Below are 45,576 nucleotides of genomic sequence, written 5' to 3'. Positions count from 1 at the left end.
CCCCCGCCAATGCCGAGGCGGCGATTGCCAGTAGCGACAGGATGAAATCGGCTGGTATCGTTGTTTCCATTTAATTTTTGCCGGATTCTGTATGATCGGTGATTGTTTGTTTTTCCATGAATGTGTTTTTGTTCGCTGACGAGAGAGGGCTAAAGCGAGCCTGTTCCTGTGTCCCCCGTGACCTGGGGCGTTGCCTGCGGCAACCGGAACCGGCTTTGCCTGAACAGGGCGGGTGATTCCAATTCTTCTATGTATATTTCTGATAAATAGGTTTGTATGAGGTTGTCGTACTCCTTGCACACTTTCTGGAGGGGCTGCATCGTGCGTGTATTTTCGTATGTCCAGAAGGTGTGCGAGACTTCATGCATGCCTCCGTCCAGCCTGCAGATCAGGTCGTACAGCGTCGGGCGGTGGTTCGGGTTCCATTGGTAGAAGGTTCTTCCCGACTGGAATACGCAAATCAGGTAGTCCGTTTTGGCCGCCAGTTCCCGTAAAGTACGGCAATATATATAGGTGTCCGCATCGGGGCCCACACATGCAGCCTGCAATTCGCGGCCTTTCATCAGGGGAGTCCCTGCTTCCGACGCCTTGTGCAGTACGAGCAGTATCTTTACCGCCCACAGGATTCTTGCGGAAAACATCGAATGTAAATTATTATTAATCAGTGATTTGTATGTGTTTTTCGTGACCCATTATTACCAATAATGGGTCTCCTTTGGCGTATGTGCTTGGTTACCAGTCGGTAAATACGCTGTTTGGACACTTTCCCGAAGGCATGGCGGGGGCTGTCAGGACATTTTCGGTCTGTCCGGAATAAAAATAAAAATAAAACGATACAAGATTCTTGTTTACAGTATCTTACGCTGAGATATGCGTTTTTTCCTCCTGAAAAATTTGGTTATGAATATAATTAATTCTATTTTTGCAGGTGAATTGAAACGTCTATAATACAACTTATTACGATTTCGTGACCCATTATTGGTAATAATGGGTCTTGATTTTTTTTATTGCCTGTTTCCTTTCGTCCTAACCAAAAAATCCGGATATTATACGAAACCGTCTTTTACTGCAAGTCGATGATTTTTCGATTGGCTTTGTCGATGATGTTGTGGTCGAGTTGTGCGAGATAGATGCGCGTCGTCCGTTCGGACGTGTGTCCCATCCCGGCGCTGATCACCGTGAGCGGTGTGCCGCAATCACGGGCCAGAGTTGCCCATGAGTGTCGTGCGACATAGAATGTCAGCGGTTCCGGGATATTGAGCAGGACTCCGATTTTTCGGATAAATTTATTCAGCTCGCGCTGCTGCTGGCGGTAATTGTCATAGCTGTCGTCTTTTGCCAGTACGGGGAGTATATAGGGCGAAGCATTGCTATAACGGTCGATGATGTGCTGCAGCTGCGGCTCGATGCGCATCGAGAGCATCTGCCCCGTTTTGTGGCGTGCATAGGTCAATACGCCGTCATGGATGTCGCTGTTGCGCAGGGAGACCATATCTACGAACGACATGCCGCGGGTGAAGAAACTGAACATGAAGATGTCGCGTGCGAGGGAGTACTTGGGATGCAGCGCCGAGAGGTCGGCCGTGCATATCCGTTTGATGGTTTCGCGTGAGAGCGCCCGTTTGCGCGTTACGGTCTGCCTGACGGTCAGGTGGAAGAAGGGATTGGGGAACGAGGCCGGTATGAACCGTTTTTTCACGGAACGGTTGTAAACCGCCCTCAGGTTGCGCAGGTGGAACGTCACCGTGTTGGTTGTCACGCCCCGCGCCCGGAGCCAGCGTTCGTAACGCTCTACCCAGCGGGCCGAGAGGTGTTGCGACGTCAGGTGCTGGCCGTCGAGGAAACTCAGCAGCAGCCTGTATGACGACCGGTAGTTCGCAGCCGAGCCTTTGCGCCCGGCTTTCTCGTAGTCGGAGATGTGTTTCGAGAAACACGACATGAAGTCGAATTCATAATTACGGGTGCGTGTCATCCTGGCCGGGTATGGCCCGACAACCGGATGCCGCCCCGTAAAGGCGGAATCTGGCGAATACATAATCAAGTAAATTTAATAAGAAGAGTTGGTCACTGGGTGCAAAGATACAAAATTATAGCCAATTATCCGCATTTATGTCGATGATATTGTGTGCTTTAGTGGCCTTTGAAGCGTATTTGCAGGGACTGTCATTTATATATAATATACTGATAATGCAATATTTAATGCCCGGATTTGCCTCCGGATCCATCTCCTGTTTTATTTATCTGAAATTTAGCGGACTAAATGAAATATTCACCCCGGAAACCGGTTTCCGTCGCGGTCATGTCCGGCACGGTAACGGTTTATGATGATTATTCGCTTTCGGCCTCCCCTCCCCGCTTCCTGCCGGATACGAAAAAGCCGCTCCCCTGTCAGGAGCGGCCATGGAGGAGGTATGGGGGCTGCTGCCGTCAGCCGCACATATAGACGCATCCGTAAATCAGCCCTGCGGCGAGTGCGCCCAGTACGGGCCCCGTTACGGGTACCCAGCTGTAACCCCACCCGCTCGTGCCCTTCCCCCTGATGGGCAGGATGCTGTGGGCCACACGCGGAGGCAGGTCGCGCGCCGGGTTGATGGCATAGCCCGTCGTGCCGCCCAGCGACATGCCGATGGCCATGATGAGCATCGTCACGGGCAGGCTTCCGAGGCTTCCCATCCCGATTTCAGGGGTGTTCTGTTCGTTGCCGATGGCCAGGATCACGAACACCAGCAGGAACGTGCCGAGGAATTCGCAGAAGAGGTTGCGCGGCTTGTCCATGATCGCGGGCATGGTGCAGAATACGCCGAGCTTGGTCGCCGGGTCGTCCGTGGCGTCGAAGTGGTCTTTGTAATAGACATAGACCAGTACGGCCCCGCAGAAGCCGCCCAGCAGCTGTGCCGCGATGTACCCGGGCACGAACGCCCACGGGAACGACCCCGCCACGGCCAGCCCGACCGAGACCGCGGGGTTGAGATGTGCCCCCGAATAGGGGCCCGCGATCAGCACGCCGCACATCACGGCCAGGCCCCACGCGATTGTGATTACGGCCCATCCGCCGTTAAAACCTTTCGATTGTTTCAGTACCGTCGATGCGACGACCCCGTCGCCCAGCAGTACGAGCACCAGTGTCCCGATGAATTCGAACAGGCACTTGGTAAACAGTGTGATTTCCATAATCCCGGTATTTTAGTCTTTGCTGTTGCGCAGTACCCTGCGTACGGCGTCTTCCCACCCTGCGACGGCCTTCCCGATCTGCGAGCGGTCGGCCGTGGGTTCGAATACGTGCTCCGCCTGCCATTGCTGCCGGATTTCGTCGATGCTTCCCCAGTAGCCTACGGCCAGTCCGGCCAGGTAAGCCGCACCCAGCGCCGTGGTTTCCGTCACGCCCGGGCGTATGACGCGCGTGTCCAGCAGGTCGGACTGGAACTGCATCAGCAGGTTGTTGCGCGCCGCGCCGCCGTCGACCTTCAGCTCCCGGAGCGTGATGCCCGAGTCGCGCTGCATGGCGCCCACGATGTCCAGCGTCTGGTAGGCGATCCCCTCCAGCGCCGCGCGGGCGATATGCGCGGCCGTCGTGCCGCGGCTGATGCCGCTGATGGCTCCCCGGGCATACTGATCCCAGTACGGGGCTGCCAGCCCCGTGAGCGCCGGCACGAAATAGACGCCGTTGGTGTCGGGTACCGAAGCGGCCAGGGCTTCGACTTCGGACGACGAGCGGATGATCCCCAGCCCGTCGCGCAGCCACTGCACGACCGACCCGCCGACGAAGATGCTCCCTTCGAGCGCGTAGTCGACCTTGTCGCCGATCTTCCATGCGATGGTCGTCAGCAGGTTGTTCGACGATGTGATGGGCTTTTCCCCGCTGTTCATCAGCAGGAAGCACCCCGTGCCGTAGGTGTTTTTCACCGACCCGGGCTCGACGCACATCTGCCCGAACAGCGCTGCCTGCTGGTCGCCCGCGATGCCCGCGATGGGTACCTTGTGGGCGAAGATCGTGGTCTTCGTCGCGCCGTATACCTCGCTCGACGACTTCACCTGGGGCATCATCGAAGCGGGGATGCCGAACAGCCTCAGCAGCTCCTCGTCCCATTGCAGCGTATGGATGTTGAAGAGCATCGTGCGCGAGGCGTTGCTCACGTCCGTCACGTGCACCTCGCCGCGCGTGAGGCGCCAGATGAGCCACGAGTCGACCGTGCCGAACATCAGTTTGCCCTTCTCGGCCCGCTCTCTCGCCCCCGCCACGTTGTCCAGAATCCATTTGATCTTCGTGGCGCTGAAATAGGCGTCGACGATCAACCCCGTCCTTTCGCGGATGAATTCGGTCTGCCCCTCGGCCTTCAGCCGGTCACAGTACTCCGAGGTGCGGCGATCCTGCCAGACGATGGCGTTGTAGACCGGCTCTTCGGTCTCCGAATCCCACACGATCGTGGTCTCCCGCTGGTTGGTGATGCCGATGCCCGCGATGTTCAGGCCGTTGATGTCGATGGCCGCGATCGCCTCGGCGATCACCGAAGCCTGCGACGACCATATCTCGTGCGGGTTGTGTTCCACCCATCCCGGCTTGGGGAATATCTGCGTGAATTCCCGCTGTGCCATCGAGCATATCTGCCCTTTCCGGTCGAATACGATCGCACGGGAACTGCTCGTCCCCTGATCCAATGACAAAATGTACTGTTCCATATATTCGAGTTGTTATAGATGCGTCGTTGCCGCTTTTGTCCGCATTCCGTTCCCGTGCCGGGGACTACCCTGCGGCGGCCTTTACAAATCTATAAAAAATATCCGGGATTCGAAACGAAAGTGACAAGTTTTTTTTCGAAACCTTCCGTGGGGCGTTCCCTACCCTCCTCTCCCGTCCGCCTTCTTCTGTCGCCTTTTCCCGTACGCTTTCTCGTGTCGCCTTGCCGCCCTCTCCCGTCCGCCGTGTACCTAATATACATATATAATCCCCGCAAAACCCGGTGGCTTTGCGGGGAATTCCCCGGCGTTGCGGGAGGGCTCCCGGCCGGGGCGCTTGCTGGGCTATCCCTTCCGCAGCAGATGCTTCGACAGAAATTTGCGCACCGGTTCGTCGTACAGCCTCAGGCACAGCCATGCCAGGATTACCGAACCGAAGAAAAGTGCCAGGGCACCTGGCAGCGACTCCCGGAACGTGAGGTCGCCGTTCTTGACCCAGGCGTAGTAGAGGTATATGAAGGGATAGTGCACCATGTAGAGGGGATAGGATATGTCCCCCAGGAATTTGCACACCCGGGCGGTGACTTTGTCGGTGGTCTTGCCCGACGCCCCGAGAAAAACCAGCAGGGGGAAGGCGACGACGGCGCAGAATGTATCGTACAGTCCGTTCATCCACAAATTCTCACTGCCGCCGATGCGCGGAACCGACAGCAGGGCGACGACGCACAGGCCGCATATCCAGAAGGCGCCCCGGATATGCACGGGTTTGAATACGCGCGAGAGCAGTAGACCGGCCGAGAACGCGAACATCAGGCGCAGCGAACCGCCGATCATATTTTCTTCGGTCATGGCGAACCCGACGCAGATGTCGCCCAGCGGCCCCCAGACGGCGAATGCCGCCAGCCCGCACCCGGCCAGGAAAACCACGACGGAAAGTGCCCCGGTCGAAAGTTTGCGGATGAAGAAGGCGTACAGGATATTTCCGGCGTACTCGAAAAACAGCGACCAGCTCGGGCCGTTGAGCGGGTACATCTCGCCCAGCCCCCGGATTTCCGTGCCGGGGCTTGCCGGAATCAGGCAGGCGTTCATCAGCGTCGCCGCCAGCAGCATCGGCACCGTGACTTTGGTCACGTCCCAGACGGAGCAGCCCTGGAAATAGAACATGACGGCACCGATCACGGCACCGATCACGACCATGGGATGCAGGCGGATGAGCCTGCGCTTGAGGAACTCCGTGACCGTCATCTTTTTCCAGCGGTCGTCATAGGCGTACCCGATTACGAACCCCGAGAGTATGAAGAAGAAATCGACGGCCAGATAGCCGTGGTTGATCCTCTGATCCAGGTGGCTGGTCGCAAAGGCTTCGAAAATATGGAACCACACGACGGTCAGCGCCGCAATTCCGCGCAATCCGTCGAGTATGTCGTAATGCGGCTTCGTGTCCGCAAATGCCGCCGCCGAAATCGTTGACATCGGTTTGTGTTTAGTAGTTCGCGCCTGCCGAAACTCCCGGCAGACCGGGCAAAGATAATCAAATAATCGCTTCGGGCATAATCCACTGTCCCTGTCGCCGCCCTTGCCGCCCTTGCCGCCCTTGCCGCCTCTGTTGCCCTTGCCGCCCTTGCCGCCTCTGCCGCCTCTGTTGTACTTGCCGCCGCCAACGGACGGGTGGCAGCGAGGTTTTGCGGCATGTGGTTTCAGCCCCCGGCGGCACTCCCGCCCGTTGTCCCGGCAATAAAATCGACTTTTTATATAATAAATCCGACTCCGGCAACGCTATTGTATATGAGATAGAATAGATTAAAACAGAACGGATATGAAAAGGCTAATGATTTTAACCGTTGCAATCCTGCTTGCCGGTGCCGGTACGGGCTATGCCCAGTCGCAGGACGCGAATTCCAGGAAAATGGCCCGCAAGCAGATGAAGGCCGAACAGGACGCACGCGACCGGCTCGCTTTCGAGGAGGCCAGGAAGGCTATCGAGGCCAAGGAGTTCGTACTCGAAGCCGACCAGGTGAGCTTCAAGTCGGGTTCGACGGCGCAGGTTTCGTCCAATACCAATTTCGTCGCCGTGCAGGGCGACAAGGCCGTCGTGCAGGTGGCTTTCGACATCCCTGTGAGCGGCCCCAACGGCCTTGGCGGCGTAACGGTCTCGGGCAGCACCTCGGATTACAGGCAGAGCGTGGACAAGAAGGGGAACATCCGTGTGTCGATGAACGTCATCGGCACGGGGATTTCCGCACAGGTCTATATCAACCTTCCCAACGGGGGCAACCAGGCCAGCGTGGACATCTCGCCCAATTTCAACTCGCGGCGCATCACGCTGCGGGGCGAACTCCTGCCGCTCTCCGAGGGTAATATTTTCCAGGGCCGCACTTTCTGACAGGCCGACATTGCCTTGCCATTGAACGGGACTGCGTAACAAGTCCCCGATTTACGGCTTCACCCCCGTCCGAACATGCTGCGGACGGGGGGGGATTTTTGTTTTGGGCTACTCGCAGGACAGCCTCATGCTGTGCCGTGGCGCCGTGCACAAAAAAAGAGACCCCTTGAGGCCTCTTCTGAGCGGGAAACGGGGGTCGAACCCGCGACCCTCAGCTTGGGAAGCTGATGCTCTACCACTGAGCTACTCCCGCATTTCGGAGTACAAATATACTCCGCTTTTTTTTATTTTTCAAGTTTTCCGGGTATCAAATTCACATCAATCGACAATTTTTTTCAGCGATGCCAGGTTTTTCGGATTTTTCAGGTCGCGCCCCTCGGGTGTATAGAGGTATTCCAGCCTGTCGCGGAAGTGTTCTTCGACCTTGTTGCGTACGACCTTCATCGTGCTGTTTACCAATCCGTTTTGTTCGGTGAAAGGCTCGTCTACGATCGCCAGCCCCGCCGGCAGCCACCGTTCGGGGAACTCCCCGCCGAAGATGCCGCCCGCACGGTAACGGTCTATTTCGCCGCCGAGGATCGCCGCCGCGGTCTCCGCCCGTTTTTCGGCCGCTACCCCGCGGCTGTCCAGTTCGCGCCGCAAGGCCTCGCGGTTCGGCACGACGATGGCGCCCGTAAACGGGCTCTGGTTGTTGTGTACGATGATCTGGTCGATGTAGGGCGACTTGTCCACGATCGCCTCTTCCATGCCTTCGGGACTGTATTTCTCGCCGTCGCTGGCGATCAGCAGGCTCTTGAAACGCCCCAGCACATAGAGGAAATCGTCTTCCGAGACATACCCCATGTCGCCCGTGTGCAGCCATCCGTTGCGCAGGGTGTCGGCCGTCGCCTCGGGGTTTTTCCAGTATCCGGCCATGACGTTCTCGCCGCGGATCACGATCTCGCCTTTCTGTCCGCGGGGAAGCTCCCGTCCCGTTTCGTCGACGATCTTCAGGTCGAGCGGGATCAGTATCTTGCCCGACGACCCGAACCGGTGCCAGTGGTACTTGGGCGAGTTGGTCGAGATGACGGGTGTCGCTTCCGAGAGGCCGTAACCCTGGAACATCGGGATACCGATGGCGTAGTAGAACCGCTGCAGCTCCGCGTCGAGCAGCGCGCCGCCGCCCACGAAGAACCTGAGGCTCCCGCCGAACGCTTCCCGCACCTTGCGGAACAGCGCCGCGTCGAAGAGTTTTACCAGCGGCCAGAGCACTATGCGCCAGCCGTGTCCCTTGCTGTACCCGTCCCTGTTGTAGACATAGGCCGTGCGGAGCGCGAAATTGAAGAGCCGTTCCGTGAAACGCCCCTTGGCGCGGATCGAAGACTCTATGTTCTTGCGGAAATTCTTGGCCAGCGCCGGCACCGACAGCAGGAAATGCGGCCGCACCTCGCGGATGTTCTGCGGGATGTTCTTCAGCGTTTCCATCGGCGTGGCGCCCACCTGCACGGTTGCGACCGTCGCCCCGCATGCGATCATGATATAAAACCCCACGACATGCGCGAAGCAGTGGTCCAGCGGCAGGATGATGAGCGTCCGGTAGTATGGCGGGATGTCGATGCGCGAGAGCGACTGTTCGACGTTGGCCGTATAGTTGCGGTGCGTCAGCACGACGCCTTTCGGGTCGGCCGTGGTGCCCGACGTGTAGGTGATCGTCGCGTAGTCGTCGTTGCGGATCGAACGGCCGATTGCGAGGAACTCCTCCCTGTTTGCCGCCAGGTAGTCGCGGCCCATGCGCCGGAGCGTCCCGAGCGCCGTCTCGCCTGCTTCGAGCGGAATATGCCCGATGACGATGATATGCTCCACCTGCGGCAGCTCCGCGCGTATGCGCCGGATCTTGGAGAGCTGGTATTTCGATACGAACAGCGCCCTGACTTCGGCATGGCGCATACGGAACAGCAGGTCGTTCGACTCTTCGAGTTTCACCGACAGCGGCACGCTGACCGCCCCGGCATAGAAGACGCCCAGTTCCGAAGTGATCCATGCATTGCACCCCTCCGAGAGTATCGCCACTTTGTCCCCGGGGCGTATGCCCGCCGCGGCCAGCCCCGCGCCGATCTCGAGCGCCTGCTCCTTGGTCTCGGCGTAGGTCGTGGGTTCGAATGCCCTGTGTTTTTTCTCCAGCACGAATGTCTTTGCCCCGTACTTTACGACGGAGTCCTCGAAAAGGTCGATGATGGTCTTCTTCATGGTCTGTTCCCGGTTAATCCATTTTCAATACGGCGAGGAATGCCGACTGCGGCACCTCCACGTTGCCTATCTGGCGCATGCGTTTCTTGCCTTTCTTCTGTTTTTCGAGCAGCTTGCGCTTGCGTGATATGTCGCCGCCGTAACACTTGGCCGTCACGTCCTTGCGCACGGCCTTCACCGTTTCGCGGGCGATGATCTTGGCGCCGATCGCGGCCTGTATGGCGATGTCGAACTGCTGGCGCGGGATCAGCTCCTTGAGTTTCTCGCACATTTTGCGTCCGAAATCATAGGCATGGTCGGTATAGGTCAGCGACGAGAGCGCGTCGACCGGCTCGCCGTTGAGCAGGATGTCCAGCTTGACGAGCTTCGAAGGCTGGTAGCCCGTGCGGTGGTAGTCGAACGAGGCATAGCCTTTCGAAATGCTTTTGAGCTTGTCGTAGAAGTCGAAAACAATCTCCGAGAGGGGCATGTCGAAATTCACCTCCACGCGATCCTGCGTGATGAAGGTCTGGTTCTTCATCACGCCGCGCTTGTCGATGCAGAGCTTGATGACGTTGCCCAGGAATTCCGCCTTGGTGATGATCTGCGCCAGGATATAGGGTTCCTCGATTTTGGCGATCTTCGTCACCTCGGGCAGCCCCGAGGGGTTGTGCACCTCCACCACGTCGCCCTGCGTCGTGGTGATGCGGTACGAGACGTTGGGCACGGTGGTGATTACGTCCATGTCGAACTCGCGGTAGAGCCGCTCCTGGATGATCTCCATGTGCAGCAGTCCGAGGAACCCGCAGCGGAACCCGAAGCCGAGCGCCAGCGAGCTTTCGGGCTCGAACGTCAGCGAGGCGTCGTTGAGCTGCAGTTTTTCGAGCGAGGCGCGCAGATCTTCGTACTGGTCGGCCTCCACGGGGTAGACGCCCGCGAAGACCATCGGCTTCACGTCCTCGAAGCCCGCGATGGCTTCCTTTGCCGGGGCGGTCACCGAGGTGATCGTGTCGCCCACCTTGACGTCCGACGAGGTCTTGATGCCCGAGCAGATATACCCCACGTCGCCCGCCCTGATCTCCGTGCGGGGCTGCATCTTGAGTTTCAGCACGCCCACCTCGTCGGCGTCGTACTGGCTGCCCGTATTGAAGAACTTCACGTGGTCGCCCTTGCGGAGCGTGCCGTTGAATACGCGGTAATAGGCGATGATGCCGCGGAAGGGGTTGAACACCGAGTCGAAGATCAGCGCCTGCAACGGGGCGTTCTCGTCGCCCTGCGGCGCCGGTATGCGCCCCACGATGGCCTCCAGCACCTCTTCCACGCCGAGCCCCGTCTTGCCCGAGGCCAGCAGGATATCCTCGTCCTTGCAGCCGATCAGGTCGATCACCTGGTCTTTCACCTCGTCGATCATGGCCGAATCCATATCGATCTTGTTCAGCACGGGGATGATTTCCAGGTCGTGCCCCACGGCCAGGTAGAGGTTCGATATGGTCTGCGCCTGAATGCCCTGCGTGGCGTCGACGACCAACAACGCGCCTTCGCACGAGGCGATGGCGCGCGACACTTCGTACGAGAAGTCAACGTGTCCCGGGGTGTCGATCAGGTTGAGCGTATATTGCTGCCCGTCGCGGGCGGTGTATTCCATCTGTATCGCGTGGCTCTTGATCGTAATGCCCTTTTCGCGTTCGAGATCCATGTCGTCGAGCACCTGCGCCTGCATTTCGCGCTGATTCAGGGTGTTGGTTTTTTCGAGCAGGCGGTCTGCCAGCGTGCTCTTGCCGTGGTCGATGTGGGCTATGATGCAGAAGTTGCGGATGTTTTTCATAAATCGCATAAAAATGTGTGCAAATATACGAAATATTTTGGATTTACGGAAGGTGCGGTCGCCCTCGGGCCGCAAATGCGCCGGAGCGGAATTTTTCCTATCTTTGCGGTCTCAAATACCGTTTCCGCACATGAATGCCGTTTTGAAATACGCTTCGCTCGTTAAGTTCGCCCATACGGTCTTCGCCATGCCCTTTGCCATGGTGGGCTTCGTCTACGGGCTCCGTTACGCCCCGCTGCACAATCCCCGCTGGCCGTACATCGTCCTCGTGCAGGTCATCCTGTGCATGGTCTTCGCCCGCAATGCCGCCATGGGTTTCAACCGCTGGGCCGACCGCCGCATCGACGCCGAGAACCCGCGTACGGCCGGGCGCGAAATACCCGCAGGCAAAATCCCGGCGCGGCATGCGCTGTGGTTCGTGGCCGTCAATGCCCTGCTGTTCGTGGCCACCGCCGCGACGATCAACCGCCTTGCGGCCATCCTGTCGCCCGTGGCGTTGTCCGTCATCCTCGTTTACAGCTATTGCAAGCGCTTCACGCCGCTGGCGCACCTCGTGCTGGGGCTTTCGCTCGGCATCGCCCCCGTCGGGGCTTTTATCGCCGCGGCCGGGCACGTCGTCTTCGACGGGCACGTGGTCGTCGAACCGTTCATCCTCGCCCTGCTGGTGACGACCTGGTGCGGGGGTTTCGACATCATCTACGCGTTGCAGGACGCCGAATTCGACCGTCGGCACGGCCTGCATTCCATCCCCGCGTGTTTTTCGGCGCGTTCGGCGCTGGGCGTCAGCTGCGGCCTGCATGCGGTGAGCATTGCCGCCCTCGGCTGGTTCATGACCTACTGCCCCGGTTCGGTGTGGCTTTGGCTCGGGGCGGGTGTTTTCACGGGGCTGCTGGTGCTCGAACACCTGCTCGTCACGCCCGTGCGGCAGCGCAATATCGGCATCGCCTTCGGGACGCTCAACGGCCTGGCGAGCCTCTCGCTCGCTGCGGGCGTGATCGTGGATTTGCTCAAATAAACCAAATCGCTTATATTTGCAACTTCAACAGGTTAAAAGTTAGGTAAAATGCTAAGCAGACAAATTGCACAAAAGCTCCGGGGCTACGAAACCCCCTTCTATCTTTATGATACGGCGTTGCTGCGCCAGACCCTCGAAAGCGTCGTCTACGAGTCGAAAAAATACGGTTACAAGGTGCACTACGCCATCAAGGCCAACTACGACGACCACCTGTTGGCGATCATCCGCGAATACGGGCTGGGTATCGACTGTGCCAGCGGCAACGAGCTCCGCAAGGCCATCGAGGCGGGCTTCGACCCCAAGGGCATCGTCTATGCGGGTGTGGGCAAGCGCGACAAGGAGCTGCGCTACGCCATCGAGCAGGATATCCTGGCCATCAACTGCGAGTCGATCGAGGAGCTGGAGCTGGTCGATGCCCTGGCCGGGGAGGCCGGGCGCGTGGCCGACGTGGCACTGCGCATCAACCCCGACATTGACCCCAAGACCAACCACTGCATCGATACGGGGCAGGCTGACAGTAAGTTCGGCATTTCATATGAAGAGGTACTCGAGCACGCCAAGGAGATCCGCGCGCTCAAGTATATCAATATAATAGGCCTGCATCTGCATATCGGGTCGCAGATCCGCGAGCTGCACGTCTTCGAGAACATGTGCAACAAAGTCAACGTCATCGTCGAGAACCTCGAAAAGCTGGGGTGTTCGTTCCGTTTCGTCGACGTGGGCGGCGGCCTGGGCGTCAACTACGACGTGCCCGAGAACGAACCGATCCCCAATTTCGCTTCGCTGTTCTCGATCGTGCACAACCACCTCTCGGTCGGCGACCGCGAAGTGCATTTCGAATTCGGCCGCTCGATCGTCGCCGAATGCGGCGAGCTGATTACGAAGGTGCTCTTCAACAAGACCACCGCCACGGGCCGCAAGCTGGTGATCGTCGATGCCTCGATGACCGAGCTGATCCGTCCGGCGCTCTACGGCTCGTACCACAACATCGAGAACATCACCTCCGAAGACGAGGCGCGCGACAAATATACCATCGTGGGCACGGCCTGCGAATCGACCGACGTGTTCGACGAGAACGTCACCCTGCGCAAGACCCGCCGCGGCGACCTGCTTACGATCAAGTCGGCCGGAGCCTACGGCATGTCGATGGCTTCGCGTTACAACCTCCACGACCTGCCCGGCGCCGTTTACAGCGACGAGATTCAATAATCGGTTTTTCCCGATACCGGAACCGTTGGAAGGACATTCCCCCGAATCGCCATTTGAAAACGGTGGTGGTTCAGGGGAATTCTCCGTTCGGATAACATCGCAGGCGCCGTAATGCAAACCCTGCGGGTTGCCGACCTTGCCGACCCCTAATCCCATGACCCTCATTTCCGCCGAACTTACATTATGTGGCTGACCCTTGCATTCACATCCGCCGCGCTGCTGGGTTTCTACGACGTGGCCAAGAAAAAGTCGCTCACCGGCAATGCCGTACTGCCTGTGCTCCTGCTCAACACCCTCTTTTCGTCACTCGTCTTCCTTCCGGCGCTCCTCTCGGCCGAATGCGGACTCGGGTGGTTCGAAGGTACGGTGCTGGAGGCGTCGCCCGGTACGCTCCATGCCCATGGGCTGGTGGTGCTCAAATCCGTCATCGTCCTTACGTCCTGGATCTTCGGCTATTTCGGCATGAAGCACCTTCCCATCACCATCGTGGGGCCGATCAATGCCACGCGCCCCGTCATGGTGCTCGTCGGGGCCATGCTCGTCTTCGGCGAGCGGCTGAACGCCTGCCAGTGGACCGGCGTCCTACTGGCACTCGTGTCGCTCTTCATGCTGAGCCGTTCGAGCCGCCGCGAAGGGGTCGACTTCGCGCACAACGTCTGGATACTCTGCATCGCCCTGGCCGCCGTCATGGGTGCCGTCAGCGGGCTGTACGACAAATATATCATGGCGCGCCTCGACCCGGTCTTCGTGCAAAGCTGGTACAACCTTTACCAGTTCTTCATGATGGCCGTCCTGACCGCCGCGGTATGGTGGCCGAAGCGGCACGCCTCCACGCCTTTCCACTGGAGCTGGGCCATCCCGCTGATCTCGGTATTCTTGTCGCTGGCCGACTTCGCCTACCTCATGGCCCTGCGCGATCCCGACGCCATGATCTCCGTCGTGTCGATGGTGCGCCGCGGCTCGGTCGTGGTTTCGTTCGCCTGCGGCGCCCTGCTCTTCCGCGAACGGAATCTGCGCGCCAAGGCCGTCGATCTCATCCTCATCCTGGTCGGCATGGTCTTCTTGTGGCTCGGGTCGCGGTAGCCTGCGTTTCGGGTGCGGATGTGCGCCGTTTTTAGCGGCTCCCGATCCCCGTCGGCAACACTGTTTCCCGGCACGGACGGCTCGGGAAATGAAAAAGGATGCCCGCCCGAAGGCCGGCATCCTTTTCGGTCGCGGATGGTTCCACCCGTCAGATGATCTTGCTTAACTGGCTGACCGTCTTTGCGATCTCGTCGTCGCCCGGCACGTAGTCCCGCAGCGCCCCGGCCAGGTACTGCTCGTAGGCGTAGAGGTCGATCACGCCGTTGCCCGAGAGGTTGAACAGGATCGTCCGCGGCGTTCCCTCCTCCTTGGCCTGCAACGCCTCGCGAATTGCCGCCGCGATGGCGTGGGTCGACTCGGGCGCCGGGATGATCCCCTCGGTCTTGGCGAAGAGGATGCCGGCCGCGAGGGTCTCGGTCTGCGGCAGCGACCGGGCCTCGACCAGTCCGTCCTTCAACAGCTGGCTCACGATCGAACCCGCCCCGTGGTAGCGCAGGCCGCCCGCATGGATGTCCGACGGTTGGAAATCATGCCCGAGCGTATACATCGGCAGCAGCGGCGTGAACCCGGCCACATCCCCGAAATCGTACTGGAACGTGCCGCGCGTGAGTTTCGGGCAGCTCGACGGCTCGACGGCCACGATGCGGATATTCCTGCCTTCGACAAGGTTCCTGCGCAGGAACGGGAAGCCCAGTCCTGCGAAATTGCTGCCGCCGCCGAAGCAGCCGATCACCACGTCCGGCTCGGCGCCGGCCATCTCCATCTGTGCGACCGCCTCCTGCCCGATGACGGTCTGGTGCAGGATCACGTGGTTCAGCACGCTGCCCAGGCAGTAGCGGGTGTCCTCCGGGTGTTGCAGAGCCATCTCCACGGCCTCCGAGATCGCCAGCCCGAGGCTTCCCGAGCAGTCGGGGTCGCGTTCGAGCGCTGCGCGGCCCGAGGCGGTGATTGTGCTGGGCGACGCGATGCACTCGGCGCCCCACGTGTTCATCATCAGCCGCCGGTAGGGTTTCTGTTCGTAGCTGACCTTCACCATGAAAACCTGCACGTCGAGCCCGAAATGCTTGGCTGCGAAGGCGATGGCCGCGCCCCACTGCCCGGCGCCCGTTTCGGTCGTCAGGTGGCGTATGCCCTGCTTGTAGTTGTAGTAGGCCTGCGGCACGGCGGTGTTGGGCTTGTGCGATCCGGCGGGCGATACGCTTTCGTTCTTGAAATAGATCTTTGCCGGGGTGCCGAGGGCTTTTTCCAGTCCCGTGGCGCGCACCAGCGGCGAAGGCCGCCATATCTTGTAGATCTCCTGCACCTCTTCGGGGATGTCGATGAAACGCTCCGTCGACATCTCCTGGTCGATCAGTTCTTCGGCGAAGATGGCGCTCATCTGCTCCTTCGTCACGGGCTGCTTGGTCGCGGGATGCAGCGGCGGCAGCGGTTTGTTGGGCATGTCGGCCACGATGTTGTACCATTGTGTGGGCATCTGACGCTCGGTCAGGCAGAATTTCTTTGTTTCCATGTTTTTTTTGTCTATTTCTGTGTTCGGTAAAATGTGATGCAAAAGAAAAAGCCCGTTGTTTACTCTCTCGTAAACAACGGGCTTGTGTGTTCGTTATGCTTTCAACTATACACGCACTGAGCCGCACTCATTGTCCACGAGAGTCAACGAGCGCCACCACCATGCCTGTATGTTAAAGTTCCGGATCATAAATTCCTGTTTCGTTTTGGCAAATATAACGGGTCGCAACCGTAAAACCAAATTTTTCGCCATAAATTTTCGACACCTAAATATATGAGTTATTCCGCATTCGGGCGTGTCCTGCGGGAAACCGGGGCGGGGCAGTCCTCCCTGCAGTCCCCTGCCCTGCCCCGCCGCTGCGGCTCCCGTGCCCTTGCCCGGCGACGCTCAGGGAAGCCCCGCGGCCGAGCGCCGGATGCAGTCCTCCGGGCCGTATGCCGCGAAGTGCATGGTGCCGGCCTCGGCGGCGGATAATTTTTTACCGGCTGTGGGTTTCATGCGTTTATCCGGTCGGAATTAACAATTTTTCACTATCTTTGTTCGATTTTAGCTAATTCTCAAATTCAACGATATGAATATTTCGTATAACTGGCTCAAACGCTACATCGACACCGATCTCGGGGCCGAAGAGGTCGCCCGGATACTGACCGACATCGGACTCGAGGTCGAGGGCTTCGAGAAGATCGAGACCATCAAGGGCGGCCTTGCGGGCGTGGTGGTGGGCGAGGTGCTCACCTGCGAGGAGCATCCCGATTCCGACCACCTGCATGTCACCACGGTCGACGTCGGCACGGGCGAACCGCTGCAGATCGTCTGCGGCGCCCCCAACTGCCGCGCGGGGCTGAAAGTGCTTTGCGCGACGGTGGGCACGGTGCTCTACCCCGGCGGCGGCGACGAGGAATTCAAGATCAAGCGCAGCAAGATCCGCGGCGTGGAATCGCTCGGCATGCTTTGTGCCGAGGACGAACTGGGCATCGGAGCCTCGCACGACGGGATCATGGAGCTTCCCGCCGATGCCGTGGCGGGTACGACGGCCAGGGACTACCTCCGCATCGAGGACGACTACCTGATCGAGGTGGGGCTCACGCCCAACCGTGTGGATGCCGCGTCGCACATCGGCGTGGCGCGCGACCTGGCGGCCTATCTGCGCAGCCGGGGGGAAGATGTTTCGGTGAAGATGCCCGACGTGTCGGCTTTCGCCCCGGACAACCACGACCTCGGCGTGAAAATCCGCGTCGAGAACCACGAGGCGGCGCCCCGCTATGCGGGCGTGACCGTGAAAAACTGCAAGATAGCCCCCTCGCCCGAGTGGATGCAGAACTGCCTGCGTGCCGCGGGCATCAACCCCAAGAACAACCTGGTGGACATCACCAATTTCGTGCTTTTCGAACTGGGACAACCTCTGCACGCGTTCGACGCGGCGAAGATCGAGGGCCGCGAGGTCGTCGTGCGCACCTGCGCCGAAGGTACGCCCTTCGTGACTTTGGACGGCGTGGAGCGCAAGCTCACGGCGGACGACCTGATGATCTGCTCGGCCGAGCGTCCGATGTGCATCGCCGGCGTCTTCGGCGGCCTGGATTCGGGCATCAGCGACACCACGACCGACGTGTTCATCGAGAGCGCCTATTTCAACCCCGTGTGGGTGCGCAAAACCGCCAAGCGCTTCGGCCTGAACACCGATTCGTCGTTCCGTTTCGAGCGCGGTGTCGATCCCAATATGCAGGTCTATGCCGCCAAGCGTGCCGCCCTGCTGATGAAGGAGCTGGCCGGGGGCGAGATTTCGAGCGACATCACCGACATCTACCCCGCGCCGATCGAAGATTTCCGCTTCGACGTCTCGTTCGCCCGCATCGACGCGCTGATCGGCAAGCATATCCCCGAAGAGACCGTCCGTGCGATCCTGGCGGCGCTCGAAGTGAAGGTGCTGGACGAGAAGGACGGCGTGCTGAGCGTGGCCGTGCCGCCCTACCGGGTCGACGTGCAGCGCGAGGCCGACCTCATCGAGGACATCCTGCGCATTTACGGCTACAACAACGTCGAAATACCCTCGCGCGTCCGTTCGACGCTTTCCTATGCGCCCAAACCCGACCGCAACCGCCTGATGAACCTCGCCGCCGACTACCTATCGGCCAACGGCTTTACGGAGATCATGTCCAACTCGCTGACCAGGGCGGCCTATTACGAAGGGTTGGAGAGCTACCGGGCGGAAAACTGCGTGCGTATCCTCAACCCGCTGAGCGCCGACCTCAGCGTCATGCGCCAGACGCTGCTGTTCAACATGCTGGAAGCCGTGCAGCTCAACGCCAACCGCCGCAACGGCGACCTGAAACTCTACGAGTTCGGCAACTGCTATTTCTACGACGAGGCCAAACGTGCGGACGAAAACCCCCTGGCAGCCTATTCCGAAGAGTACCGCCTGGCCATCGCCGTGACGGGCATCGCCGTGCCCGCTTCGTGGAACGTGCAGCCGCAGGCCGCATCGTTCTTCACGCTGCGCGCCGTGGCCGAAAAACTGCTGCGCCGCTTCGGCATCGACATCTATGCGCTCAAGACCGAAACGCTGCAAAGCGACCTCTTCGGCGAGGCGCTCACGATGGCGCTCAACGGCAGGGAGCTGTTGCAGATCGGTACGGTCAGCCGGAATATCCGCCGCAAACTCGACGTCAAACAGGATGTCTTCTATCTGGAGATGAACTTCGAGGCGCTTGTCAAATCGACCAAAAAGCACCGGATCGTGGCCGAGGAGCTGTCGAAGTTCCCCGAGGTGAAGCGCGACCTGGCGCTGCTCGTGGACAAGCAGGTGACCTTCTCGGCGCTGCGCGACGTGGCGTTCGCTACGGAGCGCAAGTTACTCAAGAGCGTTTCGCTGTTCGACGTCTACGAGGGCGACAAGCTGCCCGAAGGCAAGAAATCCTATGCCCTGAGCTTTATCCTCGAGGACAAGACCCGCACGTTGGACGAAAAGGCCATCGAACGGGCCATGCAGAACCTCACGGCGCAGTTCGAGCGCCAGTGCGGCGCCCATGTCCGTGCATGACCCGTCGTGACGGATAAGAACCGAAGCCGCCTGCCAGTTTTCTGACGGGCGGCTTTTTTCCTGAAATGATTTTTCCTGAAACGATGCATCGGACTTCCCGCATATTGGCCCTGACTACCCTGCTTTTTGCCGCAGGCGCCGCCCTGTTCTTCACCAAGGCGGCGGCTCTTCCGTACAAGGTGGCCTATCCGGTGCTTTTGCTGGCTGTGGCGGTTTTCTGCCTCCGGCGGAAAACGTTGCTTCCGGTCGGGGCTGCACTCCTCTTGTCTGCCCTGGGCGATGCGGCGGGTGCGAAGGGTCTGTTCATTCCGCAGATGCTGTTTTTCGCGCTGGCCCACGGTGCCTATATCCGCTATTTCCTCTGCGCCGGGGGACTTCCTGCCCGTCCTGCCGCATGGCTGCTTCCCGCGGCGTTGCTCGCGTTGCTCTTCGCCGGGGTCGTGCCCCGGGTCTTGGATCCGGCCGAACGGATCGGCGTCGCCGTTTACGGTGCGGTCATCGCCGGGATGCTTTACAGCGTGCTCCGGTATCGCGGGGCGTATGCCGCATGGTTCCGCTTCGCGGCCCTGCTGTTCGTTTTTTCCGACGGCGTGATAGCCTGGAGCCGTTTCATCGGGGCCGTTCCCGGGCGCACCTACGTCGTGATGGTTCCCTACTACCTGGCGCAGTGCCTGTTCTTCTGCTTTGCCGTAAAATCGCTTCCCGCCCTCCCGTCTGAGGGCCGATCCGTGTGAAGATTGCTTCCGCCCGTGCCGTCCGTCCGCCGATGGCCCGAAGGCATCCTGCTCGCAACCTTTTCATCCATGTGCCGCAGTCCTGCCGCGCCGATGCGCCGTTGCTGGCCGGAGCAGGCCGCCGTTACAGCACCGGCTTGATCTGCGGCGGCTGGATCGTCACATAGGGCGTGCCGTTGTCGTCGCAGGTCGAGACGATCCGCACGGCTTTCACCGCGCGCCCCGGCTTCAGGGTGATGCTTCCCTTTTCGAGGTCGCCCGCCCGCTCATACGTCGCACCGTCGTACGACACCTCGGCATAACCTGTGGTTATGATGGTCTTCGGCAGCTGGCGGTTTCCGGTCTGGAGGTACATTTCGCGGCATTTCACCGGCTGCTCGAAGGTGTAGAGCACCCAGTCCTGCTGCCGGCAGGCGCGCGCTGTCCGCGAAAGCCCCTTGTAACCCGCGGCATTGGCAAGGGGGAACTGCCTGCTCTCGCCCATCGAGGTGGTGATGGCCACGGCGGGTGCGAGCGTGCGGTAGTAGGATTTGTCGGCGACATAGGGGCTGCGCCCCGTTTTGTAGCGGGTGAAGAAGCGGTACAGGTGCGGTTTGCCGGTCTTGACGGGACGGGTATAACGGTGTTCTTCGGGCGCGTCGCCTTCCGTGTAGTATATCTCCGACCCGTCGTCGGCCGTCACGGTGAATGCGCCATCCTTATAGCTCACTTTCGGCGGGAAGAGCCGGAAACGGATGCCCATGGCTGCCATGCGGTCGTAATGCTTCTCCACGAGCCCTTTGTAATAGGCGTCCCAGCCTTCGCCGTTGCCGCGCCACGCGATGCGGGCGAGTGCGCAGATACGCGGGAAACACATGTAGTCGAGGTAGTCGGGCTTCTCGGGCTCGTGCGAGACGTAGGCTTCGCTGAAGAACGCCGCCTGCAACCCGACGACGTTGCGCATCTGCTCCGGGCTGAACCCCTTGTCCGTGAAGTCGAACCCGAAGACCTTTTTCGCGTCGAAGATCGCCGCCCAGTCGTGCCCGTCCTCGTGCGGGGTCTGGCGCATGTCGAAATAGAAATATTCGCCCGGCATCACTACGGTCTCGTATCCCTTGGCCGTGGCGTCGAGGCATGCCTTGACGCTCTGCCAGCCGTAGACGCGGCTGTCGTGCGCCAGGTCGCCCGTCGCCACCGCTTCGTTCCACACGGCGGGGCGTTTGCCGTTGGCGCTGAGGATCGCCGCCATGCGTTGCATGAAGAGGTCTTCCAGTTGGTGCGGGTCTGCCATGCCCCGCTGCCGCATCAGCGCCTGGCAGTCGGGGCAGCGCTTCCATTGGGTCATGTCGACCTCGTCGCCGCCCACGTGGATGTATTCCGAGGGGAACAGCGCGCAGAGTTCGCCCAGGATGTCCGCGAGCAGCGCGTAGTTCTCCTCGCGTGCCACGCACCATGCCGAACGGTAGTCGTAGCCGTTGGTCGACAGCGTGTCGGGCGGGTAATTGCAGCGGATTTCAGGGTGTACCGAGGCGATGTTGCGGCTGTGCCCGGGCAGGTCGATCTCGGGGATAATTTCGATGTTGCGCACGGCGGCATAGCGGATCAGCCCGCGCATTTCGTCCTGTGTGTAGAAGCCGCCGTATTTCTCGTCCCATTTCCCGTAGACGGGGCGTACGGGCGAGTCACCGCCGCGGAAGCCGCCGATTTCGGTCAGCTCGGGGTGTGACCTGATCTCGATCCGCCACCCTTCGTCGTCCGACAGGTGGAGGTGTAATTTATTGATCCCGTGGTAGGAAAGCAGGTCTATGTAACGCTTTACTCCATCCACTCCGATCCAAGTGCGGGCCACGTCCAGCATCATGCCCCGGTACGCGAAGCGCGGGGCGTCGTCGATCCGCGTGCAGGCGACTTCGACGGGCAGCGGGCACGCCTTGGCGTAGACCTCGGGCGGCAACAGCCGCAGCAGCGCCTGGATGCCGTTGAAGACGCCGCCGTAGTCGCCTCCCGTGATCTCGATCCGCTGCGGCTTCACGGCCAGCGTGTAGGCCTCGCGGCCGAGCGTCGGGTCTGTCGTGAGCACGATCGCATCGTCGGCCGACATACTGTCGCTGGCCTTTCCGACGTTGATATATTCGCGCAGGTAGTCGGCCAGCGGCGCGAGCGGCGTCTCGTAGCTGAGCTGCGTGCCGACCGATATGCGGTATGTGCCGGGAAGGGTCGTCTGGCGCGCCGGAAGCGGCTGCGCATGGGCGTGAAGGAGGCTACAAAGGGCGCCCAGGATGGACGCGAGGTAGCGTAGTTTCATGAGGTTGCGGAATTTTGTTCGATGCAAAGTTACTATTTTCCGCCGAATGTGCTAACTTTGCAGGGGATAAATTGCGGCCGTGCAGGCTGCATGCTGCTGCGGCCGGGCGACCCGGCGCCTCGGGCAGTTTGCGCCCTGCATGACGGCGGAAAAAACAAACCGGATAATGGAAGATAAACGATTGGAGGCTACGGCCCGCCTGCTCGACGTGATGACCACGCTGCGCCGCGAGTGCCCGTGGGATCGCGAGCAGACGTTCGACTCGTTGCGGAGCAATACGATCGAGGAGACGTATGAACTGGCCGATGCCATCACCGACCACAATATGGAGGGGATCAAGGAGGAGCTGGGCGACCTGCTGCTGCATGTGGTGTTCTACTCCAAGCTGGGTGAGGAAGCCGGGGCGTTCGACTATGCGGATGTGGCCAACGCCTTGTGCGACAAACTGGTATACCGCCATCCGCACGTTTACGGCGACATTCATGCCAATACGCCCGACCAGGTGAAGGAGAATTGGGAGGCACTCAAGCTCCGCAAAAAGAACCGCAAGAGCGGTACGCTGGGCGGCGTTCCCCGCTCGCTGCCGGCGCTGGTCAAGGCATTCCGCGTAGGCGAGAAGGCCGCGGCGACGGGCTTCGACTGGCAGAAGCGCGAGGATGTGTGGGACAAGGTGAAGGAGGAGACCGCCGAAGTCGAGGCCGAGATGCGCTCGGGCGACAAGGCGAACCTCGAAGCCGAGTTCGGCGACTTGTTCTTTGCGCTGGTCAACGCTGCGCGGCTCTACGGCGTCGATCCCGAATCTGCGTTGGAGCGTACGAACAAGAAGTTCATCCGCCGCTTCAATTACATGGAGGAACAGGCTGCCGCACAAGGGAATTCGCTGCACGACCTTTCGCTCGGCGAGATGGAGGCCCTGTGGCAGGAAGCCAAAAAAGGCGAATAAAAGATTGCCTTCCGGCAGCGCTTTCCATGTCCGGGGCACCACCGTACGGTGGCGGGTCATGCAGGGAAATATACATGTGAAACTAAGAAATTTTATTACGGAATTATGGCATTGATTAAAGAAGTGCGGGGGCGCACCCCCGTGATCGGAGAAAATACGTTCCTGGCCGAGACGGCCGTCATCCTGGGCGACGTGACCATCGGCCGCGACTGCTCCATCTGGTACAACGCCGTGCTGCGCGGCGACGTGAACAAAATCGTCATCGGCGACCGTACGAACATCCAGGACGGCGTCGTGCTACATACGATTTACGACAAGGCCAAACACCCGTCGCAGACCATCATCGGCAACGACGTGTCGGTCGGCCACAACGCCATCGTCCACGGCGCTGTCATCGGCGACAACTGCCTGATCGGCATGGGCGCTACCCTGCTCGACAACGCCGTTATCCCTTCGGGCTGCATCATCGCGGCCAACGCGCTGGTGCTGTCGAACGCCAAGCTGGAACCCAATTCGGTCTATGCGGGTGTCCCGGCCAAGAAGGTCAAGGAGGTGACGCCCGAGCAGCGCGAGGAGATCATCCGCCGCACGGCGCACGATTACATGCTCTACGCCTCGTGGTTCAAGGAGGATGAATGACCCCGTCGGGGCGTAAGGAGATGCGATGAACCTGCAATCGAAATATTCCGACCTGATGCTCAACCTGCTGGTTGCGCTGGCCATCAGCCTGGTGGTCAACTTTTCCTATGTGCTGTTGCTGATCGTCGAGCAAAAGGGCGAAGGACAGCCGCGGCCGGCGCGGGCGAGCGTCGTCACACGCGGCGAGGAAGGGGTGCTGCATGTCAGCCCCGACGGCCACGGGTACATCGTCTACGGGAACCGCGACAGCGTCTACGTGCCGATGCAGCGCATTCGCCGGATGGATCTTTCGGACGGCGACCGGCTGGTGGTCGACGTGGTCGCCCCGCGCCGTTACGGCGCCCATCCGGTGATGAACGAACTGCGCATGCGCAACGGCGAGGAGTTCGATTACAGCACGCTTTACAACCGGCCGTCGAGGACTTCGGAGCTGACGTTGCAGTTGATCTACTACCTGGTCGTATCGTTCATCATGCTCTCGATCCTGACCTCCGCACGCCGCAATTACAAGGCGGGGCGTTTCGCCCTCCACTGCATGGGGTGCCTCGTGGCGGCCGCGGCGCTTTATATCTTCGCCCCTGTCCGCGAATGGCATTCGGGGCAGATCGTCCTGAATTTCATGAGCGGGCATATCTTCGACTACATGCTGCTGCTCAAGTGTTCGTTCGCCGTGGCCGTGTCGATGCTCTACGGCTGGGTCTACGTGCTCAACTCGAAGCAGCAGGCGGTCGTCATGGAGAACGAACGGCTCAAGAACGAGAACCTCACGACCCGCTACAACATGCTCGTCGGGCAGATCAACCCCCATTTCTTCTTCAATTCGCTCAATTCGCTGGCGATGCTCGTGCGCGAGAAGCACGACGACAAGGCGCTGACCTACATCGACCAGCTGTCGTATACGTTCCGCTACATCATCCAGAACGGTCAGAGCACGCTGATGACGCTCGACGAGGAACTGAAATTCATCGAAGCGTACAGCTACCTCTTCGAAATACGCTATGCCGACAAACTGTTCTTCGACATCGACGTCGACGACAAGTACCGCTCCTGGACGCTCCCGGCGCTGTCGTTGCAGCCGCTGATCGGCAACGCCGTCAAACACAATACCATAACCCGCAGCAAGCCGTTCCATATCTCGATCCGCACCGAGCAGGGGTGGCTGGTGGTCGCCAATCCCAAGGTGCCGAAGATCGAACCCGAACCGTCGACGGGCATCGGACTGGAAAACCTGCGCAACCGCTGGCACCTGATTACGGGCCGCGACATCGAGATCATCGACACCGACAAGGAGTTCGTCGTGCGCATGCCGCTGCAAAAACCCGCCATCGGATGAAGGCCCTGATTATCGAGGACGAAACCGCCGCCGCGCTGAACCTGGAGGCTATCCTGAAACAGGTGGCTCCCGGCGTGGAGGTCATCGGGACGCTCGAAAGCGTCGAGGAGAGTGTCGAATGGCTGCGTGCGAACCCCCAGCCCGACCTGTTGTTCATGGACATCCACCTGGCCGATGGCGATTCGTTCCGCATCTTCGACGCCGTGGAGGTTACCGCCCCCGTGGTCTTCACGACGGCCTATGACCAGTATGCGCTCGAAGCCTTCAGGGTCAACAGCATCGACTACCTGCTCAAGCCGATCAACAGCGCCGACGTGCAGCGTGCGCTGGGCAAGCTGGAACGCCTGTCCAAGGGCGAACGCCGCGATTACGGCTTCCGGGTGCGGACGATGGCTGCGGCACGGCACGAGCAGGCTTTCCTGGTGCATGTCCGCGACCGGATCATCCCGCTCCGGCGCGAGCAGATCGCCTATTGCTATACCAGCAACGAGAAAGTCACCGCCTGTACCTACGAGGGCGTTTCCTACCCCCTCGACAAGACGCTCGAAACCCTGCAGGCCATCCTGCCCGAAGCGGATTTCTTCCGCGCCAACCGCCAGTTCATCGTGGCGCGCCGCGCCGTGAAGGAGATCGCCGTGTGGTTCGGCAGCCGCCTGGCGCTCCACCTGACGGTCGAGACCCCCGAACGCATTGTCATTTCCAAGGCCCGCGTCCCCGAATTCAAGGCCTGGCTCACCTCCGTTCAACCCGCCGAATAGTCGGTTCACCCTGCCTTTCAGTCGTTTGGCCCCCGGGTCGGCACCGCCGTGCCGGTTTGGCTTTACCTTTGCATCAGTACTGCGAGCCGAAGGTGTTTCGGCGAACGGATAACAAAAATCTTAATGCTATGAAAAAGAGAATTTTTGCGGTTGCAATGACCCTTTGCCTGTTGGCGGGAACGAGCGCTTTTGCGCAGGATCGGCGTGCTCCGAGGACAAAGGAACGCCCCACGGCCGAGCAGATGGCCCAGCGCAAGACCGACCGCATGGTCGAAAAGCTGAACCTCAACGAGGATCAGTCGAAGCAGCTCTACGAACTCAACCTGCAGGAGGTAAAGGATATGCAGGCGCAGCACGAGCGGATGCGCGCCGCCCGCAAGGCCCAGGCCGAGAAGATGCAAAAGATCCTTACGCCCGAGCAGTTCGAGCAGTGGAAGCAGATGCAGGGCCCGAAGCCCGGTATGAGGCCCGGCCCGCAGATGAAGGATGGAAAGGGATGCGCCTGCAAGGAAGGCAGGAAATGTGACAAGCCCCGTCCCGCAAAGGGCAGGAAGTGAGGTTAGGTCATCGAACGGCTTGTCACAGCCGGGGTGTCGGTTGGTCGACTGGCACCCCTTTTTTGTCGATTCACCCGCGGCAGAGGGGAAGTCTGCCATAAAAAAGTTATCTTCGCAAGCGCAAAAAATAAACGTATCTATATAATCTGAAGATGAAACGACTGCTACTCTCAACCTTATTTACGCTTTTCGCCGTCGCCGCCTTTGCCCAGAAGGGGACGGTCACGGGTACGGTGGTCGATGCCGAGACCGGCGAAACGGTCGCGGGTGCCGTGCTGGAATTTTCCCCGGCAGGCGCCCCCGACAAGAAACAGTACTCCACTTCGGGCTTCAAGGGCGCCGTGTCGATCCCTTCGCTCGCATACGGCGAATATAAACTCGTAGTCTCTTTCCTGGGCTACAACAGCGCGGAAACCACCTTCAAGGTCTCGGCCGCCAAACAGGACATCGGCAAGATCGAACTCAGGCCGGGCGTGCAGATCGAAACCGTCGTCAAGGAGGCCAAGGCGCTCCGTACCTCCCAGAAGGGCGATACGGTAAGCTATAACGCCGGGGCGTTCAAGGTCACCGACGATGCCGACGTCGAAGGCCTGCTCAAGAAGATGCCGGGCATCACCGTGAGCGACGGTACGGTCGAGGCACAGGGCGAGTCGGTTAAAAAGATTTTCGTCGACGGCAAGGAATTTTTCGGCGAGGACGTGACGACGGCCATCAAGTCGCTGCCGGCACAGGCTGTCGACCGCATCGAGGTCTACAACAAACTGAGCGACGCCGCCGAATTCTCGGGCATGGACGACGGCGAGGGTTATAAGGCGCTCAACATCGTCACCCATGCCAACATGCGGCAGGGACAGTTCGGTAAACTGTATGCCGGTTACGGTTACGATGCCGATACCAAGACTGAGGCCAAAAACAAATATGTCATAGGCGGTAATGCCAATATCTTCAGCGGCGACAGCCGCGTGTCGGTCATCGGCCTGTTCAATAATATCAACCAGCAGAATTTCTCGTTCGAGGACATCCTCGGCGTATCGGGTTCCGGCGGCGGCCGCCGCGGCGGTGTCGGACAGTACATGGTGCGCCCGCAGAGCGGCGTGGCGTCGGTGAACGCCATCGGCGTCAACTACTCCGACACATGGGGCAAACGCGACCAGGTGTCGTTCCAGGGCAGCTATTTCTTCAACAATACCGATACGAAGAACCAGTCCACGGTGGACAAGTGGTATGAATCCCCCATGCCGGTGGACACCCTCGCGACGCGCGGCTATTCGAATACGGAGGCCTACAACCACCGTTTCAACGCCCGCCTAGAGTGGAAGATCTCCGACAACCAGAATCTGATGGTGCGCCCCAGTTTCAGCTACCAGTCCAACGACCCCCTGAGCACGACGCAGGGCTGGCAGTTCGGCCAGAGCGGTTACAGCCGCACCGAGAATTTCAACGACGGCCTGCGCCACGGTTACAACCTGCGCACGAGCGCCGTCTACCGTGCCAAGCTCGGCAAGGACGGCCGTACGATCACCCTCGACGGCAATGTGAATTATTCGGACAATACCAACAACTCGAATTCCTTCTCGAACGTCCTGCCGATTTCGTCCGTCCGCCCCGACGGAGCCGACGGCCCGTGGGGCTGGGACACGACGGGCTATACCCGTCTGCGTTACCTGCGCAACCTCGCCCCCTCGAACAGCTACGGCCTGCGCGGGCAGTTCACCTATACGGAACCTGTGGCCAAATATGCCCAGGTGAGCGTGCAGTACCGTATCCGCTACGATTATCAGGAGCGCGACAAGAGGTCGTTCATAACCGGGCCGGACTATTCGGTCGCAGGGCTTCTCCCCGACGGGGCGCTTTCCAACTCTTACAAGAGCGGTTACCTGACGCAGAGCGCCGGTCCCGGCTTCCGTTATTCGAAGGAGCGCAACACGTTCGTGGCGAACGTCTATTACCAGCATGCCACGCTCGACGGGCAGATCGTACGCGACGCCGCCGACAAGATCAAGCATTCGTATAACGACGTGACCTATTTCATGATGGGGCAGCTGAACATCAACCGCGAGAATTCGCTGCGCCTGTTCGTCTCGTCCTATACCGACAACCCCTCGATCACCGACCTCCAGAACGTGGCCGACGTGTCGGACGCGCAGAACATCACCAAGGGTAACCCCAACCTGAACCCGTCGTACAGCCACCGGGTCAATTTCCACTATACGAACTCCAACGTGGAGAAGGGACGGACGTTCATGTGGATGTTCTCGATGCAGAATACGTCGGATTACAACGCCAACCACCTGGTGTCGAACCCCGGTACGATCACCCTCGGCGGCGAGCAGTACACCCCCAACTACTACTCCACCCCCGTCAACCTCGACGGTTACTGGAACCTGCGCACGCACCTGAGCTACGGGTTCCCCATCGGGTTCCTGAAGAGTAACTTCAACGTGATGGCGGGCGTCAATTTCACCAAGACCCCGAGCATGCTGGGCGGTGTGGTCGACAGCGACGGGTTCATCACGGGCGGCGAGCGCAACGACACCAAGAATATCGGCTACGACTTCCGCACGGTACTGGGCAGCAACATTTCGGAGAACGTGGACTTCACCCTTTCGTGGGCCGGTACCTATAATGAGGCGACCAACTCGCTGGGCGAATCGGGTTCCAAGAACCGTTATTTCAACCATACGGCGCAGGGCAACATGAAGTTCGTCTTCCCGCTGGGCTTTACCTTCACGGGCAGCGTGGCCTATACGCAGTACATCGGTTTTACGAACGATTACGACGATTCCTACCTGCTGTGCAACGCCTGGATCGGCAAAAAGGTCTTCAAGAACAAGCGCGGCGAGATCATGGTCGGCGTGAACGACATCTTCAACCAGAACAAGGCCTTCGCCCGTTCGACGGGCTCGGGGTGGACGCAGAATTCGACCAACAGCGTGATCGGCCGCTACTATATGGTGCAGTTCACCTACAACCTGCGCCGGTTCGGCAAGAAGGGGTCGAAAAACATCAAGGATTACGACGGCGTGGCACAACCTTCGGGATCGCGCCGCATGGGGCCCGGCGGCCCGGGCGGCCCTCCTCCGGGAATGTTCCACGGCCCTCGGTAAATCAGCTCGTCATGATGCTGTACCACAGAAAAAGCATGACGATAAATCCGATGAGAACGATCACTGCAGGCCAGCAGCTGCCGACCAGTTTGTACGATGCGAATAGGCTGACGATAAAACAGATGACGACAGCCACCATTGCATAATACAACATTTGGTATCCGCCGGCCATGCCTTGTGGGTCGTAACGAACGTTGTTGGACAGCCAGATTGCAAGATAGATCGCTAACGGATAGGCCGTAACGTTGAGCAGATAATAAAGCCACTTCGGAATCATTTTGCAAGATATTTGGGGTTTCAGTCTAAAGGTAATATAAATTCCGTCGTTCGCAAGCAATGGCGGGTATAAAAAAATATGAAAAACCGGGGTATTCACCCCGGTTTTTCATGTCTGTCCCGACTTTTCGGTTGCGGCGAAAAATCAGTACTCTTCTTTGTCGTTCATCCTCTGCGCGAGGCGTTCGCGCTGTTCGCGGCCGATCACCTGGTGAATGCCGATGCAGGCCAGCCCGCCGTAGATGAGCGTAAGGATGCAGAGCATCCGGATTTCGGGCAGTACCTCGCCGAGCGATGCGCCCATGCTCTGGATGCGGATGAAGCCGTCGACACCGTGGCTGCTGGGGAACAGCTGCCCGAAGTTGAACAGCCAGTCGGGAATACCCTCGCGGGGGTACGACACGCCGCTGAGCATCAGCAGCGGGATCGACGTCCACAACAACAGCAGCAGCGAATTCTCGCGGTAGCGGAACAGCGTCGAGATGGCGATGCCGAGGAAGATGCAGGCGGCCAAGTATGCCAGCATGAAGACCACGACGGTGCCCGTGGCGCCGTTCATCGGGTAATGGAACAGCCGGTAGTGCAATCCGAGGATATAGAAGGTCGTCACGGCGTAGATCAGCCCGTAGACGGTGGCCTTGCCCAGAACGATGGGCAGCGTGGACATGCGTTTGCGGTCGGGCGGGCAGAGTTTGCGGTAAAGCCCGAATTCGCGCCACGTGCCGCCGATCATGCCGATGCCGATGAGCAGCGTCTGCTGGATGATGACCATGATGATTGCCGGCATGACGAAGGTACCGTATCCCAGGTAGGGGTTGAACAGGTTGTGCGACTGGTAGATTACGGGCTGCGTCGTGGCCTGTGCCTGCGGGATATCCGCCCCCTTGGCGATCAGGCGCTGGAACTCGACCATCGCGCCCGTGCTGCCGATCGAGGTCACCAGTTCCTGGAACGCCTGGCGGTACATCAGGAAGTAGCTGGCGTCGACGTAGATCGCCACGTTGGCCTGCGAGCCCCCGAGCATTTTTTCCTCGTAGTCCGACGGTATATAGACCACGCCGTATATTTTGCGGTTGAAGAAGAGCTCCTTGGCCTCCTCCATGTTCGTCGGGTTGTAGGCCACGTACGTATTCGGCCCGGCGTTGAACGTCGCTGCGAGGCTGCGGCTGGTCGGTGTGCGGCACTCGTCCACCACGCCGATCGGCACGTTGCGCAGCACCTGTGCGCCGTAGGCCATCGAGTAGACCGTGGCGTAGATGATCAGCGCGAGTACCAGGATGAGGACGACGCCTGCGTCGGTGAATATCGAGCGGAATTCATTGCGCATGACCGACAGCATCTGCTGCCGGTAGGATGTGATCTGATGTATGAACCTGCCCATGTTATAACCTCCCCCAGTATTTTTCCTCCGTGCAGATCGTCCGCAGGCGCGGCAGGCACAGGAGCGGTAAGACGATGAAAAGCGACATATAGCCCATGTCGGGCAGCGAACAGGCGACCGGGGCGCCCCGCAGCATCTGGTCGACGAAGATGTCGGTGTAGTAGGTGAACGGGAACAGCTTGCTCAGGTACCGCATGGCGGGCCACATGGCCATGACCGGGAACGTGAGGCCCGAGAAGGTGAAGGCCAGTACCGAGTACCCGCCGCCGATCGAGAGCGACAGGCGCAGGTTCGAGAGCAGCGACACGATGAACACCGCGATGGCCTGGTAGCTCAGGATGAAGAGCAGCGTGCCGAGGAGTATGACCGTCAGGCTGCCGTTGAGCGGCACGCCCACGACCTTGAAGATGATGAGCAGCATCACCAGCGACATGAGGAACATGATGACCGTCACAGGCAGTATTTTCCCCGTGAGGGCCGCCCCTACCGAACCGTTCGCCGTGTCGATCCACTCGCGCGCGGTGGCGTGCTTGAGTTCGGTGCCGATGGTGAAGACGGTCACCATGACCACGAAGATGAGCAGCATCATGGGCATGAAGCTCGGCGAGAGGTAATAGCCGTAATTGATATAGGGATTGAACAATACGTGCTTGTTGAACCGCACGGGCATCAGCTGCGCCATGGCCTGCAGCTCGGTGAGTCCCTGTTTGGTGAGCAGCTGGATCTGGATGCCGCCCGAAAAGGTCGTCACGGCGGTCTGGATGTCTTTCGACAGCAGTCCGTTGACCGTGATGTTCGTCCCCGAAACGTAATTCTCGATGTGCGTCTGGCTGTTGCTCAGGATATTCTTCTCGAAGAACGACGGGATCTGCACGATGGCCATGACCTTCCCTTCGCGCATCAGCCGCTCGCCTTCGTCCATGTCCTGGATTTCGTAGGCGACCAGGGCCGTCGGGGTCGCGTCGATCATCTGCGTGACCTTGCGCGAGAGCGACGTGTGGTCATCGTCCAGCACGGCGATCGGGATGTCGCGGGCCACGCCCTTGTTGAACAGCAGCGCGAAGAATGCGAACGACACCACGGGCAGCACGAGCATCAGCACGAAATACATCGGCTGGTGCGTCAGCCGCACAAGCTCGCGCCGCAGGACGGCGTAGGTATTATGCAGGAATCCCGGCATCGTCCCCTCCTATTTCCGGATTTCGTCCCAGTCCACGATTACGCTCATGCCCGGGCGCATATTCTCCACATGCGACACCGGCCGGGCCTTGATGGCGAAGGTGCGGATGTCGAACCCTCCCTGCGTACGCGTCGCCGCCCATGTCGCGAAGTCGGCCTGTGCGGAGATGTAGGTCACCTCGAACTCGACGTCGTAGTCCAGCGCCGGGACATAGCCGCTCATGCGGGTGCCGACGCCGATCCCCGGGAGCAGGGTCTCCTTGATGTTGAAGGTCACCCACAGGTCGGTCAGGTCGAGGATGGCCACCACGGGATAGCCGCTGCCCACCAGTTCGCCCTGCTCGGCGATGATGGTCGAAACCTCGCCCGTCACGGGCGCATAGACCATCGCGTCGCCGATGTAGGATTCGACCTCGCTCACGGCTCCTTCGGCCTGGCGGACACGTGCCGCAGCGGCCTCCTTGTCCTCCTTACGGGCTCCGTCCGACGCCAGGTCGTACTGCGCCTTGGCGGCCAGTGCCGTGGCTTCCATCGCCTTGTAGTTGGCCGACGCCTCGTCCAGCTTCTGCTCGGGGACTACGCCCTGATCGTAGAGGTTCTTCACGCGGTCGTAGGTCTTGCGCGCCAGTTCCAGCCCGGCCTGCGCCTTCTCCCACATGTTCAGGGCGGCTTCGATCTGCTGGATGCGTGCGCCTGCCAAGGCTGCCTGGTCGAGTGCCGAGGCGGCGCTCTTCACGGCCTCGGCCTGCTGGAGTTTGGCCTCCAGCTCGGGGGTCGAGAGCGTGTAGAGCAGCTGCCCCTTCTCCACGCGGTCGCCCTGTGCGATCTTCATGTCGTCGATGCGCCCCGGGACTTTCGACGAGGCTTTGTAGGTCGTGCACTCCACCGTGCCCTGTATCAGCATCGGGGTCGTTTTCCGGAGGTACCAACTGATCAGTACGACCGAGACGATGATGACCACTGCGGCCGCGATGATTCCGATAATGTTGCTTCGCTTCATAGGATTCTATATTTTTTACTTTTTATCGAACAGGATCGGCCGGGCGTCGGCGCGGCGGGCATACGCCGAAAATTCGTCGCTGATGCCCGCGGCTTCGAGCAGTTGCGCCAGCAGCAGGTCGAAATTGTAAGCCGCCTGGAGGCGTTCGGTGCGCACGCCCGCGAGGTTCAGTTCGGCATCGATCAGGTCGGTCGACGAGCTCATGCCTTCGAGGAAGGCAGCGTTCTTCATGCGGAGGTACTCCTCGGCGAAGGCGAGCGAGGCGTCGATCGAGGTCATCTGGTTGCGGTAGTTCATCATCTGGTTGTAGAGTTTCTCCACCAGAACCGAGATGTCCTTGCCGGCCTTGTTCTGCAATGCGCCGACCCGGCGTACGGTCTGCTTGGCCGCCGAATATTTATACTCGCGGTTCAGGCCGTCGAAGATCTTGATGTTGACCCCCACGCCCACCGCCCAGCGGGGTACGAGCCCTGCGACCTGGTAGTTGTAGAACGAACCGCCGCCGATGGCCGCCACCTGCGGCAGGAAGTCGGCGCGCTGGGCGCGCACGCCCTCTTCGGCCAGCTGGCGCTTGAGCGAGACCTGGTTGAGCAGCGGGTTGCGGTCTTGTGCCAGATCCTGGTAATAGGCCACCTCCTCGACCCGGTCGACAATGAACATCGACGTCACGGGTTGCCACGCGTTGTCCTGCCCCAGCGTGCTGTTCAGGGCGCTGGCGATGGTTTGGGCCTGCAATTCGGCATTGGCCAGCTCGCGCTCGGCCTCCGCCATCTTGAATTCGACGTAGAGGCGTTCGCTCTGGGCGATCATGCCGTTCTTTTCGAGCGCGACGGCATCTTCGAGGTGGCGGCGTACGCCGTCGACCACCTGCCGGCGCACCTCGACGACCTGCATGGCGAGCGCCAGCCCGAAGTAGCGCTCCACGAGCTCCGAAATCAGCGCGTTGCGGGTCTGGTTGCCCTGCTCCGCCGCCGTGCGTTCGTTGATCTTGGCGGCGCGGTTGGCGGCGTTGATCTTGCCGCCCAGCCAGATGGGCACCGAAACCTGCCCGCCCACGAACCCCAGGCTCTGATCCTGCACCTTGAGGAACCAGTCGGCGTTCATCAGCGGATTGAGCAGCCCGTTGATCGAGGGGATCATTTCGGGCGGTATGAGCCCGCTGCCGAGTATCTGCCCGGCGAGCTCTTTGGCCGGGCCTTTCATCTCGTTGAAATCGAATCCTATATCCTTGGACATGTAGGCGTATGCGCCCATGACGCTGATCTTGGGCATACGCAGGCCGATGGCCGCACGGCGTTCCTGGGTGGCGGCCTTCTCCTCGAACTCGGCTGCTTTCATCGCGGGGTTTTCCGTGAGCGCTACGGCGATCGCCTCGTCGAGCGAGAGCGTACGCTTGGCCTCCTGCGCAGACAGCCGGACGATGGTCGCAAGTGCCGCCGCCGCAAGGAGGGTTCTGACTGCTATTTTCATATTAATCAATGCGTTTATGGGGCAAATATATAAGTTATCCCGATATGTTGCGCGATTTTCCGGAAAAAGAGGCCAATTTTAGGCCCTTATGGACACAATTTACGCCCGATTCATCGCTTCAGGTGCGCGTTGGCTTCCCATACGCCGTTGGCCAGCGCCGGGTATGCCCTGACGTCGACGCCCGCTTCGCGCAGGGTCAGCGCTCCGCGGCAGCATACGAAACAGTCGGGCTCGTAGAGTGCGAAGGCCGCCCGGGCGAAACCATGCCTGATAATGAGCTGTGTGCAGCTTTCGGGCTCGCTCGCCCGACGCGAGCACGGCTCCATCGAGGAGTACATCGCGGCGCCGCGGAGCTCGGCTCCTGCCGCCAGCGCCTTGGCGATGGCCTCCTGCTCGGCGTGGTGCGTTGCGGAAGTTTCGTGCGTGTAACCTGCAAATATCCGGCCGTCGGCCGTGGCTACGACCGCACCGACGCAGTAGGACGTCGGGCCGGGGGTACATTTGCGGCCTTCGTCGACCGCCATCCGCAGGTGGCGCAGGTCTTCTTCCGTCGTGTCGGGATGCAGCGTGTAGGTCGTCACCTCCATGCCGTCGACCTCCTCGCAGGTGTGCGGGACGCTCTGGGGCGGCGCTGCGCCGAACCTTGCCCCGCCCCGGCGACCGAGCCGCAGCCGCGGGTTGACGGCCAGCCGCAGTGTGTCGGCCATCCCTTCGTCGAGGAACATGCGCAACACCCCCGCCCCGCCCTCGACCATCAGGTGTTCGATGCCGCGCTTTTCGAGTTCGGTGACGATGTATTTGGCGGTAATTGCTTCGCTGGTTGAGATGACTGTCGCAATATTTTGCAAACCAGTTATTTCTCCCGGCGAAAACACATAGCGGTCGGCATCGCCAGCGGTGAAGAACCGCAGGCGGGGTGAAAGGCCGCCCGACCGGGTGAGTGTGACCTTGGCGATGTCGGGCTTCAGCCCGGCCTGCACGCGCCGTGCGCGTGCCACCTGGTCGCGGACGAGCAGCGACGGGTCGTCGCGCCGCAGGGTCTCGGCGCCGGCGAGGATCGCATCGTGGGCCGCCCGCAGGCGGTACACCTCCTCCCAGTCGCCCGGGGTCGAGATAATCAGCCGCCGGGGGCTGTCGTCGTCCATGTAGCCGTCGGCCGTGACCGCGGCGGAGAGGGTTACTCGCATCTTCGCAGGGTTATCAGGGTGATTTCGGGATAGGCTCCCAGGCGCATCGGGAAAACCACGTATCCCGTGCCGTCGTTGATATAGAGCGTACGCCCGCCTACGTCGTAGCGTCCGCTCCAGCGCGTGTAGAGCAGTTGCGCCGGGGAAAATGCCCGGCCGAAGAGGCGCAGTTTCATCTGCATGCTGTGTACGTGCCCGGCGAGCGTCAGGTCGCCGTAGCCCGCGTCGGCGATCTGCCCCCAAAGCTGCGGGATATGCACCGCGGTGATGTTGTAGAGCGAATCGGGGACGCCGCGGTAGGCCCCGCTCAGGTCGGCGGGCGGCAGGTCGGGGTCGTGGCGCATGTGCCGCAGCGCGGGGTCGAACGAAAGCCCCGTGAGCGAGATGCTGTCGCCGCCCCGGCGCAGGTAAACCGTGGTGTCCTCCAGTACGTTCCACCCCATTGCCCGCTGGCGGGCGATCACTTCTGCAAGGCTCGCCGCCGGGCTTTGCGCAACGGTGTCCTTGATATAGAGCCCGGCATCGTGGTTCCCCGTGACCGAAACGACGCCGTACGGGGCACGCAGGCCTCCCAGCAGTTGCCGGGCGCGGGCGTCGAGCTCCGAACTGCGGATGTTCACCAGGTCGCCGCAGAAGACGATCAGGTCGGGGCGAAGGCTGTTGACGCTGTCCACCAGGCGCCGCAGCTCCGCTTCGGGACGCACGACGGTGCCCAGGTGCGTGTCGGTGATCTGGGCGATGCGGAACCCGTCCAGCCCGGCCGGGAGGCGTTCGGAGCAAACCTCCGTGCGGTTTACGCGGATCGTAGTACGCCCGGCCGTAGCGCCCCAGACGAAAAGTGCCGCCACACCTGCCCCTGCTGCGATACCGACCCGCGGCAGGCCGATCCAGCGGAAAAAATAGCAGGCCATGCGTGGCAGGACGGTCACCATCCAGGCCCAGAACGCCCACATGGCGAATGTCATGAACGCCGTGGTGTTGTCGTGTGCAACAACCCCGGCGACGGCGATCACCGCCGGCAGGGCATCGGTCGCGGCCGCCGCGACGATGAATACCCGGTGGCGTACGCCCGGGGCACGCCGCCGCATGCGGCGGTAATGAATGACGTCGGCGGCCGCGGCCGCAAGCGTCAGCAGGGAGATTATCCAGAGCAGCATATACTTCTTTTTTTATGTAATGTATGGGGAGCGGGCAGGTTGTGCACGTCCCCGTGTCCTGCCGGGCGCCGTTTATCCGGCTCGGGCAAAGATAGTGAAAGCCGCGGGGATTCTAAAATTTATTTTTCAACTTCCCGGGGCATCCTATTTGCCGGAAAGATAGCGGGATCCGTATGTAAACCGTGCCCTTCCCCGATTTTCAGGGATGCGCCTTCTCCTCCGCGGAGGTCACGGGAATCGGGTGCTGGCGGGCGGAATCAAATTCCGTGCAGGTTTTTTTGGCATATATCTTGCTAATTCCCGGGGTGAATATTAACTGCCTGTGTCCCAAAAACAAAACATACCGAACCAAGCAAGTTTAACCAAAAAACCAAATTTTATTCGGCTTATGAAAACATTTCGACTTCTGATTGTCTCCCTGCTCCTTGCGACTTCCGCTTCCGCCCAGCACCACCGGGGCGAACGCCGTGGCGGCGACTATTCGCCGACGGTCTACCTCATCTCCGTACACGAGGTGGATACCATCTACAACTGCGGCGGCTGTGCGGCACAGCAGGCTGCGGCACTCAACCGCATGGCCGTCGGCAACGCCACGCAGGACTACATCGACACGCACCGCCCCGGCTTCCAGCAGACCGAGAAGCCCCAGTTCGTGTTCGCCTCGAAGAACAACCGTTTCTCGTTCTCGATAGGCGGCTTCGTGAGCCTGCGCGCGGGCTATGATTTCGACGGCATCGTCGACAACATCGACTTCGTGCCCTACGACATCCCGGTTCCGGGCAATTACAACTCCAAGCAGAAGCTGATGATGGACGCCTCGACCTCGCGCCTCTTCCTGAAGGCCATTACCAACACCCGGGCGCTGGGGCGCGTGGTGATCTACATGGATGCCGACTTCCGCGGCGGTGCCGAGGGAAGCTATACGCCCCGCCTGCGTTCGGCCTACGTGTCGTTCAAGGGGCTGACCCTCGGACGCGACGTGACGACCTTCTGCGACCTGTCCGCCGCCCCCACGACCATCGACTTCCAGGGGCCGAACGCCTATAATTTCAACTTCGCGACACTGATCCGCTACGAGGTGTCGTTCGCCCGTAGGCACATGACCTTCGGCGTCGCCGCCGAGCTGCCGAGCGTGAGCGCCACCTACGGTGAGAACTTCAAGCCGATCCACCAGCGCGTACCCGACTTCCCGATGTACCTGCAATATGCCTGGGGCGCCGACCGCAGCAGCCACCTCCGCGCTTCGGCCGTGCTCCGCAATCCTTACATGTATAAAGTATCGAAGGATGCCACCACGTCGCTCTTCGGGTGGGGCGTGCAGTTGAGCGGCACGATCAAGTGCTGCGACTGGTTCCGCATGTTCATGAACGGCGTCTACGGCAAGGGCATCACCCCCTATATCCAGGATCTGACCGGTTCGGGGCTCGACTTCACGCCCAACCCCGCGGATCCCACGCTCGTGCGCATGATGCCCATGTGGGGCGTGCAGGCCGCCGGGCAGATCAACTTCACGCCGCGCCTGTTCGTGTCGGGCGGCTACTCGACGGTGCGCGTGCAGCGCAGCGAGGGCTACTATACGGCCGACCAGTACAAACAGGGGCAGTATATCTTCGGCAACATCTTCTACTCGCTCACCCCGCGCTGCAAGGTGGCCGCCGAGTACCTCTACGGTTCGCGCAAGGACATGAACAGCATGAAGAACCATGCCAACCGCGTGAACGTGATGGTGCAGTATAATTTCTGATGATCCCGGTATCGGTATTTATTATGGGCGGCCCGCGTCGGGAACCGCCCATTTTTCGTATATTTGCCTCTCTGTTAAAATCGTGAACTATGGAATTTCTTACGGAATACAACCTCACGGGGCTGGTGATCGGCATTGCGACGTTCCTTATCATCGGATTGTTCCACCCGCTCGTGGTCAAGGGCGAATATTATCTGGGCGTACGCTGCTGGTGGGTTTTCCTCGTGATGGGGATCGTGGCGATCGCCGCGTCGGTGGCCGTGCGCCATATCCTGTGGTCCACCCTGCTGGCCGTGTGGGGCGCCTCGTCGCTCTGGTCGATCGGCGAACTGTTCGAACAGCGTCAGCGCGTGGCCAAAGGCTGGTTCCCAGCCAACCCCAAGCGGCAGGGGAAATAACCCGCACGATGAAGCCGGGTCTGAGACATATCCTCCCGTGGCTGGTGCTGGCGGCGGCGTGCTGCGTCCCGGCCCAACGCGCCGGCGTGGAGCGCCCCGTGCCCGAACCCGCCCCGGTGCGTGTCCAGCTGTTGTTCGCGGGCGATGTCATGCAGCACCTTCCGCAGGTCACGGCGGCGCGACGCGGGGACGGGTTCGATTACCGCGGGGTATTCGCTTACCTGCGCCGCCGGTTTCATGCCGCCGACCTGGTGGTCGTGAACCTCGAAACGACGCTCACCCGCACGGATCGCTACACGGGCTACCCCTGTTTCCGCTCGCCCGTGGCGCTGGCCGATGCCCTGCGCGACGCCGGGGTCGACGTGGCCGTGCTGGCTAACAACCATTGCTGCGACGGCGGTGCTGCCGGGGTGCGTACGACCGTCGCGGAACTGGGGCGCTGCGGCATCCTGCATACCGGCGTCTTTACCGACAGCCTCGACCGCGCGGCCAACAACCCGCTGTGGGTGGAGCGCTACGGCGTGCGGTTCGCGCTGCTCAACTATACCTACGGCACCAACGGCATCCCGGTTCCCGCCGGGGTGGAGGTCAACCTGATCGACACGGCGCGCATGGCGGCCGACCTGGCTGCGGCACGGCGCGGGGCGCCCGACTGCGTGGCGGTCTGCATCCACTGGGGCAACGAATACGAGCGGAGGGAGAATGCCGTGCAGCGGCACCTGGCACAATTCCTGCGCCGGCACGGCGCCGACCTTGTCGTGGGCAGCCACCCGCACGTGGTGCAGCCCTTCGACGCCGATTCGTCGCACGTGGTGCTCTATTCGCTGGGGAACTTCGTGTCCAACCAGCGGCGGCGCTACTGCGACGGCGGGTTGGTGGCCGAAATCGAGGCCGTGCGGCATCCCGACGGGCGCATGTCCTATTCGCTTGAGGCGGTGCCCGTCTGGGTGGCGATGCCGGGCTACCGCGTCGTCCCGTCCGAAGTCGGGGACACGATGGCGCTTCCGGAAGCCTATGCGCTGTTCCGGGAAGACGTGGCGGAGGTGCTCGGCGGGGCCTATAAGTAATCCGAATAGCCCTATAAAAACAAACAATGCCGATTTTTGGCTTTATGTCCGGGATTTTATTATCTTTGCTATCGGAAAATAAACACACACATTAAACATACAGGATTATGGAAAAGAGCATTAAAGGAACACGGACTGAACAGAATCTGCTGAAGGCGTTTGCCGGTGAGAGCCAGGCGCGCAGCCGTTACGTCTTCTTCTCGAGCAAGGCGAAGAAGGAGGGTTACGAGCAGATCGCCGGTGTCTTCGCCGAGACTGCCGAGCAGGAGAAGGAGCACGCCGAGCGTTTCTTCAAGTTCCTCGAGGGCGGCGACGTGGAGATCACGGCCAGCTACCCTACCGGCCCGATCGGCACCACGGCCGAGAACCTGCTGGCCGCAGCCAAGGGCGAGAAGGAGGAGTGGGACGTCCTCTACCGCGAATTCGCCAAAGTCGCCGAGGAGGAGGGCTTCGTCGAGATCGCCACGGCCTTCAAGATGATCTCCACCGTCGAGGCCGAGCACGAGCGCCGTTACCTGAAGCTGCTGAGCCGCCTCACGGACGGCAATTTCTTCAAGCGCGACGGCAAGATCTGGTGGCAGTGCCGCAACTGCGGTTTCGTCATCGAGGCCGAGGAGGCTCCCAAGCTCTGCCCCGCCTGCAAGCATCCGCAGGCTTACTTCGAACCCAAGAAGGAGAACTATTAATTTCTGCCGGGACAAACACGGCGCAGGGACGCGGCTCAGGCCGTGTCCCTGCGTTTTTTTATTTACGGGCGCCTGCCCAAAAATCTTCACGTATGGCGGTAGATTGCGGAATCTTTACTATCTTTGCCGGATAGGAAAATCCGAATAACGAATACGATATGGCAGACGAAAAAATCATCTTTTCGATGGTGGGCGTTTCGAAGACGTTTACCAACCAGAAAAAGGTTCTCAACAACATCTACCTCTCATTCTTCTACGGCGCCAAGATCGGCATCATCGGCCTGAACGGCTCGGGTAAGTCGACGCTCATGAAGATCATCGCCGGGCTGGACAAGAATTTCCAGGGCGAAGTGGTTTTCTCGCCCGGTTACACGGTGGGTTACCTCGAACAGGAACCCCGGCTCGACGACTCGAAGACCGTCCGCGAGGTAGTCGAAGAGGGCTGCGCCGCGACCGTGGCGCTGCTCAAGGAGTACGAAGAGATCAACATGAAGCTATGCGAGCCGATGGACGACGAGCAGATGGCCCGGCTCATCGAGCGCCAGGGCGAGTTGTACGAACAGATCGACCAGGTCAACGGCTGGGAGCTGGACAGCGTGCTGGAACGCGCCATGGACGCCCTGCGCTGCCCCGACCCCGACCAGTCGGTGAAGGTGCTCTCGGGCGGTGAGCGCCGCCGCGTGGCGCTGTGCCGCCTGCTGTTGCAGCAGCCCGACGTGCTGCTGCTCGACGAGCCCACGAACCACCTCGACGCCGAGTCGATCGACTGGCTCGAACAACATTTGCAGCAGTACAAGGGTACGGTGATCGCCGTCACCCACGACCGCTATTTCCTCGACAACGTGGCGGGCTGGATCCTGGAGCTGGATCGCGGCGAGGGTATTCCCTGGAAGGGTAACTACTCGGGCTGGCTCGACCAGAAGACCACCCGCATGGCCATGGAGGAGAAGCAGGAATCGAAGCGCCGCAAGACCCTCGAGCGCGAGCTGGAGTGGGTGCGCATGTCCCCCTCGGGCCGCCATGCCAAGTCCAAGGCGCGTCTGTCGGCCTACGACAAGATGATGAACGAGGACACGAAGCAGAAGGAGGAGAAGCTCGAAATATTCATCCCCAACGGCCCGCGCCTGGGCGACGTGGTGATCGAGGCGCACGACGTGTCGAAGGCTTTCGGCGACCGCGTGCTGTACGAGCACCTCGAATTCTCGCTGCCGCCGGCCGGCATCGTGGGCGTCATCGGCCCCAACGGTACGGGCAAGACCACCCTCTTCCGCATGATCATGGGGCTGGAAGAGCCTACGGGCGGGTCGTTCCGCGTGGGCCCGACCGTCAAGCTGGCCTATGTGGATCAGCAGCACAAGTCGATCGATCCCGAAAAGACCGTCTACGAGGTGATCTCGGGCGGCGCCGACCTCATCATGCTCGGCAACCGGCAGGTGAACGCCCGGGCCTACGTGGCACGCTTCAACTTCTCGGGCGCCGACCAGGAGAAGAAGTGCGGCATGCTCTCGGGCGGTGAACGCAACCGCCTGCACCTGGCGCTGGCGCTCAAGGAGGAGGGCAACGTGCTGCTGCTGGACGAGCCGACCAACGACATCGACGTCAATACGCTGCGTGCGTTGGAGGAGGGCCTCGAGAACTTCGCGGGCTGTGCCGTAGTGATCTCGCACGACCGCTGGTTCCTTGACCGCATCGCCACGCACATCCTCTCGTTCGAGGGCGACTCGAAGGTGGCCTTCTACGAGGGTTCGTACAGCGAATACGAGGAGTGGAAGAAGGCGCAGGGCGGCGACACCCAGCCCCACCGCGTGAGGTACAAAAAACTGATGGCTTGACAAAGATGCGTGTTGTGACCTTTTTTTCGCTCTTGCAGGGGCTTTTCTCCTGCGGTATGCAGGCGAACCGTCCGGTCGATGTATTTATTTGGGACGAACTCCGGGCGCACGAAGACCCGGACAAAGTAGAACCGGCCGGGACGTGCGATCTTGACGGGTTCCTGTCCGAGATAGACCGTTTCCCCTGGCATGAGCAAGCGCGTGAAGCTTTGAGATACAAGAAAAACTCTCCGACGCTCTCCGTGACGGATTTGAAAACCGACCGTTCTTTTTTTATTTCGTCCGCTGTGGACGAAAAGGACGAATTGGGCTATTTCATCGGATATATCTATCCCGGAGAGGAGGGAGTGCGCGCCCCGCGCTATGTGAATATGTATGAGGTCGACCAAATGGAGACGCTTCGTGAGATGGTTGTCCTTTTCTTCCGCCGGGACGAGGGCGCATTGAACCGTCTGCTCGGGAAACAGCGGAAATACATGGATGCCCGGGATAACGCGGGGTGGAAGAAATACTTGGAAATAAAACAAAAATTTATGTAATATGGCTCAACAAAAACCGTCCATACCCAAAGGTACGCGCGACTTCTCCCCGGCGGAGATGATGCGCCGCCAGTATATTTTCGATACGATCCGGGGCGTGTTCCGCACCTACGGCTTCGCGCCGCTCGAAACCCCCTCGATGGAGAACCTTTCGACCCTGCTGGGCAAATACGGCGACGAGGGCGACAAGCTCCTCTTCAAGATACTCAATTCGGGCGACTACGCCGCCGGCCTGTCCGGCGATGAGGTGCGGCAGGCGTCGAAAATCTGCGAGAAGGGGCTCCGTTACGACCTCACGGTGCCGTTCGCGCGCTATGTCGTACAGCACCAGGGCGAACTGACGTTTCCCTTCAAGCGCTACCAGATCCAGCCCGTATGGCGCGCCGACCGGCCGCAGAAAGGCCGTTACCGCGAATTCTACCAGTGCGACGTCGACGTGATCGGCACCCGCTCGCTGCTGTGCGAGGTCGAACTGGTCGAAATCGTCGAGCGCGTGTTCCGGGCGCTGGGCATCCGCGTGGCGCTGAAGATGAACAACCGCAAAATCCTGTTCGGCATCGCCGAGGCGATCGGCCATGCCGACATGATGATGGACATCACCATCGCCATCGACAAGCTCGAAAAGATCGGGCTGGACAACGTGAAGGCCGAGCTGCTGGAGCGCGGGCTGAGGCAGGAGGCGGTCGACAAACTGCAACCGATACTCGAACTGAGCGGCGACAATGCGCAAAAACTCATGAAATTGCGTGAGGTGCTGGCTGTTTCCGAAACCGGACTGAAAGGCATCGAGGAAATGGAAACCGTGTTGGGCTATGTGGAGCGTCTGGGGATCGGGCTCGACGTGGAGCTCGACCTCTCGCTGGCACGCGGATTGAACTACTATACGGGGGCGATCTTCGAGGTCAAGGCGCTCGACTTCGCCATCGGCTCGATCTGCGGCGGCGGACGCTATGACGACCTGACCGGCATCTTCGGCATGCCCGACATGTCGGGCGTGGGCATTTCGTTCGGCGCAGACCGGATCTACGACGTAATGACGGGGCTGGGGCTCTTCCCCGAGGAGGTCAACTTCTCGACGCGGGTATTCTTCACCAACCTCGGGCAGGAGGAGCAGGCCGCGGCGCTCGGGTTGCTCCGTGAGCTGCGCGATGCGGGCGTCGCCGCCGAGATTTACCCCGACTGCGGCAAGATGAAGAAGCAGATGGAGTATGCCAACCGCCGGGGCATCCCCTACGTGGTGATCGTCGGCTCGCAGGAGCTGGAGGCGAAGGCCGCCACGGTGAAGGACATGCGCTCGGGCGAACAGCGGCAGGTGCCGTTCGGCGAGCTGGCGGAGTATCTTAAATAAGACTTTAAATAAACTACAAAATAAACTATGCGAAAGCTTTTTGCATTTATATCGGTTCTTTTCGTCCTGCCCCTTGCGGCGCAGGATGCCGGGGCTGTGCGGCAGTTGCAGAAGCTGACGCAGGTTTACCGTTACCTGAACGGGTTGTACGTCGACGAGGTGGACATGCAGCCGCTGGTCGAGAGCGCCATCACCGGGATGCTCGAAGACCTCGACCCCCATTCGGCCTATATCGGGGCTGACGAGATGAAGGGCGTGCAGGAGAGCTTCGAAGGGGAGTTCAGCGGCATCGGCGTCGAATTCAACATCCTGCGGGACACGGTCATCGTGGTCAATACGATCGTCGGGGGCCCGGCCGAGCGCGTCGGGGTGCAGCCCAACGACCGTATCGTGCGCATAGACACGCTGGATGCCGTGGGTTTCAAGCAGACGGACGTCCCCAAGTACCTGCGCGGAAAGACCGGCTCGAAGGTCGAGATCGACGTCGTGCGCCAGGGCGAACCGGAACCGCTCCATTTCGTGATCGTGCGGGACAAGATTCCGCTCAACACCGTGGACGCCGCCTACATGGCCGCCGACGGCGTGGGGTATGTCAAGGTCAACCGCTTCGGCCGCACGACGATGCCGGAGTTCCGCGAGGCGTACCGGAAACTCGGGAAACCCGGGGCGCTGATCCTCGACCTGCGCGGCAACGGCGGCGGGCTGCTCGACCAGGCGGTCGAGATGGCCGGTTTCTTCCTGCCGCGCGGCGCCCTGATCGTCTCGACCGAGGGGCGTGCCGTGCCGCCCATGTCGTTCAGCGCGCCGGTCAACGGCGACGACCTCGGGGGAAGGCTGGTGGTGCTGATCGACGAAAATTCGGCTTCGGCGAGCGAGATCGTCGCCGGTGCCGTGCAGGATTGGGACCGGGGCATCGTCGTCGGCCGCCCGAGTTTCGGCAAAGGGCTGGTGCAGCGCCAGATCGGACTGGGGGACGGCTCGGCCGTGCGCATCACCGTGGCCCGTTACCACACCCC

The 45,576-nt window shown here is 60.6% G+C and carries 36 protein-coding genes and 1 tRNA gene; 20 read left to right on the top strand and 17 right to left on the bottom strand.

Features of this window, described 5'->3' with window-relative positions; all coding sequences use genetic code 11:
- Positions 1 to 149: 149 nt before the first annotated feature.
- The 5 genes from QVP03_RS11950 to QVP03_RS11930 all read right to left on the bottom strand — a co-directional run bounded on the left by QVP03_RS11950 (position 150) and on the right by QVP03_RS11930 (position 6,147).
- Positions 150 to 641: a hypothetical protein gene (locus QVP03_RS11950; RefSeq protein WP_022333642.1), complete on the bottom strand. Its 492-nt coding sequence runs from the start codon at positions 639 to 641 to the stop codon at positions 150 to 152.
- A 422-nt stretch (positions 642 to 1,063) separates the two neighbouring features.
- Complete coding sequence (locus tag QVP03_RS11945; protein ID WP_288210804.1) at positions 1,064 to 1,972, bottom strand: tyrosine-type recombinase/integrase; 909 nt, start codon at positions 1,970 to 1,972, stop codon at positions 1,064 to 1,066.
- 455 nt (positions 1,973 to 2,427) lie between these two features.
- Positions 2,428 to 3,171, bottom strand: a complete 744-nt coding sequence (locus QVP03_RS11940; RefSeq protein WP_022333639.1) for an MIP/aquaporin family protein — start codon at positions 3,169 to 3,171, stop codon at positions 2,428 to 2,430.
- Positions 3,172 to 3,183: 12 nt separating this feature from the next.
- Positions 3,184 to 4,677, bottom strand: a complete 1,494-nt coding sequence (gene glpK / locus QVP03_RS11935; RefSeq protein ID WP_022333638.1) for a glycerol kinase GlpK — start codon at positions 4,675 to 4,677, stop codon at positions 3,184 to 3,186.
- A 342-nt stretch (positions 4,678 to 5,019) separates the two neighbouring features.
- Positions 5,020 to 6,147, bottom strand: a complete 1,128-nt coding sequence (locus QVP03_RS11930; RefSeq protein WP_022333637.1) for an acyltransferase family protein — start codon at positions 6,145 to 6,147, stop codon at positions 5,020 to 5,022.
- Between the two features lie 343 nt (positions 6,148 to 6,490).
- Between QVP03_RS11930 and QVP03_RS11925 the strand changes: the two genes are divergently transcribed.
- Positions 6,491 to 7,057 (top strand): DUF4251 domain-containing protein, encoded by a 567-nt coding sequence (locus tag QVP03_RS11925; RefSeq protein WP_022333636.1) that lies wholly within the window; start codon positions 6,491 to 6,493, stop codon positions 7,055 to 7,057.
- A gap of 181 nt (positions 7,058 to 7,238) precedes the next feature.
- Here QVP03_RS11925 and QVP03_RS11920 read toward each other — a convergent pair.
- The 3 genes from QVP03_RS11920 to lepA all read right to left on the bottom strand — a co-directional run bounded on the left by QVP03_RS11920 (position 7,239) and on the right by lepA (position 11,087).
- A tRNA-Gly gene (locus tag QVP03_RS11920) sits at positions 7,239 to 7,310 on the bottom strand.
- Between the two features lie 65 nt (positions 7,311 to 7,375).
- Positions 7,376 to 9,283: an AMP-dependent synthetase/ligase gene (locus QVP03_RS11915; protein WP_022333635.1), complete on the bottom strand. Its 1,908-nt coding sequence runs from the start codon at positions 9,281 to 9,283 to the stop codon at positions 7,376 to 7,378.
- Positions 9,284 to 9,296: 13 nt separating this feature from the next.
- Positions 9,297 to 11,087, bottom strand: a complete 1,791-nt coding sequence (gene lepA, locus QVP03_RS11910; RefSeq protein ID WP_022333634.1) for a translation elongation factor 4 — start codon at positions 11,085 to 11,087, stop codon at positions 9,297 to 9,299.
- A gap of 130 nt (positions 11,088 to 11,217) precedes the next feature.
- On the opposite strand from lepA, the gene QVP03_RS11905 reads away from it, so the two are divergent.
- The 3 genes from QVP03_RS11905 to QVP03_RS11895 all read left to right on the top strand — a co-directional run bounded on the left by QVP03_RS11905 (position 11,218) and on the right by QVP03_RS11895 (position 14,394).
- Positions 11,218 to 12,102 (top strand): UbiA-like polyprenyltransferase, encoded by an 885-nt coding sequence (locus tag QVP03_RS11905; protein WP_022333633.1) that lies wholly within the window; start codon positions 11,218 to 11,220, stop codon positions 12,100 to 12,102.
- Positions 12,103 to 12,150: 48 nt separating this feature from the next.
- The gene (gene lysA / locus QVP03_RS11900; protein WP_022333632.1) at positions 12,151 to 13,311 is read left to right on the top strand and encodes a diaminopimelate decarboxylase; all 1,161 of its coding nucleotides are present in this window, start codon (positions 12,151 to 12,153) and stop codon (positions 13,309 to 13,311) included.
- A gap of 183 nt (positions 13,312 to 13,494) precedes the next feature.
- Positions 13,495 to 14,394 (top strand): DMT family transporter, encoded by a 900-nt coding sequence (locus tag QVP03_RS11895; RefSeq protein WP_022333631.1) that lies wholly within the window; start codon positions 13,495 to 13,497, stop codon positions 14,392 to 14,394.
- A gap of 148 nt (positions 14,395 to 14,542) precedes the next feature.
- Here QVP03_RS11895 and QVP03_RS11890 read toward each other — a convergent pair whose 3' ends face one another.
- Positions 14,543 to 15,904: a TrpB-like pyridoxal phosphate-dependent enzyme gene (locus QVP03_RS11890; RefSeq protein ID WP_022333630.1), complete on the bottom strand. Its 1,362-nt coding sequence runs from the start codon at positions 15,902 to 15,904 to the stop codon at positions 14,543 to 14,545.
- A gap of 571 nt (positions 15,905 to 16,475) precedes the next feature.
- On the opposite strand from QVP03_RS11890, the gene pheT reads away from it, so the two are divergent.
- Together pheT and QVP03_RS11880 are read left to right on the top strand one after the other, a co-directional pair.
- Positions 16,476 to 18,941, top strand: coding sequence for a phenylalanine--tRNA ligase subunit beta (pheT, locus tag QVP03_RS11885; protein WP_022333628.1), 2,466 nt, complete (start codon positions 16,476 to 16,478; stop codon positions 18,939 to 18,941).
- An 83-nt stretch (positions 18,942 to 19,024) separates the two neighbouring features.
- Positions 19,025 to 19,675 carry a lysoplasmalogenase family protein gene (locus QVP03_RS11880; RefSeq protein ID WP_022333627.1) on the top strand — a complete coding sequence of 217 codons (651 nt, stop codon included), beginning with the start codon at positions 19,025 to 19,027 and terminating at the stop codon, positions 19,673 to 19,675.
- A gap of 124 nt (positions 19,676 to 19,799) precedes the next feature.
- On the opposite strand, the gene QVP03_RS11875 is transcribed toward QVP03_RS11880, so the two are convergent.
- Positions 19,800 to 21,959 carry a beta-N-acetylhexosaminidase gene (locus tag QVP03_RS11875; RefSeq protein WP_022333626.1) on the bottom strand — a complete coding sequence of 720 codons (2,160 nt, stop codon included), beginning with the start codon at positions 21,957 to 21,959 and terminating at the stop codon, positions 19,800 to 19,802.
- 166 nt (positions 21,960 to 22,125) lie between these two features.
- Between QVP03_RS11875 and mazG the strand changes: the two genes are divergently transcribed.
- The 6 genes from mazG to QVP03_RS11845 all read left to right on the top strand — a co-directional run bounded on the left by mazG (position 22,126) and on the right by QVP03_RS11845 (position 29,296).
- On the top strand, positions 22,126 to 22,902 hold the full coding sequence (gene mazG, locus QVP03_RS11870; RefSeq protein WP_022333625.1) for a nucleoside triphosphate pyrophosphohydrolase: 777 nt from the start codon (positions 22,126 to 22,128) through the stop codon (positions 22,900 to 22,902).
- A 105-nt stretch (positions 22,903 to 23,007) separates the two neighbouring features.
- The gene (locus tag QVP03_RS11865; RefSeq protein ID WP_022333624.1) at positions 23,008 to 23,541 is read left to right on the top strand and encodes a gamma carbonic anhydrase family protein; all 534 of its coding nucleotides are present in this window, start codon (positions 23,008 to 23,010) and stop codon (positions 23,539 to 23,541) included.
- A gap of 25 nt (positions 23,542 to 23,566) precedes the next feature.
- Positions 23,567 to 24,874, top strand: coding sequence for a histidine kinase (locus QVP03_RS11860; protein ID WP_256166065.1), 1,308 nt, complete (start codon positions 23,567 to 23,569; stop codon positions 24,872 to 24,874).
- Complete coding sequence (locus QVP03_RS11855; RefSeq protein WP_022333622.1) at positions 24,871 to 25,632, top strand: LytR/AlgR family response regulator transcription factor; 762 nt, start codon at positions 24,871 to 24,873, stop codon at positions 25,630 to 25,632. Before QVP03_RS11860 ends, QVP03_RS11855 begins: the two co-directional genes overlap by 4 nt.
- A gap of 128 nt (positions 25,633 to 25,760) precedes the next feature.
- Positions 25,761 to 26,189, top strand: a complete 429-nt coding sequence (locus QVP03_RS11850; protein WP_022333621.1) for a Spy/CpxP family protein refolding chaperone — start codon at positions 25,761 to 25,763, stop codon at positions 26,187 to 26,189.
- A gap of 152 nt (positions 26,190 to 26,341) precedes the next feature.
- Complete coding sequence (locus QVP03_RS11845; RefSeq protein ID WP_022333620.1) at positions 26,342 to 29,296, top strand: outer membrane beta-barrel protein; 2,955 nt, start codon at positions 26,342 to 26,344, stop codon at positions 29,294 to 29,296.
- 1 nt (position 29,297) lies between these two features.
- Here QVP03_RS11845 and QVP03_RS11840 read toward each other — a convergent pair whose 3' ends face one another.
- From QVP03_RS11840 to QVP03_RS11810, 7 genes are all read right to left on the bottom strand, one after another.
- Positions 29,298 to 29,573, bottom strand: a complete 276-nt coding sequence (locus QVP03_RS11840; RefSeq protein WP_022333619.1) for a hypothetical protein — start codon at positions 29,571 to 29,573, stop codon at positions 29,298 to 29,300.
- A gap of 144 nt (positions 29,574 to 29,717) precedes the next feature.
- The gene (locus tag QVP03_RS11835) at positions 29,718 to 30,953 is read right to left on the bottom strand and encodes an ABC transporter permease (protein ID WP_022333618.1); all 1,236 of its coding nucleotides are present in this window, start codon (positions 30,951 to 30,953) and stop codon (positions 29,718 to 29,720) included.
- A 1-nt stretch (position 30,954) separates the two neighbouring features.
- Complete coding sequence (locus QVP03_RS11830; protein ID WP_022333617.1) at positions 30,955 to 32,133, bottom strand: ABC transporter permease; 1,179 nt, start codon at positions 32,131 to 32,133, stop codon at positions 30,955 to 30,957.
- Between the two features lie 9 nt (positions 32,134 to 32,142).
- The gene (locus QVP03_RS11825) at positions 32,143 to 33,132 is read right to left on the bottom strand and encodes an HlyD family secretion protein (protein ID WP_022333616.1); all 990 of its coding nucleotides are present in this window, start codon (positions 33,130 to 33,132) and stop codon (positions 32,143 to 32,145) included.
- A gap of 15 nt (positions 33,133 to 33,147) precedes the next feature.
- On the bottom strand, positions 33,148 to 34,602 hold the full coding sequence (locus tag QVP03_RS11820) for a TolC family protein (protein ID WP_022333615.1): 1,455 nt from the start codon (positions 34,600 to 34,602) through the stop codon (positions 33,148 to 33,150).
- 110 nt (positions 34,603 to 34,712) lie between these two features.
- Complete coding sequence (locus QVP03_RS11815) at positions 34,713 to 35,789, bottom strand: dihydrofolate reductase family protein (protein ID WP_022333614.1); 1,077 nt, start codon at positions 35,787 to 35,789, stop codon at positions 34,713 to 34,715.
- On the bottom strand, positions 35,780 to 36,946 hold the full coding sequence (locus QVP03_RS11810) for a metallophosphoesterase (protein ID WP_022333613.1): 1,167 nt from the start codon (positions 36,944 to 36,946) through the stop codon (positions 35,780 to 35,782). The genes QVP03_RS11815 and QVP03_RS11810 overlap by 10 nt, the downstream gene beginning before the upstream one ends.
- Positions 36,947 to 37,334: 388 nt before the next feature.
- Between QVP03_RS11810 and QVP03_RS11805 the strand changes: the two genes are divergently transcribed.
- The 8 genes from QVP03_RS11805 to QVP03_RS11770 all read left to right on the top strand — a co-directional run.
- A complete protein-coding gene (locus QVP03_RS11805) occupies positions 37,335 to 38,690 on the top strand; it encodes a DcaP family trimeric outer membrane transporter (protein ID WP_022333612.1) in 1,356 nt (451 codons plus the stop codon).
- Between the two features lie 89 nt (positions 38,691 to 38,779).
- Positions 38,780 to 39,088: a DUF4491 family protein gene (locus QVP03_RS11800; RefSeq protein ID WP_022333611.1), complete on the top strand. Its 309-nt coding sequence runs from the start codon at positions 38,780 to 38,782 to the stop codon at positions 39,086 to 39,088.
- A gap of 8 nt (positions 39,089 to 39,096) precedes the next feature.
- Positions 39,097 to 40,155 carry a CapA family protein gene (locus QVP03_RS11795; protein WP_022333610.1) on the top strand — a complete coding sequence of 353 codons (1,059 nt, stop codon included), beginning with the start codon at positions 39,097 to 39,099 and terminating at the stop codon, positions 40,153 to 40,155.
- Positions 40,156 to 40,262: 107 nt separating this feature from the next.
- A complete protein-coding gene (gene rbr / locus QVP03_RS11790) occupies positions 40,263 to 40,841 on the top strand; it encodes a rubrerythrin (protein WP_022333609.1) in 579 nt (192 codons plus the stop codon).
- 158 nt (positions 40,842 to 40,999) lie between these two features.
- Positions 41,000 to 42,673 (top strand): energy-dependent translational throttle protein EttA, encoded by a 1,674-nt coding sequence (gene ettA / locus QVP03_RS11785; protein ID WP_022333608.1) that lies wholly within the window; start codon positions 41,000 to 41,002, stop codon positions 42,671 to 42,673.
- Complete coding sequence (locus QVP03_RS11780; protein WP_055201910.1) at positions 42,670 to 43,212, top strand: hypothetical protein; 543 nt, start codon at positions 42,670 to 42,672, stop codon at positions 43,210 to 43,212. Before ettA ends, QVP03_RS11780 begins: the two co-directional genes overlap by 4 nt.
- A 1-nt stretch (position 43,213) precedes the next feature.
- Complete coding sequence (hisS, locus tag QVP03_RS11775) at positions 43,214 to 44,560, top strand: histidine--tRNA ligase (RefSeq protein WP_022333606.1); 1,347 nt, start codon at positions 43,214 to 43,216, stop codon at positions 44,558 to 44,560.
- Between the two features lie 27 nt (positions 44,561 to 44,587).
- The coding region (locus QVP03_RS11770; RefSeq protein ID WP_288210803.1) for a S41 family peptidase at positions 44,588 to 45,576 on the top strand (989 nt) is incomplete at its 3' end.

The sequence above is a fragment of the Alistipes sp. CAG:29 genome (assembly GCF_000435435.1).
GTDB classification, from domain to species: domain Bacteria; phylum Bacteroidota; class Bacteroidia; order Bacteroidales; family Rikenellaceae; genus Alistipes; species Alistipes onderdonkii.
Note: the sequence above shows the minus strand (reverse complement) of the source record. Positions and strands in the feature narration are given on the sequence as shown.

Excerpts from the sequence above, each read along its gene's own strand:
- QVP03_RS11835 (WP_022333618.1), bottom strand. The coding sequence starts at position 30,953 with ATGGGCAGGTTCATACATCAGATCACATCCTACCGGCAGCAGATGCTG.
- QVP03_RS11845 (WP_022333620.1), top strand. The coding sequence starts at position 26,342 with ATGAAACGACTGCTACTCTCAACCTTATTTACGCTTTTCGCCGTCGCC.
- mazG (WP_022333625.1), top strand. The coding sequence starts at position 22,126 with ATGGAAGATAAACGATTGGAGGCTACGGCCCGCCTGCTCGACGTGATG.
- QVP03_RS11905 (WP_022333633.1), top strand. The coding sequence starts at position 11,218 with ATGAATGCCGTTTTGAAATACGCTTCGCTCGTTAAGTTCGCCCATACG.
- QVP03_RS11830 (WP_022333617.1), bottom strand. The coding sequence starts at position 32,133 with ATGCCGGGATTCCTGCATAATACCTACGCCGTCCTGCGGCGCGAGCTT.
- pheT (WP_022333628.1), top strand. The coding sequence starts at position 16,476 with ATGAATATTTCGTATAACTGGCTCAAACGCTACATCGACACCGATCTC.
- QVP03_RS11815 (WP_022333614.1), bottom strand. The coding sequence starts at position 35,789 with ATGCGAGTAACCCTCTCCGCCGCGGTCACGGCCGACGGCTACATGGAC.
- QVP03_RS11825 (WP_022333616.1), bottom strand. The coding sequence starts at position 33,132 with ATGAAGCGAAGCAACATTATCGGAATCATCGCGGCCGCAGTGGTCATC.
- QVP03_RS11940 (WP_022333639.1), bottom strand. The coding sequence starts at position 3,171 with ATGGAAATCACACTGTTTACCAAGTGCCTGTTCGAATTCATCGGGACA.
- QVP03_RS11805 (WP_022333612.1), top strand. The coding sequence starts at position 37,335 with ATGAAAACATTTCGACTTCTGATTGTCTCCCTGCTCCTTGCGACTTCC.
- QVP03_RS11945 (WP_288210804.1), bottom strand. The coding sequence starts at position 1,972 with ATGACACGCACCCGTAATTATGAATTCGACTTCATGTCGTGTTTCTCG.
- QVP03_RS11875 (WP_022333626.1), bottom strand. The coding sequence starts at position 21,959 with ATGAAACTACGCTACCTCGCGTCCATCCTGGGCGCCCTTTGTAGCCTC.
- QVP03_RS11820 (WP_022333615.1), bottom strand. The coding sequence starts at position 34,602 with ATGAAAATAGCAGTCAGAACCCTCCTTGCGGCGGCGGCACTTGCGACC.
- glpK (WP_022333638.1), bottom strand. The coding sequence starts at position 4,677 with ATGGAACAGTACATTTTGTCATTGGATCAGGGGACGAGCAGTTCCCGT.
- QVP03_RS11795 (WP_022333610.1), top strand. The coding sequence starts at position 39,097 with ATGAAGCCGGGTCTGAGACATATCCTCCCGTGGCTGGTGCTGGCGGCG.
- QVP03_RS11800 (WP_022333611.1), top strand. The coding sequence starts at position 38,780 with ATGGAATTTCTTACGGAATACAACCTCACGGGGCTGGTGATCGGCATT.
- lysA (WP_022333632.1), top strand. The coding sequence starts at position 12,151 with ATGCTAAGCAGACAAATTGCACAAAAGCTCCGGGGCTACGAAACCCCC.
- QVP03_RS11810 (WP_022333613.1), bottom strand. The coding sequence starts at position 36,946 with ATGCTGCTCTGGATAATCTCCCTGCTGACGCTTGCGGCCGCGGCCGCC.
- QVP03_RS11880 (WP_022333627.1), top strand. The coding sequence starts at position 19,025 with ATGCATCGGACTTCCCGCATATTGGCCCTGACTACCCTGCTTTTTGCC.
- QVP03_RS11895 (WP_022333631.1), top strand. The coding sequence starts at position 13,495 with ATGTGGCTGACCCTTGCATTCACATCCGCCGCGCTGCTGGGTTTCTAC.
- rbr (WP_022333609.1), top strand. The coding sequence starts at position 40,263 with ATGGAAAAGAGCATTAAAGGAACACGGACTGAACAGAATCTGCTGAAG.
- QVP03_RS11865 (WP_022333624.1), top strand. The coding sequence starts at position 23,008 with ATGGCATTGATTAAAGAAGTGCGGGGGCGCACCCCCGTGATCGGAGAA.
- lepA (WP_022333634.1), bottom strand. The coding sequence starts at position 11,087 with ATGAAAAACATCCGCAACTTCTGCATCATAGCCCACATCGACCACGGC.
- QVP03_RS11840 (WP_022333619.1), bottom strand. The coding sequence starts at position 29,573 with ATGATTCCGAAGTGGCTTTATTATCTGCTCAACGTTACGGCCTATCCG.
- QVP03_RS11930 (WP_022333637.1), bottom strand. The coding sequence starts at position 6,147 with ATGTCAACGATTTCGGCGGCGGCATTTGCGGACACGAAGCCGCATTAC.
- hisS (WP_022333606.1), top strand. The coding sequence starts at position 43,214 with ATGGCTCAACAAAAACCGTCCATACCCAAAGGTACGCGCGACTTCTCC.
- QVP03_RS11950 (WP_022333642.1), bottom strand. The coding sequence starts at position 641 with ATGTTTTCCGCAAGAATCCTGTGGGCGGTAAAGATACTGCTCGTACTG.
- QVP03_RS11855 (WP_022333622.1), top strand. The coding sequence starts at position 24,871 with ATGAAGGCCCTGATTATCGAGGACGAAACCGCCGCCGCGCTGAACCTG.
- ettA (WP_022333608.1), top strand. The coding sequence starts at position 41,000 with ATGGCAGACGAAAAAATCATCTTTTCGATGGTGGGCGTTTCGAAGACG.
- QVP03_RS11860 (WP_256166065.1), top strand. The coding sequence starts at position 23,567 with ATGAACCTGCAATCGAAATATTCCGACCTGATGCTCAACCTGCTGGTT.
- QVP03_RS11925 (WP_022333636.1), top strand. The coding sequence starts at position 6,491 with ATGAAAAGGCTAATGATTTTAACCGTTGCAATCCTGCTTGCCGGTGCC.
- QVP03_RS11915 (WP_022333635.1), bottom strand. The coding sequence starts at position 9,283 with ATGAAGAAGACCATCATCGACCTTTTCGAGGACTCCGTCGTAAAGTAC.
- QVP03_RS11850 (WP_022333621.1), top strand. The coding sequence starts at position 25,761 with ATGAAAAAGAGAATTTTTGCGGTTGCAATGACCCTTTGCCTGTTGGCG.
- QVP03_RS11890 (WP_022333630.1), bottom strand. The coding sequence starts at position 15,904 with ATGGAAACAAAGAAATTCTGCCTGACCGAGCGTCAGATGCCCACACAA.